This is a genomic window from Massilia genomosp. 1 (genome assembly GCF_011682185.1).
GTDB lineage: Bacteria > Pseudomonadota > Gammaproteobacteria > Burkholderiales > Burkholderiaceae_D > Telluria_A > Telluria_A rubra.
Genome location: NZ_WHJF01000058.1, coordinates 1 through 43,316 on the forward strand (window position 1 = coordinate 1; position 43,316 = coordinate 43,316).

Below are 43,316 nucleotides of genomic sequence, written 5' to 3' on the forward strand. Positions count from 1 at the left end.
CGCTTCATTGACTGTCCCGTTCAATTGGGTAGGGACGCTATCGCCCGCGACATTCCGATTCAAGTTGAAAAGGTCCTGCATCGGAAAAGCGGCGCTGCGGCGGTGGTTTGTGCAACATTCAGGCTAGTGGTCGTGGCGGTGGTGGATATCGGGGTAGTGCGGATGGGCGTGTTTTTGGGGGACATGCCGATGGGGATGGGCGTGCGGCTCGCTGCCGTCCCACGCCAAGTCGTGTCCGTGCTGGTGATGGTCGTCATGCTTGTGCGCGTGGACGTGGTCCATTGGCTCGTGCTCGTGTTCATGCCCATGCGACTCGGTCAGGTGCAGCCAGATGCCGCCTCCCATCAGGGCGGCCGCGATCCAGAAGGTCGCGCCAGGCGCCTCGGCCAGCATGACCAGCGATATCGCCGCGCCAACGAAGGGGGCGGCCGAAAAATAGGCGCCGGTGCGGGCGGTGCCGAGGTGGCGCAAGGCCAATACGAACATGACCAGGCTCAGCCCGTATCCGCAAAAGCCGACGGCGCCAGCCGCAAGGGCGGTGCGGGCGCCCGGCAAGGCGTAGCCCAAGGCCAGGGCAAGCGCGATATTCACGGCGCCCGCCACCAGGCCCTTGAGCATGGCGATCTGCAGCGGATCGCTGGCGGAGACTTTTCTTGTCAGGTTGTTGTCGATCGCCCAGCACAGGCAGGCGCCGAGGATGGCAAACGCTCCCCACGGCACGCCCAGGACCGGGACTTGCTCCCAAGACAGCAGGGCGCCGGCCGCGACGATCAGCAGCATGCCGATGAAAATCCTGCGATCGAAATTTTCCTTGAAGACGAACCACGCCAGCATGGCCGTCAGTACGCCCTCCATGTTGAGCAGCAAGGATGCGGACGAGGCCGGCATCATGCTGAGCCCAAGCATCAGCAACACCGGACCGGCCACACCCCCGGCGGCGATTGCGCCGGCCAGCCACGGCAGGTCTGGTGCGGTCAGGGCGACTGGCTGGTCCACCTGGCCGCGCTGAAGCAGCGCGCGGACCAGGAAGCAGGCGAACAGGCCGACCCCGCTACCGAGATACAACACGCCGGCCAGCGAAACGGGCGCCACCTGCCCGACGAACACCTTGGCAAAGGGCGTACTGGCGCCGAACAGGGCAGCGGCCAGCAGTGCGTACAGCACGCCCTTGTGAAGACCCGCTTCGCGGATCGATACGTTTTTCATCCCCAGCCTTTCAATGGTCGGATTGCGGCGCCAGGCGCTTGCTTGAGCACGAACTCGCCGGTGTGTAGACGCTGGCCAAGGCCATCGCCGTGCGCTTGAGCGCATCGGCCGCCACGTCAAGGTCCAAGTGTGGGCGCCCCTGTACCCAACTGTCGACAAGCGAAAGCTGGGCATCGGCTATTTGCCGTGCGATCACCTCATGCGGAACGCGCGCAAGGCCGGCCGGATGGCGCTTGAGTCGGTCAGCAATGAGATCGGCCAGCGTGTGGCCAAGCAGAGGCCGTGTCGGCCAGCCGAGCAAAACCCGCGCAATCTGCTGATTATCCCGAAAATGCCGGAGCAGGGCGGTCACGGACCCGGCCGACACGGTTGGAGCGACCAGATCGGCCAGGATCGAGAATGGCCCGACAATGCTGGCCCGCAAGAGATCGTGCTTGGTCCGGTAGTGCTCATAAAACGTCGAGCGGCCGACATTGGCGCGGTCAGCGACGGCGCCGATCTTGAGCGCCTCGAAGCCTTGCTCCAGCAATAATTCAACAAACGCGCCGTGCAATGCCGCGCGCGTGCGCAGGCTGCGGCGGTCCAGCATGTCATCAGCCATGAGATCCTTTCATTGACGGACAATGTGGCGGTTTTGTCCGTTAGCGGATGAAACGGGAAAGTGCTCCGCCACTGTATGCGGCGGCAATGATATTACTGGGGCTCCAAGCAAAAAGTAAAGGAATCCCATGCATTTACCAGCAACTGTTCCCCTCCCGTCGCATCGGCGCAGGGCCGCTCTCGCCATCGCCGGCACCACTGGTCTTGCGCTCGTGGCCCTGTCCCATCATCCCGTTGTGGCGAAAGCGTCCTCCGTTCAAGAAAGCCTGGCTCAGCTTGTCTCGCTGCAACTGATGGATGGCGTCGTGCATGGCGTGCTCATGGTCATGCTGGCGATGCTGGCCGGCGGCTTCGCGGTGTTCAGCGCGCTGCTCGGGCGCTGGCGCCCGCCAGTGATCATTGCGATGGCCGGATACGGCCTGGGCTGCTGCATCGTTGTCGGGGCGATGCTGCTCGATGGCTTTGCAGTGCCCCAATTGGCACGGCAGTTTATCGCCGGGCCGCAAAGCGAGGTCGACCTTATCTACGTCGTCCTGCGGGTTATCGGAACCATCATTCAAGTGCTGACCAAGGCGGGACTGCTGTCGATGTGCGCCGCATTTCTGGCGTGGTCGTATGCCCTGGCATCCGCGCCCGCTTGGCCGTGGTCGCGTTGGTGCGCGGCGCTGGGGTTGGCGGCGGGTCTGCTTCCCGGCCTGTTCATCCTGCTTGCCGACGTGCGCCTCACGCCAGCCAGCCTGATGGCGATTTTTGGGGTGCATTCCATCTGGAACCTGGCAGTGGCGGTCTTATTGGTCAGGTCCGGCCGAGTTACGTAACGTTGTTCCCCCCCTCGATACGCTCTTGATTGAACGGCCGGCATGAGGTCTGATGTAACCGCTTCGTAAAAGGACACCGGGCAGAGAAGGGGGCGTGCGGCCAACCCGGGCAACAGAGGCGCTCCGGGGATCGGGAACGAGGCCGGCCATCGCGATGCCGAACCTGCACTGGCGCGCGCTCTGGAAGAGTCAAACGAATGCAGCGCGATCTCGAAGCGCGCCTTGCCGCCGAAATCCAGGCGTTCAGGAGCAAGCGGCAGCGCGCCAGAGCGCAGAAAAGCGGGCGCTGGACATCCAGGAAGATCCAGTGAAACCCGCCAGCGGCGCCACGAACACCAAATCGAGCAGCTGCAAGCAGATGTGCGCCAGTTACAGCAGACAACCGTCGTGAAACAGGCCTTACTATTTAAATCGACATTACCCGAAATATTGTCGATTTAAGTTACGGGTTTGCGGGCAGTTATGACCTGTTCCGCTCAAGCCGCCAATCAATCGCAATTGGGCATTACGCAATTGAGCATTACTCCCGCTGGCCGCGCCAAACGTCAATCAGCTGTGTACCGTGCCGGTGATTTCCAGGTCCAGAAGACAGGACCGGAGGCCACAAAATGGGCACTCTATCCAGCCCGGCGTGTATTGGCTGGCGGCCATCGGTTCATGGTCTTTGGCCGGCCAATCCATTTCTTTCTTCAGCCAAGCCAGACGTCCCTTGGCTTCAAATAGCGCGATGGCGTGCGATTCAAAGCGTGAGTCGGCGCGCCAATCCTGTTTCCATGCGGGGCTGGCTGCGTTGTTTGTATTGATGAACGCGATATAGCCGTACGTGCCGTCGTCACGCCTGACAAACTCGGCCCGAAAACGGCCGTCCGCACTGACGATTTCATCGATCTTATTCATTCAATACCCAACATCTTCATTCCCCAAAATCAGGTAAGAGAAGCCATCCGGGCATCCACGTACACCCACGCCTGCCTCCCTGAAGCCAACGCTGCCAACACGCGCCGATAGGCGTCGACTTCATACGCGTCGGCGTGGCCGAGCTCGGCGTCAGTGACGTCAAACGCTGTTCCTTGCACCCGGTCTTCGGCATTATCACTACGCCGGACGATTGGATGGTGCGTTTTACCGCTCGTGGTGACGACCTCCTGATCATCAATTTTCACCATGGACTGCGCAAAGCCAACCAGGGCATCTGGTTTCCCGGCGAGCAGTCTTCCGAATGTGGCGAGCTGGACGCCTTCTTTGTTGCTGAGCATTCGGACAGTCGAGCCGAAGATAACGTCACCCTTAGCCTTTATTTAACATAATATAGATTATGCGAAGTTAAGCGAGTAAAGCTAGCGATTGTAAATACTTTTCAAAATGCAAGAAAAGTAGCTCTCCTTTTGGCGCGTGTACTTCGCCGATCTGAACGCTCTGTCCGTGACTGGCTTTCTGACGCTGCACGCGTGCCGTGATGGGTTCCGGAAATCCTACGGCTGAAGACACTTGCGCATGACAATCCGGCGGTAGCCGACCAGGGCGCCATCGTTGAGAACAAGCGGTTTGGCCACGTCCTCCCGATCGCTCAATCCGAACTTAGCCTCCGAACTTAGCCCTAACACAGTGTGAGTTAGAATGGTGTTGCGTTTCGGGCCAGCTTCTGCGCGAAATGGATAAATATTGTGTACTGAAGGCGTTGCTATTCAATGTTAAAAAATCGAACACTTCGGCCACCTACTCACGGACGAAGATAATGGAGGAATGCATGAGTGTGAGACCGAAGATCATTTGGAAGGTGCAGTTGCCATTCCATTTTTTCTATCTCCTTTTGGCACTGATCGGGCTGTGGAGAGCACATACTCTGTGGGGATTTGTCTTGCCCGCCGTTTCGGTAGGAATAACGGCAATAGTAGCCTGGGGCATTGATAAGTTAAAGGCGGGCAAAAATCAGCCATCAGTCGCATATGAGCAAATCGAGGACTCTCCGCGCTAAAAGGCTGCCCTTATCCGTCCACCCGTGCGTGCCGATATGCGGGCGCAAGCGCACATCATGAATGCGTTTCATGTGAATCCTCTGTCTGGAACAGATGTAAGGATCGTCGACATCCTTGAGCACTTGAAATGCATTGCTGTGTCCTGGTCTTGCCGGCCAGCTGATCCAGCGTCATTGGTATTCGATTTCTGGAAAATGCATGGGGACCACGACCTGCACCTTTCGATCCATTCGCGCTGATCCGCCAAGCCTGATCCTCCCCTCCTCCACCGGCCCTGGATCCGCACCCTGCGATCGGGATCTTCTTTGCACCGCGCGGGCGCATGGCCGGCACACACGGCGCATGTCAGCATGCACCATCCTAACGCCTCGATCGAAACCCCTATGTCGCGCATCAACGTGCTGGTGGCAGCAACGCCGTCCGATCTGGAGGCAGAAGGCATCGCCGCCGCTGTCGCCGGCTATGCGGACCTGACGCTGATCGAAGGCCGCGCGCTGGCACTGGACGAAGTCGACGACTGCCTCGAACGGATTGCCCCCGGCGAAGCTTGCGCGCTTATCCTGCTCGGCAACAGCGCGGCCGTCGAGCAGACGGGCCGGCGCCTGCTTGAGGGCCGCGCCCAGCTGGTCGTGCTGCGCGTCGATATCGTCGACCACCTGATCCACATTGCGCAATACGCCTCGCGCGACAAGTCGCTTGAACTGGGCTCGCTGCTGGCCGCCTTGTGCGATCTGGTGTCGCATGCCGGCGCCGCACCCGGCGAACGCATGACGCGCTTCGCCGTCCACGCCGCACCCATCGCGCCGCCGCCAGCCCGGCCGCTGCTGCACAGCGCGATCGACTGGATCCACACGCTGCTGCGCAACAGCGCCTCGAACCAGCCCGGCGGCAACGGCGACATCCCCGGCTACACCATGACCGCGGCGACCATCACCGGCCTGCTCGAGGCCCGTCCGGCGCATGGCGCGCCGCCGCTGGCGGCCGAGCTCAGGCAAGCCGACCAGGCCTTGAGCGAGGCCTTGCACGGCGCCGACGCCCACGCCGAACCGCTGGCCGCCGCAGCAACCGTCTTCGCGCTCAGCGGCCTGGAGTTTCGCGTGCTGCTGCTGGCCCTGGCGCCCGAGCTGGACCTGCGCTACCAGCGCTGCATCGGGCTGCTGCTCGACGACCTTGGCCGCCGCGTGGGCAGCCTGGCCCTGTTCATGGCCCTGCTGGGCGAGCCGTCCGAGGTGCGCTGCCAACTGGCGCAGTCGGGCAAGCTGGCGCGCTGGCGGGTACTGGAAAGCCGCATTCCCGGCCTGCCCGGCGCCGACGAGGCCCTCCATCTCGACCCGCCCCTGCTGGCCTGGCTGCTGGGCGCAAGCGAGGCGCTCGATGCCGATCCTTGCGTGCGGCGCGCCCTGCGCCTGGCCGCGTGGCCGGGCGCCAGCCTGTTCGAGCAGCCGCTGGAGCGCCAGTTCGCGACCGCCAAAATCAGCCATCTGCTGACCGAACCCGAGCCAGGCGACCCGGCCCGCTTCATCCTGTTCAGCGGCGACAACGCCGCCTGGAGCGCCTTGCTGGAAGCGGGCGCACAGGCCAGCGGCGTGGCCGCCGTCCGGGTCGACGCCACTCACCTGGTGGGGCTGGACCCGGCCGGCCTGGAGGAAACCGGCGTGCGCCTGGGGCGCCTGGCGCGGCTCACCCGGCGCCCGCTGCTGTTCGACGCCAGCGCTGCCGAAGCCTCGGTCCAGGCCGACGATGCCCTGCGCCTGGCGCTGGCCGCCATTGGCGCGGCGGGCGGGCGCAGCGGCATCATCTGCACCGAACCGGCGCGCGTGGTGCGCCTGCTCGGGCAGGCCCCCTTCATCCTGCTCGACCAGGGCGCCATCCGTCCTTCCAGCCGCCTGGCCAACGTCAGGGCCGCCGCCGCGCGGCTTGGCCTGGCGGCCGACGACAGCGCGCTCCAGCTGCTGGCGCGCCAGTACCCGCTCGAGGTGGACGGGTTCGAGCACGCCATGCGCCTGGCCGCCGCCAGGGCCAAGACCGGCGAAACGCCAGCGGCCGCCATGGAGCGCTTCGTCAACGCCTGCCAGCACGTGGCCGCCGAAGGCGTCTCGCGCATGGCCGAGTGCATCGAGCCGGCCTTTGAACTGAACGAGGTGATCCTGCCGCCCGACCGCGCCAGCCAGCTCGACGAAATCGTCGACAACGTCAGGCTCGCGTCGAAGGTGCTCGAGGGCTGGAAATTCGGCGCCCAGCTGCCTTTCGGGCGCGGCGTGACGGCCCTGTTCCATGGCCCCAGCGGCACCGGCAAGACCATGGCCGCGGTCAGCATCGCGCGGCGCCTGAACACCCGCATCCTGCGCATCGACCTCTCGCGCGTGGTCAGCAAGTACATCGGCGAAACCGAAAAGAACATCGACCGCATTTTTCTCGACGCGCACCGCTCCGGCGCGGCCATCCTCATCGACGAGGCCGAGGCGCTGCTCGGCAAGCGCAGCGAAGTCAAGGACGCGCACGACCGCTACGCCAACATCGAAGTGGCCTACCTGCTGCAGCGCATGGAAACCTACGAGGGCCTGGCCATCCTCACCACCAACCTGCGCCAGAACCTCGACCCGGCCTTCCTGCGCCGCCTGCGCTTCGTGATCGACTTCCCGCGCCCGGACACCGAGGCGCGCGAAAAGATCTGGCGCCGCTGCCTGCCTGGCGGCTCGCACGAGATCAGCGACGCCGCCTTCCGCCACCTTGCGCGCAAGGTCGACATGACCGGCGGGCATATCCGCCAGATCACCCTGCGCGCCGCTTTCCTGGCGGCGGCGGCCGACGTCATGATCGGCATGCCGCATATCATCCAGGCCACCAGCGCCGAGCTGGGCAAGCTGGGCATGGCCGCCATCGACCTCAACCTGCCGGGCAACCGGCTGGCGGCATAGCGAGGCGCGCATGAACTACGAAGCCATCTACAAGGTCAGTATCGCGCTCAGGGAGCGGGTGCAGCAGGCGTACGCGGCCGCCGGCGGCGCCGGCAACGGCGTGTACGTGGGACCGCTCGACGATGCCGACGCGGCCGGCCACAAGCTGGTCCTGTTCCTGTACCGCGTGGCGCCCAACCCGAGCCTGCGCAACACGGCGCACACCGTGCCGTCGCCCGCCGCGCCGCCGGTCAGCATCACCTACAAGGACGCGCTGGCGCTCGACCTGTACTACCTGCTCACCCTGGGCGACGCCGCCGGCGAGGCGGCCGACCTGGAGCAGCTCAAGTTCCTCGGTTCGGCGCTGCAGACGCTGCAGCGCGATCCCATCCTGGCCGGCATCGCGGTCGACCATGAGCCGGTCAAGGTCTCGCTCGATCCGCTCGGCAACGACGACATGAGCCGGCTCTGGGCCTTGTTCCCCACCATGAACTACCGCACCTCGGTGGCCTTCCTGGCTTCGCCCGTGTGGCTCGATCCGCGCGATCCCGGCACGCCGGCCGCCCCGGTCATCGACGAGCGGCTCGATGCCGGCCACCTCGGCCGGGCGGGGCGGGCATGAGCCGCCTGATCGCCCCCGCCGAAAGCGCCTGGCGGCGCCAGGTGCTGTTCGCAGCCGAAGTGCTCGACGGCGTTACCCTGACGCGCATCAGCGCCGGCATCAGCGTCAACGCCAGCGCCCTGGGCCAGGCGCCGGTGCTCAACGCCGGCGGGGTGTTCGTCTGGCTCGACGACGGCCGTCCGCTGGCGCCGCAGCAGGTGACGGTCGACCCCGGCCTGCTGCCGTACCAGGGCGCGAGCGTGGCCTCGCCTGTGCCGCCCAAGCGCCTGGTGCAGATCGCGCTGGCGCCCGCGCGCGCCTACCCCTTCCAGGCGGGAACGACCGCGCTGCGCTTCTCGCTGATCGAATCGGCGTCCGGCGCGCCGGTGGCGGCCGCCCATGCCGAGGTTTTCCTGCGCTGGTTCGACAGCGGCGCCTGGGTCGATGCGCCGCTGCGCTCGCGCACCGACGCCCACGGCGACGCCAGCGTCACGCTGCGCTTTGGCCGCGCCGAGGAACCCGGCAAGGACGGCGCCGGCCGGCTGCGTGTGCGGCTGTGCGCGCACCGCGCCGGCGCCACCACCATGTCGGCCGAATTTGCGCTGCCGGAGGGACGGGTCACCGACATCGCCCCGCCGTTTGCCTTGAACACCTTCTTACCGTGACTTGTGACCGAGGGGATTACTGACATGATCAACGATCAACACCAACAGTGCGGCGCCGCCGGCAACCCTGAGCAGCACCCTCAACAAGGGGGCAACTGCTGCCCGGGCGCGGGCGGACCGGCCGGCCAGCCCAAGATGCCCGGCGCCGCGACCTGTGCGCCGCCGGATACCTCGAAAGACCCCAAGGTGCCGCCGATCACCGGAACCGATCCCTGTCCTGCGCTGTGCCTGTGCCCGCCCGCGCCCGGCTCGACCAGCAACTGCTTCGACCAGTTGATTGCCGACCAGGCGCGCGCCATCAACGAGGCCGAGCGGGCCAAGTCGTTCAAGGCCGACCTCGAAGCGCTGCTGCAGAAGGCCAAGCTGGCGCAGGATGACTACACGACCGAAAAATACCATCTGCTGCTCGATCGCTGGAAGCAGCAGGACCGCGATATCGCCGAACTCATCCACCGCATCGTGTGCGCCGCGCCGTGCTGGCGTTGCCAGGTCGAGTGCCAGGTGTGCAGCCTGTTCAACAAGGTGCGCTCCCTCGAACTGCTGCTCAAGGGACGCCCCGACCAGCGTTACGACAAGGCCTATTGCCTGTACGACCAACGCTACTGGCAGGAACGCGACCTGGCGCTCAAGCAGGCGGCGTTCGACCGCGTCAAGCGCGTGCTGACGGTCTGGGAAAAGCCGGGCGCCGACATCGAGGCGGTCCTCAACGAGAACCTCAAGCTGATGGCCGGCGTCAAGGAACTGGCCTCCGATTCGGCCAAGGGTCTGTACGACGTGTTCATCCGCTTGCTGCCGCTGCATCTGGCGATCGCCCCCCCGGCGTCCACGGCCGTCACCGTGATCGACAAGAAGTACACCGAACTGTGCACCTGCGGCGCGCAGGATCCGGACGACTGCTGCGGCCCGGACGTGGGCCCGCAAAGCGTGCGCATGCAGATGCTGGACCGGCATGCCTACCTGGTCGAGCCGGCCAAATACTTCCCCATCATCTGTTGCCTGGTCAATCACCGCTACCTGCCGGTCAAGGACGCCCTGGCCAAGGCCGAAGCGGACCTGAAAAGCACCGACGCCGAGATCAAGCGGGTCGCCGACGAGATCAAGGCGCGCATGGACAGCATCGAAAAGGATGCCAAGGCCGAACTGGCCAAGCCCTTCGACTGCAGCAAATACACGCCCGTGCCGCCCTGCGACGGCGCTCAACGCACGCCGGCAACCTGACCTTGGAGAACCAACATGGCTGAATACCTCACTCCCGGCGTGTATATCGAAGAAATCGAGCGCGGCCCGCGTCCGATCGAAGGCGTGCCCACCAGTACCGCAGCCTTCCTCGGCGAGACCGAGCGCGGCGCCATCAAGCCGCGCATGGTCACCAGCTACAAGGAATACCAGCGCTGGTTCGGCGGCACCTTCGGCGACGCCAAGTTCATGCCGTACTCGGCCAGCGGCTTCTTCGAGAACGGCGGCAAGCGCCTGTACGTTTCCCGCATCGTGGGCGAGAACGCCACCGCGGCCGAAGCGGCCTTCGGTCCGTTCATGGTGCGCGCCGCCGGGCCGGGCAGCTGGGGCAAGCGGGTCTGGGCGCGCATCGACGACAGCACCACCAAACGCCCCGATGGCGGCGGCGTGCCGCAAGCGGTCGGCTTTCGCCTGCGCTTTGCCTTCTGGTCCAATCCGGCGCCCGGTTTCGTGCCCTTCGATCCGTTCGCCGAGCCGCTGCGCCCTCCCCGGCCTGCGCTGATCGAGGACTTCGACGACCTGGTCACCGACGCCGCCTCGCCCGATTTCCACGAAAAGCGCATGCAGGACAGCTCGGCCCTGGCCACCCTGTTCAAGATTGCGCCTGGCGGCGCCGACGCGCGTCCCGCCAACGGCTCGAGCGCGCTGGATCAGGCCGGGCTGGATGATCCGGCCCCGATCGACGTCGCCGACTACCAGGGCGAGCTGGTGCCGGGCGCCGCGCGCGCCGAAGCGCAGGGCCTGGCCGCGCTGGAACTCGATTCCTGCCGCGAGGTGTCGCTGGTGTACGCGCCCGATGTCGGCGCCGACGTGGCCAAGGCCATCATCAGCCACTGCGAGCGCATGCGCTTCCGCTTTGCCGCCGTCGATGTCGCCAAGGGCAAGGGCGACGCCGCCGCGCTCGACCCGCGCACTAGCGTGCAGGACAGCGCCTACGCGGCGTTCTACTACCCGTGGATTACGGTGTCCGACCCGCAGACCGGGGCGCGCAAGTCGGTGCCGCCCGGCGGCCATGTGCTGGGCGTGTACGCCCGCACCGACGTCGAACGCGGCGTGTTCAAGGCGCCCGCCAATGAAATCCTGCGCGGCGCGCTCGCGCTGGAGTTCGACATCAACGACAACACCCAGTCGGTGCTGAACCCGCGCGGCGTCAATGCGATCCGCCAGTTCCCCGGGCGCGGCATCCGCATCTGGGGCGCGCGCACCATGAGCTCGAACGGCTTGTGGAAGTATGTCAGCGTGCGGCGCCTGTTCATCTTTTTGGAGCGCTCCATCTACGAGGGTACGCAGTGGGTGGTGTTCGAGCCCAACGACATCACCCTGTGGGACCGGGTGACCGATACCTTGCGCCTGTTCCTGCGCAACCAGTGGCGCCAGGGCGCGCTGTTCGGGCGCACCGAGGAACAGGCGTTCTTCGTCACCTGCGACGAAAGCACGATGACCCAGGACGACATCCTGAACGGCCGCCTGATCTGCGAAGTCGGCATCGCGCCGGTCAGGCCGGCGGAGTTCGTGGTGTTCCGCATATTCCAGCACACCGCCGAAGCGCAGCGCTAAAAGGAGCAGGCATGGACCGCAACGATCCCTTACGCAATTTCCGTTTCCGCCTCGAGATCGACAACATCACCCGGGCGGGATTTAACGAAGTGGCGATCGCCGAAACCACCATCGAAGCCGTCGATTACCGCGAAGGCAGCGACCCGCCGCACATGCGCAAGCTGTCCGGCCTGACCAAGTACGGCAACATCACGCTCAAGTCGGGGGTGACGGTGGGCACCAACGCGCTCGACCTGTTCAAGTGGCACAAAGACGTCTCCGACGGCCGGGTCACGGAGCGCCGCAAGAAGGTGGTCATCGTGGTCAAGGACGAAGCCGGCGAGGACCGCGCGCGCTTCGTCGTCACCGACGCGTGGCCGGTGAAATACGACCCGAGCGACCTCAGCGCCAAGGGCAACGAGGTCTTCATCGAAGTACTTGAACTGTGCAACGAAGGCATCGAGCGCATCAAATAGCGCCAGGAGAGAACCTTATGAACGACCATGTCCGTCCCGGTTTCGCGACCGAAGTCGGGTTCACGCTGCCCAAGGGCTATGTGGACGCCGGCGGCACCTTGCACCGGCAAGGCGTGATGCGCCTGGCCACCGCCGCCGATGAAATCCTGCCGCTGCGCGACCCGCGCGTGCAGCAAAACGAGGCTTACCTGATCGTCATCGTGCTGGCGCGCGTGCTGGTGCGCCTCGGTTCGCTGACCGATATCGACACCAGCACCATCGAGGGCCTGTATGCGTCCGACCTGGCCTACCTGCAGCAGCTGTACGAACGCCTGAACGCGCCCGGCGAGCTCGATGCGGATCCCGCCCCGGGGGGAGCATGAAGGCCTATCCCGTCAAGTCGCTGTACGAGGAGATGGCCTTCATCGCGATGCATTTTCACTGGTCACACAGCGACCTGATGCAGCTTGAGCATCGCGAGCGGCGCCGCTGGTGCCGCGAGATATCGGCGATCAACCGCGCCCAGTCCGGCGCGCCGGCCAACCCGTTCGAGCTCTGACAATCATGGCAACCCGGCCCGACCCCTTGCGCGGTTTCCGTTTCATCGTCGAGATCAACGGCATTCTCGCGGGCGGCTTCCTGCGCGCCAAGGGCCTGTCGCAGGAGATCAAGTACGAGTCGCGCCGCGAGGGCGGCGTGAACCACTACGAGCACAAGCTGTTTACCCAGGTGGCGCACCCGGTGCTGGTTCTGGAACGCGGACTGGCGTTCGAGCTGCTGTGGCGCTGGGCGCACGACGCCGCCGAGGGCCGCATCGAGCGCCGCACGATCTCGGTGCGCCTGCTCGACGAACAGGGCGGCAAGGGATGGACCTGGCATGTGGACCACGCGTTTCCGGTCAAATGGTCGTGCGCCGACCTGGACGCGAACGCCTCGCAGGTGGTGATGGAAAGCGTGGAATTTGCCCATCACGGGCTGAGGAAAGGGATATGAAGCCGTTCCGGCCCGCCATCGCACCGTTCGCGCCGCGCAGCGGCGCCTGGCGTGTCACTGTCACGCGCGCCGCCCGTGGCGGCGCGCGCTGGCCCGCGCTGCGGCTGCAATGGCGCCGCAATGCCAGGGCGCAGGGTGTACCCGCCACGGCCGGCGCCCGGCTGCTTTCGGCGCCGTCCTGGGCGGCCGCCATCGGGCTGCATGTGAGCGTGCTGCACCAGGTCACGAACATGTTCCCGGCGCGCACGCAGGCGCTGCCCGGCGCGCCGCCGCCGACGCGGCTGGACATGTCCAGGGCTGCGCACGGCGCGCCACGCCATGCGGCGGCGGCCACGCCAGCCATGCCAGCGCCCCGTGCGCGCGCCCTGCGCGCCCTGGCGCCGTCCGCATTGGTGTGGCGCGCATGGCGCGGCACCGCGCCAGCGGCGCCCGCCGGGGCTGCCCCGCGCGGCGCGCATGCCTTGCTTGCCGCGCCAGGCGGAGCGCGCATGGCGCTCGCGGGCCGCGCGCCGGCGCCGCAGCTGGCATGGAAAGCGACACCGTCGCCGTTGCGGCACGCCGCGCTGCGCGCCGCCACCAGCCATCGGTCGCCCGAGGCGCCTTGCGCGGCGGCGCTGCGCCATGCGCGCGCGCCCACGCTGGTGTGGCGCAAGGCCGCTGCCGCACCCAGGGCGCAAGAAGGCCAAGCGCGCGCCGCCGGCGCGCCCATGCTGTTGGCCAGCGCCGCCGACAGCGCTCGCGCCGCGCCCGCTGTCGCCGCGCCGGGGGCCGCCCTGCCCGCGCCGGTGCGCCAGCAGCTCCAGGCCACCTCGCTCGCCCCCGCGCTGGCCGAGCGCCTGGCCGATGAAGTGATCCGCCGCGTCGAACGCAGCATGCGCATCGAGCGCGAACGGCGCGGCCGCTAAAGGACAACCATGACCGAGGCCCAACTGAAAAAGGCGACCATCACCGTCCTCGAAGGCGACGACAAGGACAAGGTCATCAGCGTGCTGTTCAACCCGAACGAATACACCTTCGAGCGCGCCAACGCCTACAAGGCGACGCCGGTGCCGGGCCTCAGTTCGCCGATCCTGCAGTTCGTCAACGGCGAAGCGGACCAGCTCTCGATGGAGCTGTTCCTGGACGACTACACCGATCCCGAAGGCCCGGCCTCGCGCGAGAAGCCCGAAGCGCACCCGGTGATGAACCGCATCCGCGCGATCAGCAAGCTGCTTGCCATCGACAGCAAGATCCACGCCCCGTCGCCGGTCCGTTTTAACTGGGGACCGCTGGAATTTACCGCGATTATCGAAAAGCTGAGCCGCAAAGTCACCATGTTCCAGCCGGACGGCACCCCGGCGCGCGCCACCTTGAACGTCACGTTCAAGGAGTACCGCACGCTCAAGCAGCAAATGGAAGCGCCGCGCCGTGAATCGGCCGACAAGAGCAAGCGGCGGGTGGTGGTCGGGCGCGACCGCCTGTGGCTGCTGGCGGTGCGCGAATACAACGATCCGAACGAGTGGCTGCGCATTGCGCAAGCCAATGACCTGGACGACCCGCGCGAGATCGCGCCGGGCGACTGGCTGGAACTGCCACCGATGGAGCATCCACATGGAACTCGCAACACTTTCTAAGCGCTATGGCGACTTTTACGTGCCGGCGTTCGCGCTCCGGGTCGACCGCGAGGACCTGGTGCGCGACACCCTGGTGGCCGTGAGCCAGGTCTCGGTGGACCTGATGCTTGGCGGCGCCGCGCGCTTCAGCTTTACGGTGACGAACGCCTATAACATCGAGATGCGCGCCTTTGCCACCGGCCGCAACAAGAAACTGCTCGACATTCTCACCTTCGGGGCCGAGGTCGAGGTGTGCATGGGCTACGGCGATGCGCGCGCCACCCCGCTCGTGCTGAGCGGGGTGATCACCGAAATCTCCACCAACTTCCCCGACGCCGGCACGCCCGAGCTGGAGGTATCCGGTTACGACCACGCCTTCCCGCTCACCACCGGGCGCAACTCGCGCACCTGGTCCAGGGCCAGCGACAGCGACGCGGTGCATGATATCGCCAGCTTCCACAACCTGCAGTCCGACATCCAGGCCACCAGGGAACAGCGTCCGCAGATCGAGCAAAACCAGGAAAGCGACTTCGATTTCCTGAAAAAGCTGGCCGACGCCAACCACTTCGAACTGTTCGTCGATGCCCAGCGGGTGCTGCATTTTCATCCGCCGCACGACCGCGGCGACGCCGTCGTGCGCCTGGCCTGGGGCGAAGGCCTGATCAGCTTCAAGCCCGAAGCGAACCTGGCGCGCCAGGTGTCGCGGGTGGAGGTGTACGGCTGGGACCCGGCGCGCAAGGAAAAGATCGTCGGGGTGGCGCGGGCCGGCCAGGAATCGGGCCTGGAAGCGCAGGGCAACAGCGCCGGGCAGCACCTGAACGCGTTCGTGCGCGACCAGTCCAAGCAGCCCGCGCTGCGCATCCGCCAGCCGGTGTTCACCCAGGCCGAGGCCAACCAGCGCGCCGTGGCCACCCTCAACGAGCGCGCCAAGGAGTTCCTCACCGGCGAGGCCGAAGCCATCGGCCTGCCCGAGATCCGGCCCGACCGCAACGTCTTCCTGGACAAGCTGGGCCAGCCGTTCTCGAAGACCTACTACGTCCACCAGGCCACCCACAAGATCGACGCCAACGGTTACCGCACGCGCTTCAAGGTCAAGGAGACTGGATTATGAACATCATGGAAGCGGCGCGCGACACCGAGACCGAGTCCGGCGGCAGCGTCAAGGGCGTGGCCATCGGCCTGGTCACCCAGAACAACGATCCCGAGGGCCTGGGCCGGGTCAAGGTCAGCTATCCGTGGCATGACCAGGCGCGCGAAAGCTACTGGGCGCGCCTGGCCGCGCCCATGACCGGCGACGGGCGCGGGCTGGTGCTGATTCCCGAAGTGGGCGACGAGGTGCTGCTGGCGTTCGAGCGCGACGACCTGCGCTTTCCGTTCGTGCTGGGCGGGCTGTGGAACGGCCAGGACAAGCCGCCGGTGGCCAACGGCGACGGCAACAACGACAAGCGCCTGTTCAAGTCGCGCAAGGGCCACCAGTTGCTGTTCGACGACGGTGCGCGCGGCGTGGTCGAACTGTCCCTCGACGACGGCAAGAAAGTGCGGATCGACGACGACGGCATGCGCTTCGAGGATGGCAAGGGCAACACGTTTTCGATCGACAGCAAGAACGGCGCGGTGACCGTCGAGGCGGCCGGAAAGCTGACCCTCAAGGGCGCCACGGTGTCGATCCAGGCCAGCGGCACGCTCGACATCAAGACCAGCGCGATCATGAACCTGAACGGTTCGCTGATCAAGCTGAACTGACATATATACAGGGAGGCGGCATGGGACAAAGCGCAGCCAGGGTGGGCGACAGCACCAGTCACGGCACGCCGCTGGGGCCGGGGCCCGGTTGCCCGACGGTGCTGATCGGCGGGCGGCCGGCCTGGCGCGCCGGCTCCGACACCCATGTCTGTCCGCTGTTCAACGGACCGAGCCCGCACGTGGGCGGCATGGTGGCGATGGGGAGCACCAGCGTGCTGATCGGCGGCATGCCGGCGGCCCGCATGGGCGACTCGATCGTCGAAGCGGGCGCGCCGAATACCATCGCGGTCGGCGACGCCACCGTATTGATAGCTTAGGAGCAGCGATGGCCATGGATGAACGCAAGGACTTTCTCGGGCGCGGCTGGGCGATGCCGGTGGCGCTCGACCCGCGCACCGGGCAGCTGGCCGTGGCCGAGTACGAGGACGACATTCGCCAGGCGATCCTGATCATCCTCGAGACCGCGCCCGGCGAGCGCCTGATGCGTCCCGACGTCGGCTGCGGCATTCACGAGCTGGTATTCGAGGTGATCGACAGCACCCTGCTGCAGCGGGTGCGCTCGGTGGTGTCGGAAGCGCTGCGCGAGTTCGAGCCGCGCATCGAGGTACTCGACGTGGCCGCCGACGCCGACGGCGCCGCCACGGGCCTGCTGAAAGTCGAGATCGAATACCGGGTGCGCAAGACCAACCAGACCGGCAACCTGGTCTTTCCATTCTACTTCCGCGAAGGGGGACGGGCATGAGCCGGCGCCGCGCACCGGGGCTGGACGCGCGCCGCGAAAGCGATTTCCATCGCGAGCTGCTCGAACGCGCCCGCTTGTGGATTCCGTCGTGGGGCGGGCCCGATGGCGAACGCGATTTCGCACACGCGCTGCTGGCGATCGGCGCGCGCTTTAACGCCGAAGTGGCCGAGCGGCTCGACAAGGGCGCCGACAAGATGGCGCTCGGCTTGCTGGACTGGCTGGCGATCCGCGGCCAGGCCGCCATTGCGGCGCGCATGCCGGTCGTGTTCAAGCTGGCCGACAAGGCGCAGGCGGTCAGCGCGCCGCGCGCGGTGCAGCTGCAGGCGAGCGCGCTGGGTACGCCGGTGGTGTTTGAAACCGAGGGCGAGGTGCGCCTGGTGCCGAGCCGGCTGCAGGTGGTGGTCGGGGCCGACAGCGGCCAGGATGCCTATTACCTGCCGCCGCCGGGCCTGTCCAGCCTCGATCCGCTCGATCCCTTGCCCACCCAGTGGCGCCTGCGCAGCTTCGCCGCGCCCGGAGCGACGACGCTGCAGCTCGATCCGCCGCTGGGCCTGGCGCCCGGCATGCTGATCGAGATTGGCGGCGCGCAGTTCAGCATCGAAGCCGTCAACGACGACCTGGTCAGCATCGATCCCGCAGTGCCGCAGGGCGAGGGCTTCGACGGTGCCAACGTCGCCGTGCGCAAGGTGAGCGCCTTCGACCCGTTCGGCGGGCACGCCATCAACCGCCAGTTCCATGCGCTGTACCTGGGCCACCCGGATCTGCTCAACATCGAATCGGAAGCGACCATCAGCGTCGGCGGGATCGGCGCCCTGCCGCCGGGGGTACGCTGGCACTACTGGGGCACGCTTGCGGGCGGCGACACGGCCGCCTGGCAGGCATTCCTGCCGGGGTCGTCGAGCTCCGCGCTGGCCAAGCCGAAGGGAGCGATCGCAACGCGCAAGGTGGGCGAGGTCGAGTCGCGCTGGATCCGCGCCAGCGTGGCCCGGGTGCCGGCCGGGGAGCCGCTGGCCAGCGATGCGCTGACCGTGAGCGTCAACCGGGTCGACCTGGACGGCGCTTGCCCGCCGCCCGGCGCGCCCGGCGGCGTCGATGGGGTCGAGGCGATGGCCAACAGCACGCCGCTGGAGCTGAACGACATCTTCTTTCCGCTCGGACGCGAGCCACGCCAGTTCGACGCCTTCTACCTCGGCTCGGCCGAAGCGTTTTCCAAAGCGGGCGCCAGCGTGCGCATCTGCATCGACATGGCCGACGCCTCGTTCGCGTCGTTTGCCAGCTTGCGCGTGGGCGAGCGCGCCAATCGCTTGCTGGCCGGGGTGGCGCAGGATGGCCACTTGCATCTGCTCGCGTTTAACCCGGGGAGCGCGCGCCTCGATCCCTACCGCAAGCCGCTGCGCCCGCCCTCCCCTGCGCTGATGCTGCAGTCGGTAGCGGGACTGCCGGTGGTGCTCGACCCGCGCCCTTCCTACCGGCCGGCGCTCTGGTGGCGCGATTTCGGCGCGGTCGGGTACGACGTGCTGGTGGCGGTCGCCGCCGGGGGATCGGTGTGGCTGTGGAGCGACCTGGGCATCCTGCCGGGGCTGAGCGGCTGGTCGCCGTTGGGCGCGGTCGATCCCACGCCCGGCCAGAACGCCGCCGTGCGCGGGCTGGTTCACCTGGAGGGCGGCGGCGGCGACCGCTTGTTCGCCCTGCTCGGCACCAGGCTGCATGTGCGCGACTTGAGCGACACCAACGGCGCCTGGGCGCCGGTCGAGGTCAAGCTGGCGGGCGCCGACGTGGCGCTGGAGAAAATCGTACCGGTCGTGGACCAGGCCGGCGACATGGGTTCGGGCAGCATGGACCAGGGCCTGCTGGGCATCGGCGACGACAGCGTCGTGTATGCGATTGCCATCTCGGCGCCGGCAAGCGGTGTCGCCGGCGCATGCACGCCCTTGTTCGGCGATGCCGATACCAGCATCGCGCCGGCGGCGCTGCGCCGCACCGACCGCAGGCTGCTGGCCGTCGCCGCGTGCAAGGCGGGCGGCCAGGACTTCCTGCGCGCCTCGCTGTCGCAGCCCAACCAACAGCTTCCGTCCGGGCCGCTCGAGCGGGTCGATCTGAGCGGCGCCGTGCTGGGCAACGCCATCGATGTCCATGTCAGCTCGGGCCAGCCCGGTTTTGCGCTGGCACTGCGGCCGGCAACGGGCGCGCCCACGTTTGCCTGGTGGTCGCCCTACAATCCGTCCGTCGCGGCCGATCTGATGAGCACCGACATCCCGGCCGGCATGGGTGCCCCGAATGGCGCCCCCACCTTGCTGGCGCAGCACCTGGTGCTGCCGGGGATGTCGGGCCAGGTGCTGGTCGCCGAGTTCAACCTGGGCCGCCAGCAAACCTTCGACACGCACCTGGCCAGCGCCGTCATCACGCCGCTGTCCGACCGGCCGCTGGCTGCGAGCGACAGCATCGCGGCGACGACGGGCGCGGGGCTGGCGGTGCGGGTGATCGCCGCCGCCGGCGTCAACCATGCCGGCGAGACCCTGTATGAAATGAGCGGGCCTTACCCCGACCCGCAATCGGGCGACGCCCTGCTGGCGTACCGCAGTTCGGGCGCCGGCCTGGTGGGCGCCGTGATCGACACGGACAAGATCGCGTTAAGCGCGGGTGACGGGACCGGCGTTTCCCATGTGCTGCTGATCAAGACCAGCCTCTCGACCAGCCTGTACCCGGTGGACACCATCTCGGGCATGGGCGTCGCCACGCTCGCCTCCGACCTCGATCTTGGGACCGAAACGAGCGTGACGTACTGGCCCCAGGAAGCGGGAAGCGGCAGGGTCGCCCCCCTGATGAAGCTCGATCCGGCCACGACCGGCAACTGGGACGCCGGGCTGCTCGGCCACACCTTGCTGACCTTCCCCGGCGCCGGTCCGGAACGCCAGCGCGGCGCCGCATTCCAGGTCGACATCAACCGGCGCCCGATGCTGGTGGCCCTGGACCGCGAATTTGTATCGCTGCCGAACCCGTCCCCGATGGCCACCAGGTTCGTGGTCGACGGCGCCGTCGACAAATGGTCGACCCAGCCACGCGACACCAAGGCCAATCCGGAGCTGTCGTGGGAGTACTGGAATGGCGCCGCCTGGTGGAAACTGAGCGGGCTGCGCGACGAAACGCTGAACCTCAAGCGCAGCGGTGCGATCCGCTTCGACATGCCCGACGACCTGCAGCCGAGCGACTGGGCCGGCACGAACAATCACTGGGTGCGCGCGCGCCTGGTCGGGGGCGACTACGGCCAGCCGCGCACGGTGGTCAAGACGGTCACCAGGCCGGACGGCTCGACCGAACAGACCGTCGAACGCTTCCCCGACGAGGCGGGTGCGCCCCAGGTGCTAAACCTGCGCGTGCAGTATGCGGCCGGCCAGCCGGTCTTGCCGACCTATGTACTGAGCGCCGACAGCGGCGCCGTGCGCGACCAGAGCGACGCCAACCGCACGGCCGGTGCGCTGGTGAGCATGTTCACCCACCTGGCCAGCGGCCTGCCGCCGTCGTCGGACCAGGCGCAGGCAGCGGCGGCGGGGCCCGCATGTCGCGCCGCCTGCGCCTGCGACGCGAGTACGCTGGCGCCTGCGGCCGGCCAGGCCGCAGCGCCGCCGGCGGCGCCGCAACGCGCCTTGTACCTCGGTTTCAGCGCGGCGCTGGCCGGCCAGCCGGTCAAGCTGCTGGTGCTGGTGGAGCGCGAGCAGATGTTCGACGCCTTCGCCCCGCTGCGCATCGAGGCCTTGTCGGGCGCGCATTTCGTGCCGGTGGTGGCCGAGGACGGCACGCGCGCGCTGGGCGAAAGCGGCCTGCTGTCGCTGAGCCTGACCTTGCCGACGGTGGTGGCCGGCCTGTTCGGCAGCGCGCTGTGCTGGCTGCGCCTGTCGCCCGCGCGCCAGGGCGAGCGCTGGACGCCGCACCTGCGCGGCGTGTACATCAACGCGGCCTGGGCGCGCGCCGCCGAAACCATGACGCGCGAGCGGCTCGGCTCGTCCATCGGCGCGCCCGGCCAGGTGCTGCTGCTGGCGCGTCCCCCGCTGCTGCGCGACACGCTCGAGCTGCGGGTGCGCGAAGCGCTCAGCGGCGAGGAACGCGACGCTTTGCTGCGCGCCGATCCGGCCAGCGTGGTCAGCGACGTCGCGTCCGACCTGCGCGGCCACTGGGTGCTGTGGCGCCAGGTCACCGACGTCGACGACAGCGGCGCGCTGGAGCGGGTCTACTCGCTCGACGAAACCAGCGGCGCGGTGCGCTTCGGCGATGGCCTGCACGGCATGATTCCGCCGATCGGACGCGACGCCATTGTCGCCTTTTCATACCAGCGCAGCGCGCCCGGTTCGGCGGACGGCGTGCTCGCGGCCAACGCCATCGCCCAGCGCACCAAGCTGAACCTGATCACCGCGGTCGACGGCGTGGAAGCGGTGTTTGCCGCCGACCAGCCGGCCGGCGGCGCGGCGCCGGATGACCCGCAGCGGGTGCGGCGTTTTGCGCCGGCCCGCTTGCGCCATCGCGAGCGCGCCCTGAGCGCGGCCGACTTCGAGGATCACGCCCTGCAAAGCTCGCCCGACATCGTCCAGGCGCGCGCCTTCCCCGACAGCAGCGGGCTGCGCCTGGTGATCGTGATGCGCGGCCCGGATGTGCAGCCGAGCCAGGCCGTGCGGCGCGAACTGCGGTACACCCTGCTGGCCGCGGCCCCGCCGCAGATGGCCATCGGGCGCGCCTTGCGCATTACCGGGCCGGCGCCGAGGCGCCTGCGCATCGGCCTTGCCTTGCGCGTTGCGACGCTGGGCGGCAGCGGCCAGCTGGCCAACTACGCCAAGGCCGCGCTGTCGGCGTTCTTCGATCCCGCCAGCGGCGGCCTGGAACGCGAAGGCTGGCCGCTGGGCGCCGACCCGCTTGACGACGATGTCGCGCTGGCCCTGCTCGACGCGCCAGGGCTCGAAGGCATCGAACGGGTGTCATTCGAGGAGATCGGGCCCGACGGCGCAGCGGCCCCCTGGCGCGAAGCGGTGCGCCCGCACCAGCTGGTGATGCTGGCCGAGGACGGCCTGCGCATTGAATTGATCATCGTGGAGACCGAACAGTGAGTACACTGGCCCCGAACTATTTCGACCGCCGCTTCGACGACCTGCTCGACATCGGGCGCTCGCGGCTGCCCAGCCTGGCCCCTGGCTGGACCGACCATAACCTGCACGACCCCGGCATCACCCTGCTCGAACTGCTGGCCTGGGTGACCGAGGCGCAGATGTATTCGCTCTCGCGCATGCGGCGCGACGAGCGCGCGGCCTATGCCGCCCTGTTCGGCCTGGCGCCGCGCGGACCGCGCGCGGCAAGCGGCTACCTATGGCTGCAGCGCCTGCCCGGCTCGAGCGCGCTGGGCTACACGCGCAGCCTGGTGCTGGACGCCGGCGCGCTGGTCCATCCCGAGCAGTCCGATTCGCCCGCCTACCGTACCGTGCGCAAGCAGCTGTGGGTGGCGGGGCAAGTCGGCGCGCTGTACACCCGGCTGGCCGACGGCCGGGTGCTCGAGCACAGCGCCACCAATGAACGCGGCAACGTGCTGTTTTTGCCGTTCGGAGAACGCGCCGGCGCGCGCGACGTGCTGGCGATCGACATCGTTTGCCCGGTCGACGGCGGCCTGTTTCCGGCGCGGCGCGCGGACGCCGACGGCGCTGTCATCACCATCGGCGTGCGCGCCGACGCCACCTCGGGCGCCGCCGACGCCGCCGGCGAGCCGCTTGCGCTTGCCGTCACGCTCGCCAGCGGCGCGGCGCGCCATGCGCTGCCGGTGGTGGACGACAGCACCGACGGCTTCATGCGCAGCGGCGCGCTGGTGCTGGACGTGTCGGGCGTGGCCGGCTCGCCGCGCCAGTTCACGCTGGAGATTCGCGCCGAACGCGGCTTCGCCAGGCCGCCGCGCGTGAGCCGCATCGACCTGAACGTGATTGCGGTGCGCCAGGGCCGCCTGGTCGCGCGCGAGCTGCACATTGCCAGCGGCCTGCCCGACCAGCTGCTGCGGCTGCGCGAAAGCGGCCTGGAATTCGACGCGGCGGGCGAACCGGTCATGGTGGAAGTGGCCGAGGACGGCGCGCTGCACGCCTGGCGCCGGCGCCCGGGGCTGGCCGACAGCTTGCCCGCCGACCGGGTGTTTGCGCTCGATACGGCGCAAGGCAGCATTTGCTTCGGCAATGGCGTCAATGGCCGGATCGTGCCCCCGGGCGCGCAGGTTTTGCTGAGCTACGCGGTCAACGACGGCGCCCAAGGCAATGCCGCGCGCAAGCAGCGCTGGGTGGTGCGCGGCATCGACGGCGTGTACGGCGTCAATCCGCTGGCCATGGAAGGCGGGCGCAATGGCGTCGACCACCTCGACCAGCGGCGCGAAGCGCGGCGCCGTGCGCGCGAGGAGCACGCGCTGGTCACCGGCGCCGACGTCGAAGCGGCCGCGCTGGCCCTGCCGGCGCTGGAAGTGGCGCGCGCCTGGGCTTTGGCCGGCGGCGCAAACGGTGTGCTGGACCTGGTCGCCATGCGCGCCCGTCCGGCCGGGGTGGAGCCGGACGACGCGTCCGGAACGGCGCCCGAAACGGCGCGCTGGCTGGCGGCGGTGGAGCGCCGGCTGGCGCCGCGCCTGCCGCTGGGCCTGCGCCTGCGGGTGCTGGCGCCACGCTATGTGGTGTTTGGCATCGAGCTGCGGGTGGAAAGCGCCGACGGCTACCAGGAAAGCGCGCTCCAGGCCGCGCTCGGGGCAACGCTGCAAGCGCGCCTGGCGCTGGTGGCGGCGCACCCGGGCGGCATGCAGCGCGCCCTGGGACTGGGTGTCACCGTGCGCGACCTGGCGGCCTGGGTGCGCCAGGTGGAAGGCGTGCGGCGCGTGCTGTCGCTGCGCCTGTTCGACAGCGCCGGGCGCGCGCTGGACGCGGTCGCCACGCCACGCCTTGGCCTGCCCAAGCTCGACTTGCGCGCCAGCGTGCTGTCGGTGCGCCGGCCTGCGCAAGCGGAAGTACGATGAGCGCCGCCCGCCAACACCGCTACCGCTTCGCCAGCGCCGGCCAATGGGCCGCCGGTGTGCTGGCGCGGGCGGACCAAGCCGCCCTGGCCGCCAGCGGCGCGCTGGCGCCGGTCGCGCCTTTCGGCGGCACGCCCCAACTGGTGCGCTCGAACGGCGCCTTCGCGCCGGCGGCCGCGCGCGACGGAACGCTGTTCTGGCACGACGGCGCGGGCGCGCTCCTGCGCCTCGATCCCGACGACCCGGCCGTTCATTCCATGCCCTCGCCCTCGGCGCCCGGCCCGGTGCGGCGCATGGCAGCACAGCGCGACAAGCTGTGGCTGGCGGCGGCGGCGCTGCATTGCCATGAGCGCGAACAGCTGACGCGCCGCTTCGTGACGGACTTCGACGGCGCCCGCCTGCTCGACTTTGCCGCCGACGGGCGCGACGGCGTATGGGCGCTCATCACGCAGGACGGGCGCCCATACTGCGTCCACATCGATTGCGCCGGCTATGAAACCATGCGCTTCGCACCGGACGGCGTGGCCGATCCGGTGCAACTGACCTGGCTGGCCGGGCCGCGCAAGCTGGTCCTGATGGCGGCCGGCGGCACGCATCTGCACTGGTTCTCGCCGGGCGACGCCAACGCCCTGTTCTCGCTCGACGTCGATACCGTCCGTCCCTGCTTCAGCGGCGCCTTCCTGGGCAGCGACGCGCGCGCGCGCGTGCTGCTGGCCGGCCTTGACCACGAGGCCTGGGGCGGCGGCCCGGGCGTACTCACCTTCGACGGCGACGGCGCCGGCCTGGGCCTGGTGCCACTGCCGGCGGCGGCCACCGGCGTGCATGCCACGCCGTCGTCGCTGCTGGTCACCACCGCCGACGGCCTGTTGCGCTTTGCGCTGGCCGCCGTGGCGGGCGCGGGCGCAGGCGCGGAGGCCAGCTGCGTTTTCATCACGCCGGTGCTGCTGTCGCCGCTGAACGACAATCCGCGCCGCTGGCTGCGCGCCGAAGCGCTTGCCACGCTTCCGCCCGGCACCAGCATGGAGATCTCGTACGCCTCCACCAGCGACCCGCAGGTGCAGGAACAGGCGGTGCGCATCGCGGGCGGGCGCGCCGGGCAGATGGCGCGCCTGCGCGAACACCTGGGCCGCTGGCAGGCGCCGGTGGTATGGCGCGGCCCGGCGCAGGCGGCGTTGCTGGCGGCGCCGCTATTCGAGGTGCGCGATCCGTGGCTGTGGGTGAGCGTGACGCTGGTGGCCGCGCCAGGCGCGCCGCTGCCGCAACTGCACCGCCTCGACGTGCTGTATCCGGGCCTGACGCTGATGGAATACCTGCCGGCGGTGTACCAGCGCGCCGAGGCCGGGCCGGACAACTTCCTGCGCGCGCTGGTCGGCGTACTGGAAACCGGCACCCAGGAACTGGACCAGCGCATTGCCGCCATGGGCAGCATGATCGACCCGCACACGGCGCCGCTGGCCTGGCTCGATTTCGTGGCGCGCTGGCTCGGCCTGGCGTGGGACGACGCGCTGGACGAACAACAAAAGCGCCGCCTGCTGATGCGCGCCGACGCGCTGGCGGCGCGGCGCGGCACGCGCGCGGGCCTGGCAACGCTGCTCGACGCGCTCGTGCCCGGACGCTACCGCATCGCCGACCTGAGCGCGCAGCACGGCTTCGCGTCGCTGGGCGGCGCGGCCTGCCGTGGCAGCGCGCTGCCGGCCATCCTGGCCGGCCTGCCGGCGTCGGCGCTGGCGCTCAATCGCAAGGCCATCCTGGGCAAGGGCCGCCTGACCTGCGCCGATGCGCCGCCCGATCCGGCGGCGCGCCTGGTCGGCCAGGTCACGGTCGCCATCACGGCCAGCGCGGCCGAGCGCGCGGCCTGGGAACCCTGGATGGCAACGCTGCTGGAGGCCGCCATGCCGGTGACGGCGCGCCTGGCGCTGCGCTGGCGCAGCGCGGCCGCGCGCTTGTTCGACGAGCGGCTGGGCGACGCGCTGACGCTGGGCGGCGCGCCCGCGCCGCACCTGGGGACCGACGCGGTAAGCGGCCTGGCGCGCCTGCCAGCGATGGATGCGGGCCCGCGCCTGCGATGAACAGTACAGCAACCTGGAAGGGGTACACTATGAGTACGACATGGAAAGCGGCCAAGAAATGCGGCCAGCCGCAGCCGGATTCCTGCTGCGGCACCGACTGCACGTCCGGCATCAAAAACCGCTACTTCAGCGGCAAGCGGCTTACGCCGGACGCGCTGCGGGTGGAGCAGGACTACCAGGTGGAACGGCGCCGCCTGCTCAACCGCGCCATGCACGGCTGGGGCGTGGTGTACGGCTACCCGGTGGCGCTGGCTGCGGCGGCGTCGGGCGCCGGCACGGCCGACGGCAGGCTGGCCATCGGCGCCGGCCTTGCGCTCGACCGCATGGGGCGCGAACTGCTGCAAACCGGGCAACTGGTCGTGGCGCTCGACGACATGCTCGAACTGCCCGGCGGCACCGGCGATTGCTGGCTGCTACGCGTACACTACGCCGAGCGGCTGGTCGCGCCGGTGTCGGTGACGGACGCGTGCAGCGGCGAGCGGGCGCAATGGGACCACGTCTGCGAAACGGTGCGCTACTCGCTGCAGCAAGTGCCTTGCGCGGCATGCTGCAAGCCGCAGGCGTGCGAACTGGCTTGCGGCTGCGCCGGCGGTCCGTGCTGCGAGCGGCAGCTTGACGACCGAGGGCAAGCCGCGCAGGACATGCCGCACGATGCGCGGGCCGGCGCCGCCTGCTGCCTGTGCGACCACCTGGCCGCGCTTCAGCCCGGAGCCGAATGCAGCGCCCTGACCGAGGTGGACGAGGGCTTGCGGGTGGACCTGCGCAACGGCGTGGCGCTGGCCTGCATCGAACTGGGCATGGATGAATGCAAGCGGTGGATCGTCAAGGAAGTGAGCGATGCATGCGGACCGCGCCGGCTGGTCAAGCGCAACGACCTGCTGTTCGACCTGATTCGCGGCTGCGACCTGACCCACATCAATTTCATCAGCTGGGAGAACTGGCTGGCGCCCGGCTACATCGTTGACTGGGACGACTTCGAGGCCTGTTTCGCGCCCGAGCGAAGCCGCCCGCTGGGCGGATGCATCACCACCTTCGAGGTCGGGTTTTCCAGGCCGGTGCGCAAGGCAAGCGTCACCCCCGATTGCTTCGCGCTGCGCTTCTTGATCCGCCAGCGCGAAGGCGGCTGGCTGGTGCCGATGCGCGCGCCGATCGTGCGCATCGACTTTGCGGACACGGACCCCGACCTGGCCACCGGCGCGAGCCTGGTGGTCGGCTGGGGCTGGGTCAGCGACGCGGTGCGCGGCCTGCAAACCGAATTCGAAGGCACCAAGGTCGGGGTGGAGATCGAGATCCGGGGCGACCACATCCTGGACTGCAATGGCCAGGCGGTCGACGCCAACGCGCGCGGCCACAGCGGCGCCCCGACCGGCAATGGCACGCCGGGCGGCACCTACCTGTCGCATTTCACGGTTGGCGAAAAGCCAGCCAAGCCCGATCCCGACCAACTGCCCGCGCTCAGCACCGATAACGGAGGTATCACGTCATGAACCATCAATCCCCCCTGCGCTCGAAAAAGGAGCCCTCCACGCTGGTGCGCCCGCAATACAGCCCCGGATTGCTGCTCAACGACGACGACCTGACCCTGGCCGTCGATTACACGCGCGAGCTGAACCGGATGCTGTTCAAGTCCCTGCTCGGCTGCGGCGTGATCTGCGGCCTGGTCGTCTCGGCCGAGCTCGAGTGCGGCAAGGTCGTGGTGAAGGTGACGCCGGGCGTGGCGCTCGACTGCCACGGCGACCCGGTCCACGTTCCCAAGCAGGCCGACGTGGCCATCGACCCCAGTTGCGGGGTCGATGTGCCGCCCAGGCTGTGGGTACTGCTGCGCCGCTACGACAAGCACTGCGCGCCGCGCGCCGCCGTCTGCTCGCAGGATGACGACGACGCGGCCTCGGTCTGCACCCGCATACGCGACGGCTTCGAAGTGAGCGTGGTGGGCACGGCGCCCGAATGCGCGTGCGGATGCCCTGAGCCGGCCAGCACCGCAAACAATGCCTTCACCGGCGCTACTGCCGCAGCCGCAGCCGCCAAGGCGGCCAACGGCAAGGCGGCCAAGCTCAATCCAGCGGCCGCCGGCACGGCTGCCACGGACGACTCCGTCACCAAGGCGAGCGCCGTTTCCGACCCATGCTATCGCGCCCACTACAAGGGCGAATGCAGCTGCTGCACGGACGACTGCGACTGCGAATGGATCGTGCTGGCCCGGCTGGACCAGCTCAAGGCCGGCACCTGGACGGCTGACCATAGCGTACGGCGCTTCATACGCCCGATCCTGATGGCCGATCCGAAGGTGATCGAGGAGACCACGACGGCGCCGAAGACCTGAGCCCGTCATGAGAGCGGAGCGCATTGCGGCAAGGGTAGCGCTGGCCGAGCGCCGGCCCGCCCAGGCGGTTGCGCTGGCGCGCCAGCCCGCCGCCGCGCAGTCGCCGGCGCAGTCGCCGGCACAGGGGCTGCGCCAGCGGCTGGGAAACCAGGGCACGCAAGCGCTGCTGGCCAGCGCCAGCGCGCCGGCCATCGAGTGCATGCGCGTGACGGCGCCCAACGACCCGGCCGAGATTGAAGCGCAGGCGGTCGCCAGCCGCGTGATGCGGATAGCCGCGCCGGAGCCGGTATCGGCCAGCGGCGCGGCGATCGCGCGCGCGCCGGCCGGTCCGGCGCCGGCCGCCCCGGCCAGCATCGACACGGCCGGCGGCACGCCCTTGCCGGCCCCGGTGCGCAGCTTCATGGAGCCGCGCTTCGGCGCCGACTTCAGCAAGGTGCGCATCCACACCGGCGAGGCGGCCGCCGCCCAAAGCGCCCAGCTCAATGCGAATGCCTTCGCCCTGGGCCAGAACGTGTTCTTCGGGCGCGGCCAGTACCAGCCCGATACGGCGGCCGGCAAGGAGCTGATCGCGCACGAGCTGACGCACACGATCCAGCAAGGCGCCTCGCCCCAGGGCGGTGCGGTACGGCGCAGCGCGGCGCCCGCGGTGACCGAGCATGTGAGCCCCCGCGTACAGGGCGATTTCCTCGGCATTCCCAACCCGCGCGAGTATTTTGCCCGCCGCGCCGCCGCGGTGCCCGGCTTTACCATGCTGACGGTGGTGATCGGGTTTAATCCCATCAACAATGCCAGGGTCGACCGGAATGCGGGCAACATCCTGCGCGGAGCGATCGAGATGATCCCGGGCGGCAACCTGATTACCGAGGCGCTCAACAACCACGGCGTGTTCGACAGCGTGAGCGGGTGGGCGGCCGGGCAGTTCCAGGCGCTGCGCGACATCGGCGCCGCGCTGTGGCAGGACATCGAGAACTTTATCAGCCGCTTTTCCCTGCTCGACCTGCGCGATCCGGGCGCCCTGTGGGACCGTGCCTGGGCCATCGTCGCGCGCCCGCTCGACCGGATCAGGGCATTCGCCGTGGCCCTGAAAGACGGCATCGTCAACCTGATCAAGGACGCCATCCTGAGACCCGTGGCCGCCTTCGCCAGGAGCACGCGCGGCTATCCGCTGCTGTGTACCGTGATGGGCAGGGACCCGATCACCGGCGAGCCGGTGGCGCAGGATCCGGTGAGCCTGCTGGGCGAATTCATGAAGTTCATCGGCGAAGAAGAGATCTGGGCCAACATGCAAAGGGCGAACGCCATTCCACGCGCGTTTGCCTGGTTCCGGGGCGCGCTGGGCGCGCTGCGCGGCTTTGTCAACGAGATCCCCGGCCTGTTCATGCAGGCTTTCAGGGCGCTGCAGATCGTCGATATCCTGCTGGTGCCGCGCGCCTTCGCCAGGCTGGCCGGCGTGTTCGGCGGTTTTGCCGCACGCTTCCTCAGTTGGGGCGCCGACGCGGCCTGGAACCTGCTGGAGATTATCTTCGACGTGGTCAGCCCCGGCGCACTGGCCTACATCAAGCGCACCGGATCGGCGCTCAAGAGCATCCTGCGCAATCCCCTGCCCTTCGTGGGCAACCTGGTCAGGGCGGCCAAGCAGGGCTTCCTGAATTTCGGGGCCAATTTCATGACGCACCTGCGCACGGGGCTGATCGAATGGCTCACCGGCTCGCTGCCGGGCATCTACATTCCGAGGGCGCTGTCGCTGACCGAGATCGCCAAGTTCGCATTCTCGGTGCTGGGGCTCACCTGGGCCAACATTCGCCAGAAGCTGGTGAGGGCCACCAGCGAGACCGTCGTCAAGAGCCTGGAAACGAGCTTCGACATCGTCGCCACGCTGGTACGCGAGGGGCCGGCGGCGGCCTGGGACAAGATCAAGGAGCAACTGGCCAACCTGCAGCAGATGGTCATCGGCGGCATTAGCGATTTCGTGGTCGACATGGTGGTCCAGCGCGCGCTGCCGAGGCTGGCCGCCATGTTCATTCCAGGAGCCGGCTTCATTAGCGCGATCCTGTCGATCTACGACACCGTGATGGTGTTCGTACACCGGATCTCGCAGATCGTCCAGGTTGTGACCGGCTTCATCGACTCGATCGTCAATATCGCCGCCGGCGACATCGGGGCGGCGGCCACCCGGGTCGAGAGCACGCTGGCCCGCTTGCTGTCGCTGGCCATCCATTTCCTGGCCGGTTTTGCGGGCATGGGCCGGGTGGCCGACCGCATCATGGGCATCTTCGCCAGGATCCGCGCGCCGATCGACCGGGCGCTCGACTGGCTGGTGAACTGGATCGTGACGACCGCCCGCAAGCTGGGACGCATGGTGGTGCAGGCGGGCGTGCCGCAGGATCCGAAGGAACGCCTCAAGCTGGGCCTGAGGGCGGCGGTCACCGCCGTCAATGCCTTGCGCGGCAATCGTGTTACCGGTGCGATGATCACGCCCGTGCTCGCGGCAATCAAGATCCGCTATGGCTTGCGTACGCTAGAGCCGGTCGCGGCGCCCGATGGGTGGTGGATCGAGGCCGAGATCAACCCCAGGGACCGTGAAAAAACCAATAAGCGCACAGGTCCGCCCACAGCTGAAGTGAGCGTCGCGCAAGCGGTCCGGGCCTTGCGCGGGGGCGCCAAAAACGTCACTGTGCGCACCGAGGCCGATGCGAGAGCCGTTGTCGCCCAAGCCTTTCCGCAAGCGCTGGAACGTACTGGTCCCGGGCCCCTCTCGGCAATTCCCAACCCCGACATCGCAAGCTCGGTGAAGAAGTTCCGTAAAGACGCCAATGATCTCATGCTCTTCCATGTGGATACGAAGAGATACAAGGTGGCTGACATCCTGCCTGCCATCCGGGCCGAAATTGAACGCAAGCAAACGCACATCCGCAGCGGCCAAGAGACAATCACCTATCTGGTCAATGAAATGAGTGCCCGGCAGGCGCGCCATACCGGCCCGGAACCGGCCGGCGCGCGCCGGGATTTTACTGACCGGATTGCAGGCTTGAGGGCGCGCGCCGACGAACTCGAGCGCGACATCGGGCGCCTGCGCAAGGCGCAGGACAATTTCGCTCACGCCCTGCCCGAATATACCAGGCTCGAACAGGAGGGCGTGCTGTACGGCCATACGCCGGTCGCCGCGGAACATCCGCACAGGACCAATCCGCACATCAACGTGGAATACACGCCATCGCAGGCCAGCGCCACCAGCGCCGAGGGCGTTGTGGTAACCATCTATATTAGTCAGGTGAGATAAGGGAATTCGGCAGGCGCCCGATGCTGAACAAGAATTCTCGCTATTGTTTCGCTTCTTGCGCCATGACGGCAGGCGCGCCGGCCAGCCCCGGCGCATCGCGCAAGCGCCGCACCGCCTGCGCCCGTCCCTGCAGGTGCAGCTTCTCGAGCACATTGTGTACATGATGCTTGACGGTGGCCACGCTGATGCACAACGCGCGCGCGATTTCCTTGTTGGACCTGGCCTCGCCGAGCAGGTGCAGCACTTCGGCCTCGCGCCGGGTCAGCGCCGGATCGGTATCGGCAGGCTGGGCCGGACCCTGGACGCCCTTTTCCATCAGATACAGGGCGCGCAGCAATCCGGATGAAATCTCCGCCGAACAGACCAGCCTGCCGGCCGCCACATCGGTCAGCGCCTCGCACAGCGCATCGGCAGGCGTTTCGCGCGAGATATATCCGGTAAAGCCCGCCTGGCCGCAGCGAATCACGTCCTGGCGCTGCTCGGTGAGGCCAAGCGCCACGAGCGACTTGCCGGGATACCCGGCCGCCAGCGCGCGCACGTCATGCAAGTCGATTCCCTGGGTGACGTCGATCAGGACCAGGTCGGTTTCGGTGGCGTCGAGCGTGCTGCGCAAGCGGGAGAAATCGCTCACGACAGCGAGCACCTTCATCTGTGGACAATGGCTGATGCAGGCGCTGAGGCCATCGCCCAGCAGACGGATGGGCGTCAACACAACGATGTTCATGAAACCACCTGAGGTGAGGGAACTGTGCGTTTTGACGTGCAGAGGCGCAAACCCGAATATTATCACGCCGATAACTCTCGAATTTACTTTTTGAGGCCCGAAAAGATGGAACAAGCACGTGCCTTCGCATTCGTCGTTTATGTGCGACATTTTCGCCGGATATGCTGAGTTATCGATTGTATTGCCTCGCCAGGCAGCTTCCCCATTGTCCCGTAACGACATACGCTTGGCAGGAAAGGCAATCCGATATTGACTACGGATTTCGCCTGGCAGACGAGGGCTTCATTGTTGACGTGGCGGCACAGATGTTTTGCCCATTCCCCCCTGTTTTGACAACAGTCTGCGCGGCATACTGCGGGGCTGGCGCCGGACTGGGATTGACACCCGCTGTTGACGAGGGTTGATTGACGTTTCGGACATGCGTACGCATACTTCACACGCCAATCCCGCCCATCGTCAGGAGTCCACATGCTGTCGCGCATTCAAGTTCAGGAAACCCTCGGTATTGCCAACGCCCTCGGATTGCTCGATCAGGGCGCCATTGACGACGTGCTCGCCAGCTTCGACGCCGGCTCGCCGTTCCGCGCCGTGCTCGCGGTGGCAAACTGCATGCACATGCACATCAAGGTGGACGACACGGCCAGTTTGCCGCGCGCCGCCCTGCTGGCCGGCGGTGCCGTCATCGACAACGAGAAAGATGGCTACGTCAAGTTCGCCTGCCCGAGCGGGATGAACCTGATCTTTTCGTCGATCAACGTAGCCCAGGACGACCTGCGCGAAAGCCCGGACCGGCGCCGCCCGCGCCCTTTCCTCGACCATGTCGGGATCGACCTGCGCGACCCGGCGCCTGCGGTGCGCGCGGCGTTCGACGGCATTGTCGCCATCGCCGAGCAGAACGGTTTTCCGCACAGCTCGCAGGGGGGCGCTGGCAAGGCCGTGTTTTGCTGCCACGTCAGCGTCGCCGAAAAACACTGGGTTTACCCGACGCGCGCCGCGCAACGCCTGGCGCCGGTGGAAATCGCCTTTGGTCCGCTGGTGATCAACGCCGACAGCAGCGGCTGCGACCTGCGCCCGGCCGATCCGTCGCTTGCGGCCGCGAGCCCCGCTTGCGGCACGCGTTGCGGCACGCCTTGACTGCCAGTCAACGTTGCCGAAAGAAATATATATTTCCACAAGTATCGTCCGTGTGATGTAATCGGGTGACTTGTCGCTGCAAAGACAAGTTGATAACCATACGGAGATACTTTGAAAACGATAAAATCCAAACGCTTGTCCTTGCGCCCGCTCGTGCGCTCCACCGGCGCCCTCGCCTGTACGCTGGCCTTGGCCGCCGCCATGAGCGGCTGCGGCGGCGGCGGTGACAGCGGCAAGGGCAACGGCACAATCGGCAACAATCCAGATACCAAGATCCGGGTGGCGCCCAACGCGGGCGATAACTGGACCCTGGTGCCACCCGCCGAGGTCGGCATGGATGCGGCCGTGCTGGCCGACGGCGTCGCCAAGCTGCCCGACGCCGCCAGCCACGGCATGTCCAGCATGCTGGTCACCCGTTACGGCAAGCCGGTGCTGGAACAGTACTGGAACGGCTACGACAAGGACACCCTGCACGACCTCCGTTCGGCGACCAAAAGTATCACCTCGCTGATGATGGGCGTGGCGATCGACCAGCGCGTGGTCGGCGGCGTGAACGATACCCTGGACAGCTACCTGAACGCCGCGTATCCGAACGCGCCGGCGTTCCGGCTTGGCCTCAAGCTCGCCGACATGCTCACCATGCGCAGCGGACTCGACTGCAATGACTGGAGCGCCAGTTCGCCCGGCAAAGAAGAAAAAATGTATCAGCAGACCGACTGGGTGCGCTTCTACACCGCCCTGCCGGCCAACGCCGCGCCCGGCAGCGAGACGCGCTATTGCACCGGCAATCCGGTTGCGCTGGGCCGCGTGATTGCCGTGGCCAGCAAGAAGCCGGTTCCGGCGTTCGCCGACGAATTCCTGTTCGGCCCGCTGAACATCAAGAGCGCCAAGTGGGCCTCGTTCGACAACGGCGCCCAGACCGATACCGGCGGCCACATCCAGATGCGCCTGCGCGACATGGCCAAGCTCGGCCAACTGGTCGTGCAAAAGGGCCAGTGGAATGGCAAGCAGCTGGTATCGGCGGCGTGGATGACCGAATCGACGCGCCAGCACACGCAATTCGCCAGCCTGCCGCAACGCAATGGCTACGGCTACTTCTGGTGGCGCAGCGTCGAGACCGTCAAAAACACGTCCTATGATGTGATTTTTGCCGATGGCAACGGCGGACAGTTCATCATGATCGTCCCGGCGCTCGAGATCGTGGCCGTGTTCACGGGCGAAAATTACAACCTGAACAAGGCCGAGTTCCCGTTCGAGGTGCTCGACCGCACCATCCTGGCGGCTGTCAAGTAGGCTGCCGGCGGCAAGCCAGCCATAAAGTATCTGCCAATGTTGTATTATTGTGGCAATATGGAGAGAATTGCAAGAGCAAGCTATCCACACTGCTCCTGCTTCCGATGACTTTTTTCAAGGAGCGACCATGGCCGCTGCAATTTTTTACAACAAGGTAGTGCAAGAACTGTATGTTTCCTATTTTGGCCGTCCGGCCGATCCCAACGGCTTCCTGGCGTTAACCGGGGCGCTGGCCGATGCCAGTGCGCCGACCGACACCGCCGGGCTGGACGCCGCCTACGCGTCGAACGCCCGCGTGCGCAGCTTGATCGACAGTTTCAGCACCAGTGCGGAGTCGAGCGTGCTGTACGGCACCGCCGCGCCGGGCTTCAACACGGTCCGCTTCGTCAGCCAGATCTACAACAACCTGTTCGGCCGTACCCCGGACGCGGGCGGGCTGGCGTTCTGGACCAAGGCGATCGATTCCGGTTCGCTGACCCAGGCTGCCGCCGCGCACGCGATCCTGACCGGCGCCCTGACCGCCAACAACGCCGATGCCGCGCTGATCAACCGCAAAGTCACGTTCGCCAAGATGTTCACGGCATCCATGGACACCCCCAATGAAACCTATGCCTATCAGGGCGACATGGCGGCCCAGTTCGGCCGCGACCTGCTCTCTGGCGTGACTGCGGACAGCGATGCAGAGGCGTTCCAGGCAAGCATCGACAGCACCCTGGCACAACTGGTCACGGCGACCAAGCTGACAGTGGGGACCGATAGCGCCGCTGGCATGCTGTTCCTGGCCGACCTTGATGGCAACAGCAATACATTGCAGTCGGGCGACAGCCTGGTCGGGGGCGATCACAACGACACCTTGCGCGCCGTGCTGCGCCCGACAGCCGACAAGCAGGTGCCGGCGCCGACCACCAGCAGCGTCGAACAGATCCGCGTGCATGCGGACGGCCCTACCGATGGGTCCGGCCTGGTCGCGCTCGACGCCGCTCGCATGAGCGGGGTGGCACGCTGGGAAAACGATCACAGCCGTGGCGACCTGACCATCAGCAATGTGGGCGTGCGCAGCGGCCTGCTACCGGAACACGTAACCATCGCCATGCTCGGCAGCGCCGCCGGGGATGCCGATTTTTCCGTGTATTTCCACCACGATGGCCTGCGCGCGAGCCTGCCGGCGACCGGTTCGTCCACGCTGCGCCTGCAACTGATGGACACGCGCGCCAGCGAAGCGGGCAGCCCGCCGCTGAAAGACAGCCCGTACGATGGCTTTCGTTTCCTGTTGAACAAGGTGCCGGTGCAGCTACGTTCGAGCGCCATCGACCAGGCCCAGACCTATGAGGCCTTGGTGAGCGCCATCGGTGCCGAGATGGCCGCGACGCCGGAGCTGGAAAAGCTGGTGGTCAGCCTGGGAGACGCGTTCCAGGCCTTCGACACCCGCACCGGGCAATTGCAGAGCGGACGCGAGATTGTGATCACCAACACCGGGCCGGGCAAGCTTGGCATTGCCGGCGCCAGCTGGCTGCAACCGGGCGCGGGCGAAGAAGGCACGCGGGTATCGGGACCGTCGTCCGGCGCCGTGCCGCTCATTACCGCCGCCATCGTGCTCGATAATGTCGGCCGGGGCGGCATCGGCGGCGACCTGCTGGTGGGCGGCACGCCCTATCTGTCGACGCACGAGAGCACGGGCTTCGAAGCCTTCAACATCAGCGTTGAACGCACCAGTTTGCTCCAGTCGATCGATTCGACCGACAAGCTGCTGCAAACGGTGACCCTGGCCAATGGCGCGGTCAAGGGCGACCTTGCCGTGCGCGGCGCGGCCGATGGTGCGTCATCGGCCGAAGCGTACGGTTTCCATGATGTGCGCCAGGTCGACGCCAGCGCGATGAGCGGCAAGGTCGACCTGACGGCCGTGATCACGGCCGCCTCCGCGACCAAATACCTGGCAAAACCGGGCACCCAAACCGGCTCGGGTACGGGCACGATCGACTTTCATTATGTTGGCGGCAGCAACAATGACAGCTTGTCGCTCGATCTCTGGCATGGGGCGGCGAGCAGTCGCGGCGTTCGCCTGGCCGGGCAGGAAGATTTCCGCTTCACGCTCAACGGCGGCGATGGCGACGACGTCTTGCAGCTGCGCGTGCTGGCGGCGCCGGTGGGCGACGAGGGCTGGGTCGTCAACCAGGACCGCAATAACAACATCCATCTCAGTGGCGGCAATGGCAATGACACGATCCGCAAGCCGGGCGCGGGAGATACCGTCATTGACGGCGGCGCAGGCGACGACCAGGTGTACCTGATCGACGCGGCGGCCGCTGCGGGTAGCGTGCAGCCGGCCAGCGACAACCTGATCACCGGCGGTGCGGGCAACGACACGATCGTGCTCGGCGTCGCGGAAGCGGCGCTGCTTGCGCAATCGAGCAACGACACGCTGATCTTCGGCCGGCAATTCGGCACCGACAAGATTTTCAACTTCGACGTAAGCGGTACGGGCATCGATCACCTCGATGTCAGCGCCCTGGGCGGTCTTTTCCTGAGCAGTTCGCTGGCGCTGGACAAGTCGATCACCATCGCCGATCTGAGCGGCGCCAACGACAGCGCAGCCAAGGTCGGCGCGCTCTTCAGCGCCAATAACGCCGCCGCGCAGACGCATGTGTATGCCGTGGTCAATGCGACCGGCAATGCACTGGATATTTACGCGATTGCCGACGCGGCCGGCGCAGGCAATGCCGTGGCGACCCTGGAAGGCAGGATCGACTTCGACGCGGCGCAGGTGGTGCGCGGATTGGTGATGGCGAACTTCGTCAACGCCGCAAGCGCCGCTTACAGCCAGGCCGAGGGGGCGTCGAGCGCGGTGGCGGCACAGCTGGTGGGCGTGGCGCCGGATGCTGAAGTGCCTGGAATCTTCTAAACGTCACTCGGGACGTAAGGAAACTGGCAGGCCTCGTCCACGACGGCGCCTGCCAGCGGGGAAATATCGGGCGGGATCAGTTCATCAGCGCAGTGACGGCATAGCCTTTTTCGGCGATCTGCTCGTTGAGGTGTTCGATGGCGTAGTCGGGCAGGCGATCGTCCTCGTCGGCGATTTCGAAGGCCCTTGCCTCCACTTCCCAGTCGGTATTCGTGGCCTCATTGGGAATATTGCGATCCTGCGGCACTGCCAGGTACGAGTACTTGCCGTCGTGTTCGGCCCTGCGGTAAATGTCCAAGCGCATGATGGTTTCCTATAAAGAAGAAAAGACGCACACCCGCTTCGCGTGGAGCGGCTGTCCGTACCTGACTGTAGCCGGGCTTCCCCTCCCCGTCTGTTAAGTAATCAACATCGGATGTCTTTTTTGTGCGATGTATTTACTTCTTCAGTATTACATTTGATGCATATTGAGATTGATCAAGCTATGATGAATTCATTGATTGCGGAGAGCAACATTGTTGTACGCAGTCGTGATCGGCCTTTATGAAGGAGTCGTCATGTCCGCGCAATCGTTTCTCGGCAAACTCAAGGTGTGGCACACGTATCTGATCCTGAGCGTGCTCGGGATCATGATCACCAGCATCCCGACCTACTTGTATTTCAAGGAAGCTGCCAAGGGCTTGACGGCCTATGCGTCCGAACAGGCGGGCATGCCGGGCGTGGCCAGCATGCTGCGCGTGATCCAGCTGACGCAGCAGCATCGGGGCCTGTCGGCGCTGGTGCTCGGCGGCGACAAGGAGGCCGAAGACAAGCGCGCGGCCAAGCAGCGCGAGGCCGAGGCCGCCTTCGCGGTGGTCGACAGCCTGATCGCGCAGATCAGCGATCCCGCCATCGCCCTGCCCTGGTCGGAGCCGCGGCGCGAGTGGGATACCTTGCGCGCGGCGGTGTCCGGCAAAACGATGACCGTGGCCCAAAGCTATGCCGCGCACACCGCTTTGCTGGCCAAAGCGCTGAAAGTGAACGAATTGATCGGGGACTATTACGGTCTCAGCCTCGACCCGGACAAAGATTCGTATCAATTAATCCAAGCCATGTATTACCAGTTGCCGTATCTGACGGAAGAACTGGGGCAATTGCGCGCCAAGGGCGCCGGCTTGCTCGGAAAGAAAGAAGCCACCCAGGAAGAACGCCAGATCATTTCATCGATGATCGGCAAGATCAACGACCGCGTGCAGCAAACCACGAACGCCTTCGGCAAGGCGGCCACGTATAACCCGGCGATCGGCGCCAGCCTGGCGCCGCTGGTACACGAGGCGGTCACGCTGTCGAGCACGCTCACCGGGCTCGCGACCGAACAGATCCTCAAGCCCGAGGCGCCCAGCTACAGCGCAAGCACGTATGTGGCTGCCGCGACGCGCGCGATCGACGCCCAGTTCGCGCTCAACAGCGCGGCCAAGACCGATCTGGACGCCATGTTCGTCACCAAGATCGGCAACTTCCATACCGAACGCTGGACCATGCTCGGCGTCATGCTGGCTTTGCTGGGCGCCGCCGGCTGGTTCACGGTGCTGGTCACGCGCGCCGTCACGGTACCGCTGAACAACGCCGTCGCGGTGGCGCAGAGCGTCGCCAGCGGCAATCTGGTCAACGAGTTCGAAGTCGGTGCCGACAATGAAGTCGGGAAAATGCTGCGCGCACTGAAAAACATGAACGACAGCCTGCGCGGCATTGTCGGCGATGTGCGGGTCAGCATCGAGAACATCAGCGCGGCCACGCGCGATATTGCGTCGGGTAACAACGACGTTTCGTCGCGGCTCGAATCGCAGGCCTCGAACCTGGAAGAAACCGCCTCGTCCATGGAAGAGCTGACGTCCACGGTGAAGCAGAATGCCGACAATGCCCATCAGGCCAACGAACTGGTACTGGGCGCCTCGCAGGCCGCGACCAAGGGCGCGGCGGTGGTTTCGCAAGTCGTGCGGACGATGGGCGACATCAACGAGGGCTCGCGCAAGATTGTCGACATCATCTCCGTGATCGACGGCATTGCCTTCCAGACCAACATCCTGGCGCTCAATGCCGCCGTGGAAGCGGCGCGTGCCGGCGAGCAGGGCCGCGGTTTTGCGGTCGTGGCCAGCGAGGTCCGCAACCTGGCCCACCGCTCCGCCTCGGCCGCCAAGGAAATCAAGGTCTTGATCAATCACAGCGTGGACCGGGTGGAAGCGGGCAACCAGCTCGCCAACGACGCCGGCAGCGCCATGAGCGAGATCCTGAACAGCGTGACGCGGATCACCAGCATCATGGCCGAGATCGCCGTCGCCTCGGCCGAGCAAGGGGCCGGGATCGAGCAGATCAACCATGCGGTGACGCAGATGGATGACATGACGCAGCAAAACGCCGCCCTGGTCGAGCAAACCGCGGCCGCATCGAGCAGTTTGCAAGAGCAGGCGGCCACCCTGGTGCAGGCGATGAGTATTTTTACGCTGGGGAATGAAGCGGCCCATGCCGGAACACGGCCTGGCGCGCCTGCGCGCACCGCTGCGGCGGCGCCACGCCGCCTGGCCGGCGCCAGGCCTCAGCAATTGAAACACGTGTAAAGCGGCACGAGGGTAGCACGAGGGTAGCACGGGGGTAGCACGGGCGCGGCGCCGGGCTTCAGCGCCCGGGGCTGCCGCGCAACACGCGCGCCGGCAGCATCACGATCGAACGCAGCAGGTCGAACACCGCTTCCACGCCGATGCCCAGCAGGCGAAACGGCAGGAGCAGCAGCCACACCAGCGGATAGAGCACAAGAGCCAGCAGGGCCAGCGGCCAGCAGAGGACAAGTACCACCAGCCATAACAGGAAACTCAACATCGTTTTCTCCTCACGGGAAAAGTTCAGGTGGGTGTACTGTAAGGACATCGCGCCGATGCGGCAATGCGCGTGCGACCAACGGCGCCAGGGCGCGGGCGAAGTGCGAAAAGCCGGGATAAATGGGGACGATGCGGCCGCAACGCCACCGTCGGCCGCGCGCCAGGGCGGCCGCCGGCGGGGGTGGCGGCGGAAAGCGGCAGGATTTACTGGCCGACGCAAATAATCTTGGTGGCGTACTCGTGCGCGTTGGACTTCTTGTTCGACGCCCAGTCGATCACTTCCTGGGCTTGCCCGATGGTCATGATGGTGGCTTTTTCCTTGTTCTTGATGAAGGAAACACCTTCGAACTTGCCTTCCTTGCTGCGCATGACTTTGGCGAACACGGGCGGTTTCAGCGCGTCGTCGCTGAGTTTGTTTTGCTGGACGAGGTAACGCTGGTCAATATTTTCCATATGCACTTAAATAGACGGTCAAGCCGGCATTTTACGGGTTCGCCCGTCGCGCGGCAAATCGATCGGCGGCGCTGGCTGGCCGGCGCATGCCGGCCCCGCTCGACCAATCGGCCTTATCAGGGCGCCCACAGATTCGGAAAGAATAGTACGCTAAGGATTTCCGCCAGTCCGAAGCGGACGGAATCGTCCCTCGTCAACGTTCCGGCTCTGCCGCCAAACATAGTCCCCGGCTGTCGTCCCCCCAGTTCCCGGCGAATGCATGGCCGGTCTGAGCGTTGACCAGATCGGCCAGTGCGGCCGAATAGGTTTCATCCCGAATATGCCAGGCCTGCAGCCACGACAGCTTGGAATAGCTCGCGCCGGGGCTCGACTCCGCCATCTTGGTCAGACCGAGGTTGATCGCGTCAGCCAGGATCGCCGACAGTAGCAAGGTTTTGTCCTGAGCCTGCGCACGGCTTCTGAGATGCACGAAGTGGCGGGTGAACCCGGTCCATTCGTCCACATCCATCAGCATCGTCAGGCATCTTGTGATCGACAGCTCACAGATCAACAACGAGTACGCCACCAGGGAGTGCACGAAGTCCATATATAGCGCCAACCCCGGCACGGCGCAGAAATATAAGTACCAGAACGAATATTGGAAGCACAAGGGGAGCTTCCGCGGCCTCGTCCTCAATGAGATCAACAAGAAGCTCGAAGAATACAAGTTTTCCGTGAGGAACAATTCGAAGTCGAACCTGGAGACCGACCTCATCATAACCGAGGACGGGATCCCCCTCGACAACAAGGGCAAGGGAAGCAGTGCCTGATAAAGACGGAGTTCGTTGCGAAGCAGTCATTGAGGAATCGGTGCCGCCGCTGTCGCCTCGCGTGCTATTTTTCGCGTTTTCCCTTCTCTCCGTCGGTAGTTTTTTGTTTTTTGATAATACTTTTTTCTACATTATTACCACATTCGCGAAGATAAGTTTTCCGGGAAATGGTTAGAAAATACGTCGATATTCTATTGTCTTTAGACATTATTGGCGTGTCAATCATTTTAGACATTGGAATAACTAAATTGCATACTTTTACAACGCGGAATGATAGTATGTAGGAGAGAGGTTCCTTAGTATTTAATTCAGAGGAAAGGTAATTCTCGTGCGCCTTTGACCCTGCTGGGACCACTTCACAACTGGCCAGGTCGGGAACGCAGATTTCAATTTTCTCCCCAGTAGCATTCAAGGTACGCATCTGAAAGTCTACCCGCTGTGGCATAGCGTGAGCTTGAGGCGCAAACGCGAAATTACTTGTTACGGCGACTAGCAAGGGCCAGAATTGTTCGAGCATCTTCTTCACTAGCTAAAGTCCTTTCAGTAACATTTAGGGCAGCGCGATTTCTGTTTGAATAGGGCATTAAGGGAACTGGACCTTTGGCAGGTTCGACAGGCGCATCCTTATTTACTTTACCCCCCATTGTGGATGTTCCTTCATGTGTCCAGGAATAATCTATACCAAATGCGTCGCTTAGGAATCCGTGGCCAATCTCATGCGCAGCCACGGCCTTATACTCGGCCTCGCTCTGTTCCGGAACGCGATAAAGATTTCCAGAAAGGACAGGATGTGGGTTCCGTGAGCGACTGCTTTGGTCTTTCCATATAGGGGAACCTGGGTTAGCAAGCGTCATCGGCATGCCATCCGACGACATTTTTCCAGTAACTTTCATGTTATATTCGATACCATTGAGCATTACTGGCCTGCTCCAGTGTTTTTCTAGGCCGGCATTAGCCAATTTTACATAATTCTCGAATTCCTCCGGGGTGACTTTGCTGGTAAATCCAAGCGCTCTGCTTCCAATATTTGGTACAACATAATCCATTAATATTTCTACATGGATTTCCTTGTTTTCCTCGTCGATAAAGGCGGATGCATAGTCAACAGGAAACATCGTGCCTTTTATTACATCATTATCGCTCGTCTTGAGGATGGGGTGTGGCGGCGCGCGGCTCTATGCCGTTTTGAGTGGAACTGGACAGCCGGCACGGTAGATGGTAGATCGCAACGGAGCGGCGGCTGGTTGTAGTGGATTGGCCGGAAGGTTTTTAAACTTGGACATACGAAGGTAGGCGATGGCGACGAAGTTCTTCACGGTGCGAAATCCGCGGGCGGCCCGTTTGACTTGTTGGAGCATCCCATTCATCGCCTCGACGTAGGCGTTGCTGCGTCCATCGAGCATGCCGCGTA

The 43,316-nt window shown here is 66.3% G+C and carries 38 protein-coding genes and 1 pseudogene; 27 read left to right on the plus strand and 12 right to left on the minus strand.

All coding sequences use genetic code 11. The annotated features are described in order from the left end of the window. Positions 1-123: 123 nt before the first annotated feature. On the minus strand, positions 124-1,206 hold the full coding sequence (locus tag F1735_RS20260) for a DMT family transporter (RefSeq protein WP_229505876.1): 1,083 nt from the start codon (positions 1,204-1,206) through the stop codon (positions 124-126). Positions 1,207-1,216: 10 nt separating this feature from the next. Further along, positions 1,217-1,807, minus strand: a complete 591-nt coding sequence (locus tag F1735_RS20265) for a TetR/AcrR family transcriptional regulator (RefSeq protein WP_167238629.1) — start codon at positions 1,805-1,807, stop codon at positions 1,217-1,219. Between the two features lie 127 nt (positions 1,808-1,934). Between F1735_RS20265 and F1735_RS20270 the strand changes: the two genes are divergently transcribed. Further along, on the plus strand, positions 1,935-2,624 hold the full coding sequence (locus F1735_RS20270; RefSeq protein ID WP_167238630.1) for a hypothetical protein: 690 nt from the start codon (positions 1,935-1,937) through the stop codon (positions 2,622-2,624). Between the two features lie 549 nt (positions 2,625-3,173). Here the strand turns inward: F1735_RS20270 and F1735_RS20275 are convergent. Together F1735_RS20275 and F1735_RS20280 are read right to left on the minus strand one after the other, a co-directional pair. Next, positions 3,174-3,521 carry a hypothetical protein gene (locus tag F1735_RS20275; RefSeq protein ID WP_167238631.1) on the minus strand — a complete coding sequence of 116 codons (348 nt, stop codon included), beginning with the start codon at positions 3,519-3,521 and terminating at the stop codon, positions 3,174-3,176. Between the two features lie 29 nt (positions 3,522-3,550). Continuing rightward, the gene (locus F1735_RS20280; RefSeq protein ID WP_167238632.1) at positions 3,551-3,880 is read right to left on the minus strand and encodes a gamma-glutamylcyclotransferase family protein; all 330 of its coding nucleotides are present in this window, start codon (positions 3,878-3,880) and stop codon (positions 3,551-3,553) included. Positions 3,881-4,950: 1,070 nt separating this feature from the next. Here F1735_RS20280 and F1735_RS20285 point away from each other — a divergent pair. From F1735_RS20285 to F1735_RS20385, 21 genes are read left to right on the plus strand one after another with little or no spacing between them, the layout of a single operon-like run. Continuing rightward, the gene (locus tag F1735_RS20285) at positions 4,951-7,518 is read left to right on the plus strand and encodes an ATP-binding protein (protein WP_167238633.1); all 2,568 of its coding nucleotides are present in this window, start codon (positions 4,951-4,953) and stop codon (positions 7,516-7,518) included. 10 nt (positions 7,519-7,528) lie between these two features. Beyond that, the gene (locus F1735_RS20290) at positions 7,529-8,119 is read left to right on the plus strand and encodes a Pvc16 family protein (RefSeq protein WP_167238634.1); all 591 of its coding nucleotides are present in this window, start codon (positions 7,529-7,531) and stop codon (positions 8,117-8,119) included. Continuing rightward, positions 8,116-8,763, plus strand: a complete 648-nt coding sequence (locus tag F1735_RS20295) for a hypothetical protein (protein WP_167238635.1) — start codon at positions 8,116-8,118, stop codon at positions 8,761-8,763. The genes F1735_RS20290 and F1735_RS20295 overlap by 4 nt, the downstream gene beginning before the upstream one ends. Positions 8,764-8,787: 24 nt before the next feature. After that, positions 8,788-9,981 carry a hypothetical protein gene (locus tag F1735_RS20300; RefSeq protein ID WP_167238636.1) on the plus strand — a complete coding sequence of 398 codons (1,194 nt, stop codon included), beginning with the start codon at positions 8,788-8,790 and terminating at the stop codon, positions 9,979-9,981. 15 nt (positions 9,982-9,996) lie between these two features. Further along, a complete protein-coding gene (locus tag F1735_RS20305; RefSeq protein WP_167238637.1) occupies positions 9,997-11,556 on the plus strand; it encodes a phage tail sheath family protein in 1,560 nt (519 codons plus the stop codon). A gap of 11 nt (positions 11,557-11,567) precedes the next feature. Beyond that, positions 11,568-12,011, plus strand: coding sequence for a phage tail protein (locus tag F1735_RS20310; RefSeq protein ID WP_167238638.1), 444 nt, complete (start codon positions 11,568-11,570; stop codon positions 12,009-12,011). Between the two features lie 17 nt (positions 12,012-12,028). Next, positions 12,029-12,373 (plus strand): hypothetical protein, encoded by a 345-nt coding sequence (locus tag F1735_RS20315; RefSeq protein ID WP_167238639.1) that lies wholly within the window; start codon positions 12,029-12,031, stop codon positions 12,371-12,373. Then, on the plus strand, positions 12,370-12,549 hold the full coding sequence (locus F1735_RS20320; RefSeq protein WP_167238640.1) for a DUF6760 family protein: 180 nt from the start codon (positions 12,370-12,372) through the stop codon (positions 12,547-12,549). The genes F1735_RS20315 and F1735_RS20320 overlap by 4 nt, the downstream gene beginning before the upstream one ends. Positions 12,550-12,554: 5 nt before the next feature. Continuing rightward, the gene (locus F1735_RS20325; protein ID WP_167238641.1) at positions 12,555-12,983 is read left to right on the plus strand and encodes a phage tail protein; all 429 of its coding nucleotides are present in this window, start codon (positions 12,555-12,557) and stop codon (positions 12,981-12,983) included. Continuing rightward, entirely contained in the window at positions 12,980-13,888 is a 909-nt protein-coding gene (locus tag F1735_RS20330) for a hypothetical protein (protein WP_167238642.1), read from the plus strand. Before F1735_RS20325 ends, F1735_RS20330 begins: the two co-directional genes overlap by 4 nt. 9 nt (positions 13,889-13,897) lie before the next feature. Next, positions 13,898-14,596, plus strand: coding sequence for a CIS tube protein (locus tag F1735_RS20335; protein ID WP_167238643.1), 699 nt, complete (start codon positions 13,898-13,900; stop codon positions 14,594-14,596). Next, entirely contained in the window at positions 14,574-15,686 is a 1,113-nt protein-coding gene (locus tag F1735_RS20340; RefSeq protein WP_167238644.1) for a phage late control D family protein, read from the plus strand. The genes F1735_RS20335 and F1735_RS20340 overlap by 23 nt, the downstream gene beginning before the upstream one ends. After that, on the plus strand, positions 15,683-16,318 hold the full coding sequence (locus F1735_RS20345) for a phage baseplate assembly protein V (protein ID WP_167238645.1): 636 nt from the start codon (positions 15,683-15,685) through the stop codon (positions 16,316-16,318). Before F1735_RS20340 ends, F1735_RS20345 begins: the two co-directional genes overlap by 4 nt. A 20-nt stretch (positions 16,319-16,338) precedes the next feature. Continuing rightward, entirely contained in the window at positions 16,339-16,635 is a 297-nt protein-coding gene (locus F1735_RS20350; protein WP_167238646.1) for a PAAR domain-containing protein, read from the plus strand. An 8-nt stretch (positions 16,636-16,643) separates the two neighbouring features. Then, positions 16,644-17,060 (plus strand): GPW/gp25 family protein, encoded by a 417-nt coding sequence (locus F1735_RS20355; RefSeq protein ID WP_229505877.1) that lies wholly within the window; start codon positions 16,644-16,646, stop codon positions 17,058-17,060. After that, on the plus strand, positions 17,057-22,153 hold the full coding sequence (locus tag F1735_RS20360; protein ID WP_167238647.1) for a hypothetical protein: 5,097 nt from the start codon (positions 17,057-17,059) through the stop codon (positions 22,151-22,153). The genes F1735_RS20355 and F1735_RS20360 overlap by 4 nt, the downstream gene beginning before the upstream one ends. Beyond that, a complete protein-coding gene (locus tag F1735_RS20365) occupies positions 22,150-24,072 on the plus strand; it encodes a putative baseplate assembly protein (protein ID WP_167238648.1) in 1,923 nt (640 codons plus the stop codon). Before F1735_RS20360 ends, F1735_RS20365 begins: the two co-directional genes overlap by 4 nt. Continuing rightward, entirely contained in the window at positions 24,069-26,138 is a 2,070-nt protein-coding gene (locus F1735_RS20370) for a phage tail protein (RefSeq protein ID WP_167238649.1), read from the plus strand. The genes F1735_RS20365 and F1735_RS20370 overlap by 4 nt, the downstream gene beginning before the upstream one ends. A gap of 29 nt (positions 26,139-26,167) precedes the next feature. Then, entirely contained in the window at positions 26,168-27,625 is a 1,458-nt protein-coding gene (locus F1735_RS20375; RefSeq protein WP_167238650.1) for a hypothetical protein, read from the plus strand. Next, positions 27,622-28,461, plus strand: a complete 840-nt coding sequence (locus F1735_RS20380) for a hypothetical protein (RefSeq protein ID WP_167238651.1) — start codon at positions 27,622-27,624, stop codon at positions 28,459-28,461. The genes F1735_RS20375 and F1735_RS20380 overlap by 4 nt, the downstream gene beginning before the upstream one ends. Before the next feature lie 7 nt (positions 28,462-28,468). After that, complete coding sequence (locus F1735_RS20385) at positions 28,469-31,741, plus strand: eCIS core domain-containing protein (RefSeq protein WP_167238652.1); 3,273 nt, start codon at positions 28,469-28,471, stop codon at positions 31,739-31,741. A gap of 40 nt (positions 31,742-31,781) precedes the next feature. Here F1735_RS20385 and F1735_RS20390 read toward each other — a convergent pair whose 3' ends face one another. After that, entirely contained in the window at positions 31,782-32,465 is a 684-nt protein-coding gene (locus tag F1735_RS20390; RefSeq protein ID WP_167238653.1) for a response regulator transcription factor, read from the minus strand. A 468-nt stretch (positions 32,466-32,933) separates the two neighbouring features. On the opposite strand from F1735_RS20390, the gene F1735_RS20395 reads away from it, so the two are divergent. From F1735_RS20395 to F1735_RS20405, 3 genes are all read left to right on the plus strand, one after another. Next, a complete protein-coding gene (locus tag F1735_RS20395) occupies positions 32,934-33,599 on the plus strand; it encodes a hypothetical protein (protein WP_167238654.1) in 666 nt (221 codons plus the stop codon). A 111-nt stretch (positions 33,600-33,710) separates the two neighbouring features. Beyond that, entirely contained in the window at positions 33,711-34,892 is a 1,182-nt protein-coding gene (locus F1735_RS20400; protein ID WP_167238655.1) for a serine hydrolase domain-containing protein, read from the plus strand. 127 nt (positions 34,893-35,019) lie between these two features. Further along, positions 35,020-37,791, plus strand: coding sequence for a DUF4214 domain-containing protein (locus F1735_RS20405; protein WP_167238656.1), 2,772 nt, complete (start codon positions 35,020-35,022; stop codon positions 37,789-37,791). Between the two features lie 76 nt (positions 37,792-37,867). Here the strand turns inward: F1735_RS20405 and F1735_RS20410 are convergent, their stop codons facing one another. Next, positions 37,868-38,095 (minus strand): DUF6139 family protein, encoded by a 228-nt coding sequence (locus F1735_RS20410; protein WP_166878348.1) that lies wholly within the window; start codon positions 38,093-38,095, stop codon positions 37,868-37,870. A gap of 253 nt (positions 38,096-38,348) precedes the next feature. Here F1735_RS20410 and F1735_RS37895 point away from each other — a divergent pair, with 253 nt between their 5' ends. Continuing rightward, a complete protein-coding gene (locus F1735_RS37895) occupies positions 38,349-40,385 on the plus strand; it encodes a methyl-accepting chemotaxis protein (protein WP_167238657.1) in 2,037 nt (678 codons plus the stop codon). 58 nt (positions 40,386-40,443) lie between these two features. Here the strand turns inward: F1735_RS37895 and F1735_RS20420 are convergent, their stop codons facing one another. The 3 genes and pseudogenes from F1735_RS20420 to F1735_RS20430 all read right to left on the minus strand — a co-directional run. Then, positions 40,444-40,644: a hypothetical protein gene (locus tag F1735_RS20420; protein ID WP_167238658.1), complete on the minus strand. Its 201-nt coding sequence runs from the start codon at positions 40,642-40,644 to the stop codon at positions 40,444-40,446. A 203-nt stretch (positions 40,645-40,847) separates the two neighbouring features. Next, positions 40,848-41,096 (minus strand): hypothetical protein, encoded by a 249-nt coding sequence (locus F1735_RS20425; protein WP_166898299.1) that lies wholly within the window; start codon positions 41,094-41,096, stop codon positions 40,848-40,850. A gap of 235 nt (positions 41,097-41,331) precedes the next feature. Further along, positions 41,332-41,610: pseudogene (locus F1735_RS20430) on the minus strand (Tn3 family transposase); the annotation flags it as partial. A 13-nt stretch (positions 41,611-41,623) separates the two neighbouring features. Between F1735_RS20430 and F1735_RS20435 the strand changes: the two are divergent. Then, positions 41,624-41,905 carry a hypothetical protein gene (locus tag F1735_RS20435; protein WP_167238659.1) on the plus strand — a complete coding sequence of 94 codons (282 nt, stop codon included), beginning with the start codon at positions 41,624-41,626 and terminating at the stop codon, positions 41,903-41,905. Between the two features lie 64 nt (positions 41,906-41,969). Here F1735_RS20435 and F1735_RS20440 read toward each other — a convergent pair whose 3' ends face one another. The 3 genes from F1735_RS20440 to F1735_RS20450 form a co-directional block, all read right to left on the minus strand. After that, positions 41,970-42,422, minus strand: coding sequence for a hypothetical protein (locus tag F1735_RS20440; protein ID WP_167238660.1), 453 nt, complete (start codon positions 42,420-42,422; stop codon positions 41,970-41,972). Beyond that, the gene (locus F1735_RS20445) at positions 42,379-43,020 is read right to left on the minus strand and encodes a hypothetical protein (RefSeq protein WP_167238661.1); all 642 of its coding nucleotides are present in this window, start codon (positions 43,018-43,020) and stop codon (positions 42,379-42,381) included. Before F1735_RS20445 ends, F1735_RS20440 begins: the two co-directional genes overlap by 44 nt. Positions 43,021-43,080: 60 nt before the next feature. Then, on the minus strand, positions 43,081-43,316 hold a 236-nt coding region (locus F1735_RS20450), incomplete at its 5' end, for a transposase (protein ID WP_167238662.1).

Excerpts from the sequence above, each read along its gene's own strand:
- F1735_RS20265 (WP_167238629.1), bottom strand. The coding sequence starts at position 1,807 with ATGGCTGATGACATGCTGGACCGCCGCAGCCTGCGCACGCGCGCGGCA.
- F1735_RS20385 (WP_167238652.1), top strand. The coding sequence starts at position 28,469 with ATGAGAGCGGAGCGCATTGCGGCAAGGGTAGCGCTGGCCGAGCGCCGG.
- F1735_RS20335 (WP_167238643.1), top strand. The coding sequence starts at position 13,898 with ATGACCGAGGCCCAACTGAAAAAGGCGACCATCACCGTCCTCGAAGGC.
- F1735_RS37895 (WP_167238657.1), top strand. The coding sequence starts at position 38,349 with ATGTCCGCGCAATCGTTTCTCGGCAAACTCAAGGTGTGGCACACGTAT.
- F1735_RS20410 (WP_166878348.1), bottom strand. The coding sequence starts at position 38,095 with ATGCGCTTGGACATTTACCGCAGGGCCGAACACGACGGCAAGTACTCG.
- F1735_RS20420 (WP_167238658.1), bottom strand. The coding sequence starts at position 40,644 with ATGTTGAGTTTCCTGTTATGGCTGGTGGTACTTGTCCTCTGCTGGCCG.
- F1735_RS20445 (WP_167238661.1), bottom strand. The coding sequence starts at position 43,020 with ATGTTTCCTGTTGACTATGCATCCGCCTTTATCGACGAGGAAAACAAG.
- F1735_RS20260 (WP_229505876.1), bottom strand. The coding sequence starts at position 1,206 with ATGAAAAACGTATCGATCCGCGAAGCGGGTCTTCACAAGGGCGTGCTG.
- F1735_RS20320 (WP_167238640.1), top strand. The coding sequence starts at position 12,370 with ATGAAGGCCTATCCCGTCAAGTCGCTGTACGAGGAGATGGCCTTCATC.
- F1735_RS20395 (WP_167238654.1), top strand. The coding sequence starts at position 32,934 with ATGCTGTCGCGCATTCAAGTTCAGGAAACCCTCGGTATTGCCAACGCC.
- F1735_RS20370 (WP_167238649.1), top strand. The coding sequence starts at position 24,069 with ATGAGCGCCGCCCGCCAACACCGCTACCGCTTCGCCAGCGCCGGCCAA.
- F1735_RS20390 (WP_167238653.1), bottom strand. The coding sequence starts at position 32,465 with ATGAACATCGTTGTGTTGACGCCCATCCGTCTGCTGGGCGATGGCCTC.
- F1735_RS20290 (WP_167238634.1), top strand. The coding sequence starts at position 7,529 with ATGAACTACGAAGCCATCTACAAGGTCAGTATCGCGCTCAGGGAGCGG.
- F1735_RS20345 (WP_167238645.1), top strand. The coding sequence starts at position 15,683 with ATGAACATCATGGAAGCGGCGCGCGACACCGAGACCGAGTCCGGCGGC.
- F1735_RS20405 (WP_167238656.1), top strand. The coding sequence starts at position 35,020 with ATGGCCGCTGCAATTTTTTACAACAAGGTAGTGCAAGAACTGTATGTT.
- F1735_RS20350 (WP_167238646.1), top strand. The coding sequence starts at position 16,339 with ATGGGACAAAGCGCAGCCAGGGTGGGCGACAGCACCAGTCACGGCACG.
- F1735_RS20285 (WP_167238633.1), top strand. The coding sequence starts at position 4,951 with ATGCACCATCCTAACGCCTCGATCGAAACCCCTATGTCGCGCATCAAC.
- F1735_RS20440 (WP_167238660.1), bottom strand. The coding sequence starts at position 42,422 with ATGCTCGAACAATTCTGGCCCTTGCTAGTCGCCGTAACAAGTAATTTC.
- F1735_RS20275 (WP_167238631.1), bottom strand. The coding sequence starts at position 3,521 with ATGAATAAGATCGATGAAATCGTCAGTGCGGACGGCCGTTTTCGGGCC.
- F1735_RS20355 (WP_229505877.1), top strand. The coding sequence starts at position 16,644 with ATGGCCATGGATGAACGCAAGGACTTTCTCGGGCGCGGCTGGGCGATG.
- F1735_RS20295 (WP_167238635.1), top strand. The coding sequence starts at position 8,116 with ATGAGCCGCCTGATCGCCCCCGCCGAAAGCGCCTGGCGGCGCCAGGTG.
- F1735_RS20425 (WP_166898299.1), bottom strand. The coding sequence starts at position 41,096 with ATGGAAAATATTGACCAGCGTTACCTCGTCCAGCAAAACAAACTCAGC.
- F1735_RS20340 (WP_167238644.1), top strand. The coding sequence starts at position 14,574 with ATGGAACTCGCAACACTTTCTAAGCGCTATGGCGACTTTTACGTGCCG.
- F1735_RS20330 (WP_167238642.1), top strand. The coding sequence starts at position 12,980 with ATGAAGCCGTTCCGGCCCGCCATCGCACCGTTCGCGCCGCGCAGCGGC.
- F1735_RS20280 (WP_167238632.1), bottom strand. The coding sequence starts at position 3,880 with ATGCTCAGCAACAAAGAAGGCGTCCAGCTCGCCACATTCGGAAGACTG.
- F1735_RS20300 (WP_167238636.1), top strand. The coding sequence starts at position 8,788 with ATGATCAACGATCAACACCAACAGTGCGGCGCCGCCGGCAACCCTGAG.
- F1735_RS20360 (WP_167238647.1), top strand. The coding sequence starts at position 17,057 with ATGAGCCGGCGCCGCGCACCGGGGCTGGACGCGCGCCGCGAAAGCGAT.
- F1735_RS20305 (WP_167238637.1), top strand. The coding sequence starts at position 9,997 with ATGGCTGAATACCTCACTCCCGGCGTGTATATCGAAGAAATCGAGCGC.
- F1735_RS20270 (WP_167238630.1), top strand. The coding sequence starts at position 1,935 with ATGCATTTACCAGCAACTGTTCCCCTCCCGTCGCATCGGCGCAGGGCC.
- F1735_RS20315 (WP_167238639.1), top strand. The coding sequence starts at position 12,029 with ATGAACGACCATGTCCGTCCCGGTTTCGCGACCGAAGTCGGGTTCACG.
- F1735_RS20380 (WP_167238651.1), top strand. The coding sequence starts at position 27,622 with ATGAACCATCAATCCCCCCTGCGCTCGAAAAAGGAGCCCTCCACGCTG.
- F1735_RS20375 (WP_167238650.1), top strand. The coding sequence starts at position 26,168 with ATGAGTACGACATGGAAAGCGGCCAAGAAATGCGGCCAGCCGCAGCCG.
- F1735_RS20310 (WP_167238638.1), top strand. The coding sequence starts at position 11,568 with ATGGACCGCAACGATCCCTTACGCAATTTCCGTTTCCGCCTCGAGATC.
- F1735_RS20325 (WP_167238641.1), top strand. The coding sequence starts at position 12,555 with ATGGCAACCCGGCCCGACCCCTTGCGCGGTTTCCGTTTCATCGTCGAG.